The 55,304-nt window shown below is 40.6% G+C and carries 64 protein-coding genes, 1 tRNA gene and 2 pseudogenes (1 of these 67 running past the window's edge); 31 read left to right on the top strand and 36 right to left on the bottom strand.

The annotated features are described in order from the left end of the window. The 4 genes from E3E24_RS10155 to E3E24_RS10140 form a co-directional block, all read right to left on the bottom strand. Positions 1-825: the 5' portion of an FAD-binding oxidoreductase gene (locus tag E3E24_RS10155; RefSeq protein WP_167915975.1), read on the bottom strand. It extends 315 nt beyond the left edge of the window; only the first 825 of its 1,140 coding nucleotides appear in the window; it begins with the start codon at positions 823-825; its stop codon lies beyond the left edge, outside the window. Next, positions 815-1,111, bottom strand: coding sequence for a (2Fe-2S)-binding protein (locus E3E24_RS10150; RefSeq protein ID WP_167885878.1), 297 nt, complete (start codon positions 1,109-1,111; stop codon positions 815-817). Before E3E24_RS10150 ends, E3E24_RS10155 begins: the two co-directional genes overlap by 11 nt. Beyond that, positions 1,108-2,322 carry an FAD-dependent oxidoreductase gene (locus E3E24_RS10145; protein WP_167915974.1) on the bottom strand — a complete coding sequence of 405 codons (1,215 nt, stop codon included), beginning with the start codon at positions 2,320-2,322 and terminating at the stop codon, positions 1,108-1,110. The genes E3E24_RS10150 and E3E24_RS10145 overlap by 4 nt, the downstream gene beginning before the upstream one ends. Positions 2,323-2,866: 544 nt before the next feature. After that, entirely contained in the window at positions 2,867-4,030 is a 1,164-nt protein-coding gene (locus tag E3E24_RS10140; protein WP_167915973.1) for a GTP-binding protein, read from the bottom strand. Positions 4,031-4,174: 144 nt separating this feature from the next. On the opposite strand from E3E24_RS10140, the gene E3E24_RS10135 reads away from it, so the two are divergent. The 5 genes from E3E24_RS10135 to E3E24_RS10115 all read left to right on the top strand — a co-directional run bounded on the left by E3E24_RS10135 (position 4,175) and on the right by E3E24_RS10115 (position 7,571). After that, positions 4,175-4,627: an Lrp/AsnC family transcriptional regulator gene (locus E3E24_RS10135; protein ID WP_167915981.1), complete on the top strand. Its 453-nt coding sequence runs from the start codon at positions 4,175-4,177 to the stop codon at positions 4,625-4,627. A 94-nt stretch (positions 4,628-4,721) separates the two neighbouring features. Next, a complete protein-coding gene (gene pfpI, locus E3E24_RS10130) occupies positions 4,722-5,222 on the top strand; it encodes a deglycase PfpI (RefSeq protein ID WP_167885881.1) in 501 nt (166 codons plus the stop codon). A 120-nt stretch (positions 5,223-5,342) separates the two neighbouring features. Next, positions 5,343-5,798, top strand: coding sequence for a PspC domain-containing protein (locus E3E24_RS10125; protein WP_167915972.1), 456 nt, complete (start codon positions 5,343-5,345; stop codon positions 5,796-5,798). Positions 5,799-5,802: 4 nt separating this feature from the next. Beyond that, positions 5,803-6,675, top strand: coding sequence for a hypothetical protein (locus E3E24_RS12700; protein WP_206205340.1), 873 nt, complete (start codon positions 5,803-5,805; stop codon positions 6,673-6,675). A 5-nt stretch (positions 6,676-6,680) separates the two neighbouring features. Beyond that, the gene (locus E3E24_RS10115; RefSeq protein WP_167915971.1) at positions 6,681-7,571 is read left to right on the top strand and encodes a triphosphoribosyl-dephospho-CoA synthase; all 891 of its coding nucleotides are present in this window, start codon (positions 6,681-6,683) and stop codon (positions 7,569-7,571) included. On the opposite strand, the gene E3E24_RS10110 is transcribed toward E3E24_RS10115, so the two are convergent. After that, the gene (locus tag E3E24_RS10110) at positions 7,561-7,845 is read right to left on the bottom strand and encodes a family 4A encapsulin nanocompartment shell protein (protein WP_167885884.1); all 285 of its coding nucleotides are present in this window, start codon (positions 7,843-7,845) and stop codon (positions 7,561-7,563) included. The two genes, E3E24_RS10115 and E3E24_RS10110, sit on opposite strands and share 11 nt — an antisense overlap. A gap of 63 nt (positions 7,846-7,908) precedes the next feature. Then, positions 7,909-8,304: an OsmC family protein gene (locus E3E24_RS10105; protein ID WP_240912572.1), complete on the bottom strand. Its 396-nt coding sequence runs from the start codon at positions 8,302-8,304 to the stop codon at positions 7,909-7,911. A 60-nt stretch (positions 8,305-8,364) separates the two neighbouring features. On the opposite strand from E3E24_RS10105, the gene E3E24_RS10100 reads away from it, so the two are divergent. Next, positions 8,365-9,207 (top strand): radical SAM protein, encoded by an 843-nt coding sequence (locus E3E24_RS10100; RefSeq protein ID WP_167915969.1) that lies wholly within the window; start codon positions 8,365-8,367, stop codon positions 9,205-9,207. On the opposite strand, the gene E3E24_RS10095 is transcribed toward E3E24_RS10100, so the two are convergent. Together E3E24_RS10095 and E3E24_RS10090 are read right to left on the bottom strand one after the other, a co-directional pair. Further along, positions 9,173-10,024 carry a gamma-glutamyl-gamma-aminobutyrate hydrolase family protein gene (locus E3E24_RS10095; protein WP_167915968.1) on the bottom strand — a complete coding sequence of 284 codons (852 nt, stop codon included), beginning with the start codon at positions 10,022-10,024 and terminating at the stop codon, positions 9,173-9,175. The genes E3E24_RS10100 and E3E24_RS10095 overlap by 35 nt on opposite strands. A gap of 86 nt (positions 10,025-10,110) precedes the next feature. Continuing rightward, the gene (locus tag E3E24_RS10090) at positions 10,111-11,463 is read right to left on the bottom strand and encodes a cyclic 2,3-diphosphoglycerate synthase (RefSeq protein ID WP_167915967.1); all 1,353 of its coding nucleotides are present in this window, start codon (positions 11,461-11,463) and stop codon (positions 10,111-10,113) included. 259 nt (positions 11,464-11,722) lie between these two features. Here E3E24_RS10090 and E3E24_RS10085 point away from each other — a divergent pair. After that, positions 11,723-11,836, top strand: a pseudogene (locus E3E24_RS10085) (alanyl-tRNA editing protein); the annotation flags it as partial. Between the two features lie 15 nt (positions 11,837-11,851). Here E3E24_RS10085 and E3E24_RS10080 read toward each other — a convergent pair. From E3E24_RS10080 to E3E24_RS10070, 3 genes are read right to left on the bottom strand one after another with little or no spacing between them, the layout of a single operon-like run. After that, entirely contained in the window at positions 11,852-12,601 is a 750-nt protein-coding gene (locus E3E24_RS10080; protein ID WP_167885889.1) for a hypothetical protein, read from the bottom strand. A gap of 36 nt (positions 12,602-12,637) precedes the next feature. After that, positions 12,638-13,783, bottom strand: coding sequence for a threonine synthase (thrC, locus tag E3E24_RS10075; RefSeq protein WP_167915966.1), 1,146 nt, complete (start codon positions 13,781-13,783; stop codon positions 12,638-12,640). Continuing rightward, positions 13,776-14,894 carry a DUF4157 domain-containing protein gene (locus tag E3E24_RS10070; protein WP_167915965.1) on the bottom strand — a complete coding sequence of 373 codons (1,119 nt, stop codon included), beginning with the start codon at positions 14,892-14,894 and terminating at the stop codon, positions 13,776-13,778. Before E3E24_RS10070 ends, thrC begins: the two co-directional genes overlap by 8 nt. Before the next feature lie 61 nt (positions 14,895-14,955). On the opposite strand from E3E24_RS10070, the gene E3E24_RS10065 reads away from it, so the two are divergent. After that, positions 14,956-16,581 (top strand): acyl CoA:acetate/3-ketoacid CoA transferase, encoded by a 1,626-nt coding sequence (locus E3E24_RS10065; RefSeq protein WP_167915964.1) that lies wholly within the window; start codon positions 14,956-14,958, stop codon positions 16,579-16,581. Positions 16,582-16,597: 16 nt separating this feature from the next. Here the strand turns inward: E3E24_RS10065 and psmB are convergent, their stop codons facing one another. From psmB to albA, 4 genes are all read right to left on the bottom strand, one after another. Continuing rightward, positions 16,598-17,197, bottom strand: coding sequence for an archaeal proteasome endopeptidase complex subunit beta (gene psmB, locus E3E24_RS10060; protein WP_167885893.1), 600 nt, complete (start codon positions 17,195-17,197; stop codon positions 16,598-16,600). A 126-nt stretch (positions 17,198-17,323) separates the two neighbouring features. Then, positions 17,324-17,863, bottom strand: a complete 540-nt coding sequence (locus E3E24_RS10055) for a cyclic nucleotide-binding/CBS domain-containing protein (protein WP_167885894.1) — start codon at positions 17,861-17,863, stop codon at positions 17,324-17,326. 57 nt (positions 17,864-17,920) lie between these two features. Then, on the bottom strand, positions 17,921-18,592 hold the full coding sequence (locus tag E3E24_RS10050; protein ID WP_167915963.1) for a helix-turn-helix domain-containing protein: 672 nt from the start codon (positions 18,590-18,592) through the stop codon (positions 17,921-17,923). Positions 18,593-18,718: 126 nt separating this feature from the next. Beyond that, the gene (gene albA / locus E3E24_RS10045) at positions 18,719-18,994 is read right to left on the bottom strand and encodes a DNA-binding protein Alba (protein WP_013467275.1); all 276 of its coding nucleotides are present in this window, start codon (positions 18,992-18,994) and stop codon (positions 18,719-18,721) included. Between the two features lie 174 nt (positions 18,995-19,168). On the opposite strand from albA, the gene purB reads away from it, so the two are divergent. The 6 genes from purB to E3E24_RS10015 all read left to right on the top strand — a co-directional run bounded on the left by purB (position 19,169) and on the right by E3E24_RS10015 (position 26,553). After that, positions 19,169-20,530: an adenylosuccinate lyase gene (gene purB, locus E3E24_RS10040; protein ID WP_167915962.1), complete on the top strand. Its 1,362-nt coding sequence runs from the start codon at positions 19,169-19,171 to the stop codon at positions 20,528-20,530. Positions 20,531-20,849: 319 nt separating this feature from the next. Then, the gene (locus E3E24_RS10035; protein WP_167915961.1) at positions 20,850-22,247 is read left to right on the top strand and encodes an RsmB/NOP family class I SAM-dependent RNA methyltransferase; all 1,398 of its coding nucleotides are present in this window, start codon (positions 20,850-20,852) and stop codon (positions 22,245-22,247) included. 57 nt (positions 22,248-22,304) lie between these two features. After that, positions 22,305-22,637, top strand: a complete 333-nt coding sequence (locus E3E24_RS10030; protein WP_167885898.1) for a hypothetical protein — start codon at positions 22,305-22,307, stop codon at positions 22,635-22,637. 864 nt (positions 22,638-23,501) lie between these two features. Beyond that, positions 23,502-24,362 (top strand): P-loop NTPase, encoded by an 861-nt coding sequence (locus E3E24_RS10025; protein ID WP_167885899.1) that lies wholly within the window; start codon positions 23,502-23,504, stop codon positions 24,360-24,362. 5 nt (positions 24,363-24,367) lie between these two features. Continuing rightward, positions 24,368-25,255 carry a P-loop NTPase gene (locus tag E3E24_RS10020; protein WP_167915960.1) on the top strand — a complete coding sequence of 296 codons (888 nt, stop codon included), beginning with the start codon at positions 24,368-24,370 and terminating at the stop codon, positions 25,253-25,255. A gap of 200 nt (positions 25,256-25,455) precedes the next feature. Continuing rightward, positions 25,456-26,553 carry a radical SAM protein gene (locus E3E24_RS10015; RefSeq protein WP_167885901.1) on the top strand — a complete coding sequence of 366 codons (1,098 nt, stop codon included), beginning with the start codon at positions 25,456-25,458 and terminating at the stop codon, positions 26,551-26,553. Here E3E24_RS10015 and E3E24_RS10010 read toward each other — a convergent pair whose 3' ends face one another. After that, complete coding sequence (locus E3E24_RS10010) at positions 26,554-26,907, bottom strand: DUF134 domain-containing protein (RefSeq protein ID WP_167885902.1); 354 nt, start codon at positions 26,905-26,907, stop codon at positions 26,554-26,556. Positions 26,908-27,062: 155 nt separating this feature from the next. Here E3E24_RS10010 and E3E24_RS10005 point away from each other — a divergent pair, with 155 nt between their 5' ends. The 3 genes from E3E24_RS10005 to E3E24_RS09995 all read left to right on the top strand — a co-directional run bounded on the left by E3E24_RS10005 (position 27,063) and on the right by E3E24_RS09995 (position 28,520). Beyond that, positions 27,063-27,377, top strand: a complete 315-nt coding sequence (locus E3E24_RS10005; protein ID WP_240912157.1) for a hypothetical protein — start codon at positions 27,063-27,065, stop codon at positions 27,375-27,377. 179 nt (positions 27,378-27,556) lie between these two features. After that, positions 27,557-28,012, top strand: coding sequence for a 6-carboxytetrahydropterin synthase (locus tag E3E24_RS10000; protein WP_167886066.1), 456 nt, complete (start codon positions 27,557-27,559; stop codon positions 28,010-28,012). Between the two features lie 85 nt (positions 28,013-28,097). Then, entirely contained in the window at positions 28,098-28,520 is a 423-nt protein-coding gene (locus tag E3E24_RS09995) for a PPC domain-containing DNA-binding protein (protein ID WP_167885903.1), read from the top strand. A 106-nt stretch (positions 28,521-28,626) separates the two neighbouring features. Here E3E24_RS09995 and E3E24_RS09990 read toward each other — a convergent pair whose 3' ends face one another. From E3E24_RS09990 to E3E24_RS09980, 3 genes are all read right to left on the bottom strand, one after another. Beyond that, on the bottom strand, positions 28,627-29,043 hold the full coding sequence (locus tag E3E24_RS09990; protein ID WP_167885904.1) for a NifB/NifX family molybdenum-iron cluster-binding protein: 417 nt from the start codon (positions 29,041-29,043) through the stop codon (positions 28,627-28,629). A gap of 63 nt (positions 29,044-29,106) precedes the next feature. Beyond that, entirely contained in the window at positions 29,107-29,325 is a 219-nt protein-coding gene (locus E3E24_RS09985) for a hypothetical protein (protein ID WP_167885905.1), read from the bottom strand. A gap of 31 nt (positions 29,326-29,356) precedes the next feature. Next, complete coding sequence (locus E3E24_RS09980) at positions 29,357-29,923, bottom strand: NifB/NifX family molybdenum-iron cluster-binding protein (RefSeq protein ID WP_167886067.1); 567 nt, start codon at positions 29,921-29,923, stop codon at positions 29,357-29,359. A gap of 134 nt (positions 29,924-30,057) precedes the next feature. On the opposite strand from E3E24_RS09980, the gene E3E24_RS09975 reads away from it, so the two are divergent. Then, complete coding sequence (locus E3E24_RS09975) at positions 30,058-32,379, top strand: DEAD/DEAH box helicase (RefSeq protein ID WP_167885906.1); 2,322 nt, start codon at positions 30,058-30,060, stop codon at positions 32,377-32,379. A gap of 201 nt (positions 32,380-32,580) precedes the next feature. Further along, positions 32,581-32,820, top strand: coding sequence for a hypothetical protein (locus E3E24_RS09970; RefSeq protein ID WP_167885907.1), 240 nt, complete (start codon positions 32,581-32,583; stop codon positions 32,818-32,820). A gap of 2 nt (positions 32,821-32,822) precedes the next feature. On the opposite strand, the gene E3E24_RS09965 is transcribed toward E3E24_RS09970, so the two are convergent. From E3E24_RS09965 to E3E24_RS09940, 6 genes are all read right to left on the bottom strand, one after another. Beyond that, positions 32,823-33,665 (bottom strand): M55 family metallopeptidase, encoded by an 843-nt coding sequence (locus E3E24_RS09965; protein ID WP_167885908.1) that lies wholly within the window; start codon positions 33,663-33,665, stop codon positions 32,823-32,825. Between the two features lie 61 nt (positions 33,666-33,726). Then, entirely contained in the window at positions 33,727-34,836 is a 1,110-nt protein-coding gene (locus tag E3E24_RS09960; protein ID WP_167885909.1) for a hypothetical protein, read from the bottom strand. Continuing rightward, a complete protein-coding gene (locus E3E24_RS09955) occupies positions 34,833-35,786 on the bottom strand; it encodes a hypothetical protein (protein WP_167885910.1) in 954 nt (317 codons plus the stop codon). The genes E3E24_RS09960 and E3E24_RS09955 overlap by 4 nt, the downstream gene beginning before the upstream one ends. Beyond that, positions 35,770-36,693 carry a DUF4855 domain-containing protein gene (locus E3E24_RS09950; RefSeq protein WP_167885911.1) on the bottom strand — a complete coding sequence of 308 codons (924 nt, stop codon included), beginning with the start codon at positions 36,691-36,693 and terminating at the stop codon, positions 35,770-35,772. Before E3E24_RS09950 ends, E3E24_RS09955 begins: the two co-directional genes overlap by 17 nt. 112 nt (positions 36,694-36,805) lie before the next feature. Further along, the gene (locus E3E24_RS09945) at positions 36,806-37,567 is read right to left on the bottom strand and encodes a geranylgeranylglyceryl/heptaprenylglyceryl phosphate synthase (RefSeq protein ID WP_167885912.1); all 762 of its coding nucleotides are present in this window, start codon (positions 37,565-37,567) and stop codon (positions 36,806-36,808) included. Beyond that, positions 37,564-38,007 (bottom strand): DUF123 domain-containing protein, encoded by a 444-nt coding sequence (locus E3E24_RS09940; RefSeq protein ID WP_167885913.1) that lies wholly within the window; start codon positions 38,005-38,007, stop codon positions 37,564-37,566. Before E3E24_RS09940 ends, E3E24_RS09945 begins: the two co-directional genes overlap by 4 nt. Before the next feature lie 64 nt (positions 38,008-38,071). Here E3E24_RS09940 and E3E24_RS09935 point away from each other — a divergent pair, with 64 nt between their 5' ends. Beyond that, positions 38,072-38,470 carry a DUF2095 family protein gene (locus tag E3E24_RS09935; RefSeq protein ID WP_167885914.1) on the top strand — a complete coding sequence of 133 codons (399 nt, stop codon included), beginning with the start codon at positions 38,072-38,074 and terminating at the stop codon, positions 38,468-38,470. 14 nt (positions 38,471-38,484) lie between these two features. On the opposite strand, the gene E3E24_RS09930 is transcribed toward E3E24_RS09935, so the two are convergent. From E3E24_RS09930 to E3E24_RS09905, 6 genes are all read right to left on the bottom strand, one after another. Beyond that, the gene (locus E3E24_RS09930; protein ID WP_167885915.1) at positions 38,485-39,996 is read right to left on the bottom strand and encodes an AMP phosphorylase; all 1,512 of its coding nucleotides are present in this window, start codon (positions 39,994-39,996) and stop codon (positions 38,485-38,487) included. A 139-nt stretch (positions 39,997-40,135) separates the two neighbouring features. After that, positions 40,136-40,387, bottom strand: coding sequence for a hypothetical protein (locus E3E24_RS09925; protein WP_167885916.1), 252 nt, complete (start codon positions 40,385-40,387; stop codon positions 40,136-40,138). A gap of 125 nt (positions 40,388-40,512) precedes the next feature. After that, positions 40,513-40,758, bottom strand: a complete 246-nt coding sequence (locus tag E3E24_RS09920; RefSeq protein ID WP_167885917.1) for a hypothetical protein — start codon at positions 40,756-40,758, stop codon at positions 40,513-40,515. Continuing rightward, entirely contained in the window at positions 40,755-41,537 is a 783-nt protein-coding gene (locus E3E24_RS09915; RefSeq protein ID WP_167885918.1) for a septum site-determining protein MinD, read from the bottom strand. Before E3E24_RS09915 ends, E3E24_RS09920 begins: the two co-directional genes overlap by 4 nt. Positions 41,538-41,787: 250 nt before the next feature. Then, entirely contained in the window at positions 41,788-42,624 is an 837-nt protein-coding gene (locus tag E3E24_RS09910) for a slipin family protein (RefSeq protein WP_167885919.1), read from the bottom strand. A 2-nt stretch (positions 42,625-42,626) separates the two neighbouring features. Then, on the bottom strand, positions 42,627-43,976 hold the full coding sequence (locus tag E3E24_RS09905) for a nodulation protein NfeD (protein WP_167885920.1): 1,350 nt from the start codon (positions 43,974-43,976) through the stop codon (positions 42,627-42,629). A gap of 142 nt (positions 43,977-44,118) precedes the next feature. Between E3E24_RS09905 and E3E24_RS09900 the strand changes: the two genes are divergently transcribed. From E3E24_RS09900 to E3E24_RS09885, 4 genes and pseudogenes are all read left to right on the top strand, one after another. Continuing rightward, complete coding sequence (locus E3E24_RS09900) at positions 44,119-44,406, top strand: hypothetical protein (protein ID WP_167885921.1); 288 nt, start codon at positions 44,119-44,121, stop codon at positions 44,404-44,406. Further along, positions 44,403-45,276 (top strand): annotated as a pseudogene (locus E3E24_RS09895) (DNA-3-methyladenine glycosylase). Before E3E24_RS09900 ends, E3E24_RS09895 begins: the two are co-directional and overlap by 4 nt. Next, positions 45,236-45,562, top strand: coding sequence for a hypothetical protein (locus tag E3E24_RS09890; RefSeq protein ID WP_167885922.1), 327 nt, complete (start codon positions 45,236-45,238; stop codon positions 45,560-45,562). The pseudogene E3E24_RS09895 and the gene E3E24_RS09890 overlap by 41 nt, the downstream one beginning before the upstream one ends. Further along, the gene (locus tag E3E24_RS09885) at positions 45,540-45,935 is read left to right on the top strand and encodes a hypothetical protein (protein WP_167885923.1); all 396 of its coding nucleotides are present in this window, start codon (positions 45,540-45,542) and stop codon (positions 45,933-45,935) included. Before E3E24_RS09890 ends, E3E24_RS09885 begins: the two co-directional genes overlap by 23 nt. A gap of 46 nt (positions 45,936-45,981) precedes the next feature. On the opposite strand, the gene E3E24_RS09880 is transcribed toward E3E24_RS09885, so the two are convergent. Next, positions 45,982-46,467, bottom strand: coding sequence for a type II toxin-antitoxin system VapC family toxin (locus E3E24_RS09880; protein ID WP_167885924.1), 486 nt, complete (start codon positions 46,465-46,467; stop codon positions 45,982-45,984). Between the two features lie 65 nt (positions 46,468-46,532). Between E3E24_RS09880 and E3E24_RS09875 the strand changes: the two genes are divergently transcribed. Then, complete coding sequence (locus E3E24_RS09875) at positions 46,533-46,997, top strand: hypothetical protein (protein ID WP_167885925.1); 465 nt, start codon at positions 46,533-46,535, stop codon at positions 46,995-46,997. Between the two features lie 21 nt (positions 46,998-47,018). Here the strand turns inward: E3E24_RS09875 and E3E24_RS09870 are convergent, their stop codons facing one another. Further along, complete coding sequence (locus E3E24_RS09870) at positions 47,019-48,533, bottom strand: sodium/proline symporter (protein WP_167885926.1); 1,515 nt, start codon at positions 48,531-48,533, stop codon at positions 47,019-47,021. Between the two features lie 364 nt (positions 48,534-48,897). On the opposite strand from E3E24_RS09870, the gene E3E24_RS09865 reads away from it, so the two are divergent. The 3 genes from E3E24_RS09865 to E3E24_RS09855 are packed head-to-tail and all read left to right on the top strand — an operon-like array spanning position 48,898 to position 51,354. Beyond that, positions 48,898-49,665 (top strand): LamB/YcsF family protein, encoded by a 768-nt coding sequence (locus E3E24_RS09865; protein ID WP_167886069.1) that lies wholly within the window; start codon positions 48,898-48,900, stop codon positions 49,663-49,665. A gap of 4 nt (positions 49,666-49,669) precedes the next feature. Next, the gene (gene pxpB, locus E3E24_RS09860; protein WP_167885927.1) at positions 49,670-50,362 is read left to right on the top strand and encodes a 5-oxoprolinase subunit PxpB; all 693 of its coding nucleotides are present in this window, start codon (positions 49,670-49,672) and stop codon (positions 50,360-50,362) included. Next, the gene (locus E3E24_RS09855) at positions 50,359-51,354 is read left to right on the top strand and encodes a biotin-dependent carboxyltransferase family protein (RefSeq protein ID WP_167885928.1); all 996 of its coding nucleotides are present in this window, start codon (positions 50,359-50,361) and stop codon (positions 51,352-51,354) included. The genes pxpB and E3E24_RS09855 overlap by 4 nt, the downstream gene beginning before the upstream one ends. A 9-nt stretch (positions 51,355-51,363) precedes the next feature. Here the strand turns inward: E3E24_RS09855 and E3E24_RS09850 are convergent, their stop codons facing one another. Both E3E24_RS09850 and E3E24_RS09845 read right to left on the bottom strand, forming a co-directional pair. Next, positions 51,364-51,792, bottom strand: coding sequence for a UPF0179 family protein (locus E3E24_RS09850; protein WP_167885929.1), 429 nt, complete (start codon positions 51,790-51,792; stop codon positions 51,364-51,366). A gap of 29 nt (positions 51,793-51,821) precedes the next feature. Then, positions 51,822-52,862 (bottom strand): NAD(P)-dependent glycerol-1-phosphate dehydrogenase, encoded by a 1,041-nt coding sequence (locus E3E24_RS09845; protein WP_167885930.1) that lies wholly within the window; start codon positions 52,860-52,862, stop codon positions 51,822-51,824. A gap of 96 nt (positions 52,863-52,958) precedes the next feature. On the opposite strand from E3E24_RS09845, the gene E3E24_RS09840 reads away from it, so the two are divergent. The 3 genes from E3E24_RS09840 (at position 52,959) to E3E24_RS09830 (ending at position 54,852) form a co-directional block, all read left to right on the top strand. Beyond that, positions 52,959-53,765 carry a DUF63 family protein gene (locus E3E24_RS09840; RefSeq protein WP_167885931.1) on the top strand — a complete coding sequence of 269 codons (807 nt, stop codon included), beginning with the start codon at positions 52,959-52,961 and terminating at the stop codon, positions 53,763-53,765. A 2-nt stretch (positions 53,766-53,767) separates the two neighbouring features. Further along, complete coding sequence (locus E3E24_RS09835; protein WP_167885932.1) at positions 53,768-54,523, top strand: bifunctional fructose-bisphosphatase/inositol-phosphate phosphatase; 756 nt, start codon at positions 53,768-53,770, stop codon at positions 54,521-54,523. Between the two features lie 221 nt (positions 54,524-54,744). Continuing rightward, positions 54,745-54,852: transfer RNA gene (locus E3E24_RS09830), tRNA-Met, on the top strand. A gap of 129 nt (positions 54,853-54,981) precedes the next feature. Here E3E24_RS09830 and E3E24_RS12995 read toward each other — a convergent pair. After that, on the bottom strand, positions 54,982-55,104 hold the full coding sequence (locus E3E24_RS12995) for a hypothetical protein (protein ID WP_255454077.1): 123 nt from the start codon (positions 55,102-55,104) through the stop codon (positions 54,982-54,984). Between the last annotated feature and the right edge of the window lie 200 nt (positions 55,105-55,304).

Here is a 55,304-nt window from a genome sequence, read left to right as displayed (position 1 = left end):
ATAAGTAGGCGTCAAATCGTAGGTAGGGCCGTACTCAATACCTACACCGCCAATTATCCCTCCATGATCTGTTTGGGTTAGATATGTATCATTATATTTGAGGGATATAACCATTGGATTAATTTGCCCCTCTTTGAGCGGCTGTGTGATAACTCCTTGATGCTTGTATGGCTCAATCGGGATTCTAATTGGGATTTTAGCCATTGCATTGATGAGCTTAGCCCATGCATTTGCTGCATTGATAACAATCCCTGTCTCTATAACACCTTTGTTCGTTTTTACGCCCTTAATTTCACCGTTTTCAACTATTATGTCCTTGGCTTCAGTGTACTCAAGGATTTTGGCACCAAGTTTCTCTGCTTCCTTTGCAAACGCAGTTGTGGCAAAGAATGGGTCAGCCTTTCCATCAGTTGGGTTCCAAGATGCTGCAATTACTTCACTTGTATCCAAAAGAGGAACAATTTCCTTAGCTTCTTCTGGAGTTATCAGCCTCGTGGGAACACCAAACTTGTTCTGAAGCTTGATGTTCCTTTTGAATTCCTTCACCTCTCCATCATCATACAAAAGAAACAGATATCCCGTTTGTTTAAACGGAAAATTAAGCTCCTCACTGTATTTTTTCCACAGCTCAACTGAGCGTCTCATAACCCTAATGTTGGCCTCATCAGTAAACTGCTGTCTTATCCCAGTTCCACACCTGAAAGTTGAACCTGAGCCGATATACTTCTTTTCCAGTACTGTAACATCCTCTCCCCTCTTTGCAAGCTCATAAGCAAGTGTAACTCCAACGATTCCACCGCCAATGATAACAATCTCACTCCTCATTTGCCATCACCTTCATCTTCACTGGTCTGACGGGCATTCTGGCAACGGGCAGCTTTATCTCCTTCAAGTTCTTCCCCGTTCTCCATGCAATTATCTGAGCCACTGTGTCAATGCAGTATCTCCCTTGGCAGAACCCCATGCCTACATGGGTTAACCTTTTAATCAATTGGATGTCTGTAATCCCCTGATCAATTAAGTCGAGGATGTCTTTCAGCGTAACATCACATCCACAGATAAAGACTTTCTCGGGATTGACTTTCTCCAAATCAATGTTGAGCTTGATCATAAAATCACCTCCTCGAGAAGAGACGCCTTATCTCCAATTTTCTTGAAAAATTCCGCCTTTATATGGTTAGCATTGCTTTTGAACCTAAATTCTTCAAGGATATAAGCTCCGATCAATCTGCCCTCAAGATAGTTCTCATAACCCCCTTTAATCCAAGAAGCGTTTCCAGCTATGTAAACTCCGTCAACAACCTCGTTTCTCTTATTTCTCAGAGGAATGTATCCACCCAATTCTTCTACATATGTTATCTCAGCTCCAACTTGCTGTGCTAAATGTATATCTGGCCTATATCCCTCCGCTATGATTAGAGCATCTGTTTCATAGACGTTCCCTTCTGCATCTATAACTCTCTCAACTTCATTTTTGCCTTCTGCCCTTACTATTGGGACCTCAATGAGCGTATAATTCAGACCGTGATTTTTCAATTCCTTTGCAATGTTTTGAGAATTGCTGCCGTAGAGTGTTATCTTGTTCCCAGGCTTGACGCCCCAGATGTTTAGCAATTCAAGAACAAAATCCTCTCTAAAGACTCCAGGCATTTCGTTGTTCTCAAATAGCGCAAATTTTGCTATTCCACCTGTTGAGATGACGATTCTCTTAGTAGTAACTTCTATCAGATCATTCCCTCTATTTGCAACCACAATGAAATACTCTCCATTACGGAAGACACCAAGGACAGGTGTTCTTGTAAATGCTTTAGCCCTCAGCTTTTCAACAAGTTCCTTTCTGAACTCTTTCGACTTCTTGCCGTTACTGAGAGGTGTGCTCCTCTTTAACAGACCCCAACCTAGCTTTCCTTTTTCCTCAAAAATCATGATATCCAAATCATCTTGCATTTCTAAAGCAGCTCCTAATCCCGCAGCACCGCTGCCAACAATCACAACATCCGTATAATGTCTTTCTACTTTTCCAGTCTCTCCTAAATGCTCTGGCAGTGGCTCCATGTAGCTCTGCATTTCAATTTTCATCCCATCCCAGACTTTAGTTTTTCTACCATCATAGTTTCTAACACCGTTGATAGTTACAAGGACAGGGCCAAAAGTAAATGCTCCTCTCTTTCTCCCATGTCCGCTTAATGTAATCCATTTTATTCCATTTGCAAGCAGTGCAACGTGAATCGGCTCTCCTTCGTATGCCTCCAAGGACTTTCCTTCAAAATATATTGTAACCTTTTTAGAAGAGTCCTTCTCATACAGGTCCAAAGGACGCATGATATCACCTTCTTTGATTTTGGTCTTATAGTTTCATAATCGTAAAACTCTTTAAAACTTATAAACCTTGATATTAAAACTTATAGTTTTAAACCAAAAGTTAAAAGAAAAGGAAGTCAAGCAAGACTCTTAGCTTTAAACTAAGCAACATTTCCAATCTGGCTCTTTGCCGACAATCATGATACGCAGCCGATAGCAAAGATTACCGCAGGGTTGGCAGATCTTTTAAGGCGTCAATGAACTCATGACGAGCAAAATAAAGCGTGATAAATCCAACTAAGAATAGCACTAAGAGAAAGTTATTCCACCTCCGCCCTACTGCCTCTCTAAGGTCTTTTGACTTAGTGTATTCAGCAACTTCAAGCCATGCTTTTTATCGAAATAAGTCGAGGGAATTAAAGAGAAAACAAGTGTGCTTATAACTGTCCATATTTTGCATAACTTAGGAGTTTTGATGCCACATAAAGCCCACCAAAAACCCAAGAATACCTAAAAACTGGACACAACAAAGAGCCTCTCGGTCTTTGCATAGCCAATATCTTTATCATCGGGCATGAATTTCAACAATGTCACCATCCTCTAATACATGGTCTGCTCCGACCCTCTGCCCTGGGAACTTTACGCTCTTGCCCCACACCCTCGCATATTTGAAGTTCTTAGCAAAGTCCTTGTGAATTCTCTTTGCAACATCCAAAACGGTCGCACCTTTTTTAAGGGCAATTGGGGGATAAGCTGGCTCCTCTCCTGGTGATTTAGTGAAAATCCTAATTATTCCAGCTAGATCATAAAGCGCATCCTTAAGCTTCTCAATATTTATTCCCTTCGTCGCTGAAACCGGGACTATCTTAAAGCGGTCTCCATAGGCCTTGACCAATTTTTCATAATTCTCTTTGCTTCCAGGAGCATCGCCCTTGTTTGCGATAATGATAGCCCTCCTCCAAACCAAGCTATCATCTAAAGCATCAGCAAACTCTTCAAGGGTTACAGGCTCTTTAACGGTTATCTCAGCTGAATGGATTTTCTCCTCACGGAGCATCCTCATAACTTCCTCAATGTCGCCCTTGATGTTCTCCTGCCCGTTAATTATAATTCCCCCATAGGGCATCTTCTTGATTTCGATTCTGGGTCTTCTCTTGTTGAGTTTTATTCCAGCTCTTTCAAACTCTTTCAAAATTATTTCCATCTGCTTGATAGGATCCTGTGAGAGGTCAATAACAATGGCAATTGCATCAGCATTCCTAATCACAGCTAAAAGCTGAGTTCCCATTCCTTTCCCCAATGCTGCACCTTCAACTAAACCCGGAACCTCAACTATCTGGATTTGAACGTCTTTGTGTTTCATCATTCCTGGAATAGGCTCAACAGTTGTGAATGGATAATCGGCAACATCAGTATCTACTCCAGTAAGCTGCCTTAGAAGAGAGGATTTACCCACATTTGGAAGACCAGCAAGGACTATCTGGGCTGCACCCTCCTTTTTGACACTAAAAGAATACCCTCCTCCCTTCTTTAGGCTCCGCTGCTTTTCGAGTTCTTTTCTAAGCTCTGCTAATCTTCGCTTTATTTGGAGTCTGAGCTTTTCTGTTCCTTTGTGCTTTGGAACAGTTGCATACATTTTTTCAAGTGCCCTAATTTTCTCTGCAATTGTCCTCGCGTTCCTATATTCTTCCTCGGCTGCTAAGTACTCTGCTGTAACATTAGTCGGCATAGAAATCACCTCTCTCTAAAAGCTCCACTCTCGCATTAGATGTTAATGGGGGTGGTTTTATAAATATATGGTTCCCAATACTTTTCGTTCAAATGTCGTCAAATTTATATAGTTTCTCGAAAAATTTTAGAAGGGTGAGCAATGGTGAGAGCTACTTTAGATGAAACCGACAAAAAAATTTTAGGAGTACTTCAAAAGAACAGCCGGACCCCTCTAAGGGAGATTTCTAAGGCTGTCGGATTGGCCGAATCAACTATTTATGAGAGGATAAAGAAGCTTAAAGAAAACGGCGTAATTAAAAAGTTCACCGTTATCCTTGACCCAGAAGCCCTCGGATTTACAATGTTGTCATTTATTTTGATTAAAGCAAAAGCTGGAAAATATGCTCACGTTGCTAAGGAGCTCGTTAAGTACCCCGAAATTGTTGAGATTTATGAGACTACAGGAGATTACGACATGATAGTTAAGATTAGAACAAGAGGCAGCGAAGAGCTGAATGAATTCCTTGATAGGATTGGGGAAATTGAGGGAGTTGAAGCAACCCACACAATGGTAGTTCTCAAAGTTCATAAGGAAACAACTGAATTACCGCTCTAAAGTTTATTACTCATTTTTGTCCATTCTTGAATGAAAATGCTTATAAGGGCTCAATTCTAATTTTTATCTGAACGTTATTATGGAGGTGTATAGAGTGAAAGTGTTGTTTTTGAGTGCAGATGATTTTGAAGATATTGAGCTGATTTACCCGCTTCACCGTATAAAGGAAGAAGGTCATGAAGTGTTTGTAGCAAGCAACAAGAAGGATTACATAACTGGAAAGCACGGCTACAAAGTTAAGGTTGATTTAACTTTTGATGAAGTTGACCCGGACGAATTCGACGCTCTTGTTCTCCCAGGAGGAAAAGCACCAGAGAGAGTCAGGATTAATGAAAAAGCTGTGGCAATAGCAAGAAAGATGTTCAATGATGGAAAGCCAGTGGCGACAATATGTCATGGGCCTCAAATTCTAATCTCAGCTGGTGTTCTAAAAGGCAGAAAGGGAACATGTGTAATAACAATTAAAGACGATTTGATAAACGCCGGTGCAGAGTTTATCGACAAAGAAGTTGTCGTCGATGGAAATTGGGTAAGCTCAAGGCACCCTGGTGACCTATACGCCTGGATGAGGGAGTTTGTTAAGCTGCTAAAGTGATCCTCTTCTCTAACTTTTTTTAATAGTAATTCTTATATGTTCTTCGTGAGATTTTGTGATTAAGAATAACCATTGTTTATATAGGTTGTGAGCACTGAACTTGTATATGGAGGTGTAGAAATGAAGAAGAGACTTTATCGTGCAAAGGATGAGAGAATATTTTTGGGTGTTTTAGGAGGAATAGCAAAGTACCTTGATGTTGATCCTACAGTTGTAAGGATAATCTACATAGTCCTACTCTTTTTGGCTCCTGTAACAGCGATACTGCTCTACTTCGTTCTAGCTCTCATAATGCCGGAAGAACCTGGGGAAGAGATATCTCTTGATAAGCTCCCTGAAAAAGCCGAAAAGATAGCAAAAGAAATTGATGAAACCTTAACACAAGCATTTAGCTCCAAAAAACCAGTATCAACGGCTAAAGGTGACAATGAAAAGATTCTTGCGTTGATTTTGATAATTCTTGGAGGAGTTTTAATTTTAAGAAAGATCACTCCCTTCATGTGGTATCTTCAAGGGGACATTCTTTTGGCAGTGCTGTTGCTCTTATTTGGAATATACCTGCTGGTGAGGGGGTGAAAACATGGGAAGAACGCTTGGACTTTTCTTTTTGTTCCTTGGGGCTTTAATACTGCTTAAAAAATTTTACCCCGAGACAGTAACATACTTGGCCCCCTATGCTCATTACATAAAAGCATCATTTTGGGGCGTTGCTCTTGTTTGCTTTGGATTGTACTTGCTCTCAAAGAATAGAGCTTGGAGAACTGCAATCGGTACAATTTTTGTCCTCTATGTTGCTCTTTACCTAGTAACTCCTGACGTCGGCACTACTACTTGGTACTCGATAGGAGACTGGTTTTTTGAAGAGAAAATTGAAGGGGAGATGCATACCATCGGAGAATTCCAAGCCTCTGAGCTAATTATTCAGGACATTGTAGCTGGAACTAAAATAGTAAGCACCGAAGGGGATTCAATAAAAGTTGTCTCAAATCTTCCCATTCAAGCAGAAGTAGATGGGAATGTCCTCATTCTTAAATGCACTAAGATGTGTAGCAGATATAAAAACGGCAAGCTGATTGTGGAAGTAGGAAAAGGTCTCTTAAAGAGCCTTGAAATAAGCGACACTGTGGGAGACTATTACATAAATCTCGAAGACAGTCTAAGCAAACTCACAATAAAAAACACCGTTGGAAGATTCGACCTCTCAAAACTGAAAAGTGAAGAGCTATATCTAAGCGACTTCGTTGGGGATTTCAACATAGAAGTTGAGGACTGCTCCCAGATTACAATAGAGGACGGAATCGGAGATGTAACAATCGATGTACCTCCAGAATATAAAGTGATTCCAGTCATAAGAGACTCCGCAACAAAGCTTGAAATCAATTCCAATGAAAGCGGCATAAAAACATTAAAGCTGATAGTTGACAGCGTAATAGGAAGAGTCAAGGTGAGCTGATAGAAATGGAGAGGTGGAAAATAATAAAAGCTTTCACACTTGGACCTTTACTCGAGGCTGCAATCCCGAAGCCCGGCAATGTAAATAGGTTTCGGGATTTTGAGGATTTGACTCTTTATCATTTTCTCTTTGGAAATGTGGCCGTTGTTGATATACTCTATGAAGCAACAGAAGTAGGCAAATTGATTAGGAGAGGATATTACCAGTTAAGTGAAGCTAATATAGGAGAACTGATAAAGAGGGCTGTCCAAAATGCAAAAGCTGTGCAAGATGCAAATCCCAATTTTGGCATAATAGCACTGGAGATTCCTCTCGTAATTGCTCTAGTTATTTCAAGACATATCTATGATGCCGGAGAAGTTGCAAAAAGATTAATTGAACACTCAACAGTTAGAGACACAATGGAGTTCTATAAAGCCATAAGAATTGCTAATCCTAAAGGAATAAAGAGTGGAGTTAAATATGATGTTTACGATGAGAATGTTTTTGATGAACTTTTTAAAGATAGGATTAACCTCAAGCGTTTAGCAGAAATTAGCTGTGAAAGGGAGCTAATCTTTTGTGAATGGATAAATAGTTATGAGCTTAGTTACAAAACATTCCTAAGACTCAAAGAACTGACTGAAGAATTTAACCTCGAAGAAGCTGTTTTAAAGGCGTTTATCGAACTCCTAGCATCAACACCCGACACCCTTATTATCAGAAAAGCTGGAAAGGCTGAGGCTGAACTCGTAATGAGGACGGCAAAAGAAGTATTGGATGGAAATCTCAGCATTAACGAACTGGATAAATTCCTAAGAGAAAAGGGAGATTTAAGGAATCCTGGGAGCTTGGCAGATATAATGGCAATTGCTTTGAGTTTGCTGATTCTTGATGGTTACAAACTTAATCTTTAATTACCCTTATCCTCTTTGCTCCTCCCAGTCCAACTCCAAGCATTTTGGAGTCTATAACAACAGCATCTTTGCCAAGCTCTTCAAGGAGTTTTACCTTTAAGCCTGAAATCTCTGTGACCTTTTCATCTCCACCAAATTCCTCATCAACTTGAGCCTTTAAGAACTCATAAGCCTCTTTTCCAAAGAGAACAATATCTGGCTCAAAACCGTCCATCTTGAGCTCGTTGGCCTTTTCTTCAACTGCACTTAAAACCCTAATCAGCTCTCCTCTCATTCAGCTCACCTTGAAATAGTCTATGAAGTCCAAACATTTAAAGTTTTTCATGCTTGTAAAACTTCATTCATTGATGACCTCAAATGTGTATGTAACCTCAGTTCCACTGAGCTTCAAATGGGCTGAGGCTGAGCAATATTTGTTTTGACTGAGTTCTATTGCTCGCTTAGCCTTCTCTGGCCTTACATTTCCATAGATTTTATAGTGGATGTGGACCTTTTTGTAAATCCTTGGATGTTCTTCTCTCCTTTCCCCGCTTATCTCAACTTCAAGTCCCTCGATTGGCTCTCTCATCTTTTGGAGAATCATGACAACATCGATAGCAGTGCATCCAGCAACAGCTAAAAGCAGAGTTCTCATAGGAGAGATGCCCTTTTCTCCAAAGATTATCTTTCCTCCCTCTTCAACACTTGCTTCAAATTTTTCATCTCCAAGCCACTTAACTTTTCCTGCTATCATTTGACCACCCATCAAATAGTAGGGAAAATGCTTTTTAAATAGCTTTGCGAACTTTCTTTCATGTATATAAGGCCGTTTGACCCCTGGAAATCGAAGCTCTGCACATGTCCTTTCAAATACACGCTAAACGTTTATACTGGTTGCGACCATGCCTGTGTCTACTGCTACATAACCGCTTATATTCCCAAAGCTTTTAAGGTTAGAATTAAAGAAAATCTTCTTCCTACACTAGAAAGGGAACTCAGAAAATTTGATAAAAGGTTTATAATCTCGCTCTCCTACTCTTCTGATCCGTACCCAACGATTGAGAGGCAATTTGGCATTACACGAAAAGTTCTACAGCTCTTCAAAAGATACAACGTGAGGTGCATGATCTTAACAAAATCAGATATTTTTAAGCGTGATTTGGACATTCTAAGAGAACTCAAATGTGCTGTTGGCATAACAGTGACGACAATAGATGAAGAAAAAGCTAAGGCATTAGAGCCAAATGCTCCCTCACCTAAAGACAGAATAAGAGCTCTAAAAAGAGCAAAAGATAGTGGAATTCCAGTTTATGCAAGGATAGACCCGATAATACCCTTTTACACATGGGAAGACTTTGAGGAAACTGTCAATGCATTAAGCTTTGTCTCCCATATAACAGTTTCAACTCTGAAGCTCAGAGCAGATTCATGGAAAAGAATGAAAGCGAAGTTTCCAGCACTCATGAAGAAGCTTGAGCCACTGTATAGAAAAGGAGAAAAAATTGGTGGCTATTCCTACTTGCCCAAAGACTTCAGAATGAAAATCTTGGAGGAGGCAAGAAGAATCATTGAAGAGAAAGGGATTTCCTTTGGCTCATGCAGAGAAGGCTACTATTCTTATCCTACGTGCGATGGCTCTCACTTAGTTCCTCTATGATTTCCTCAACTATCTTTTCCGCAGCTTTTCCTGTCTCGCTCTCTTGTCTCCTAATTTCCTCTCTTATTTCTTCTTTAATTTTGCTCTTCTTGTATTCAAGTGCTTTTTCAACTAGTGCATCAAAGAGGGGCTGCATTTCATCCAGATATTCCGCAAGCCACTGGACGCCGATAGCGAATTTTTCTGGAATCTCAATACCTTCAATTATGCCATCGTCAGCATAGGCAACGGGTTTAATGCCTTCGCCAAGCTTTCTGATGGCTTGATGATGGAAGCTGTTAACGCCGATAAATACCTCATTTGTTCCTTCAATGTTTAATTTTTCCTTTAGAATCTCAAACAGCATTGAGTTAGTTTTTATCCTGACTTCATGGACTTTGCAGCTGGGATGCACTAAAAATTTGCCACCGCTTGTCCAGTCATGCTTTATTGCCTTTGGAATTTCGCTAACGACATCTTGATATAGGCTGCCTCCAAGAGCAACGTTTAACGCTTGAGCACCTCTTCCAATACCTAAAAGGGGTAGATTTCTCTCAAGAGCAGCTTTTATTAATGTTAACTCAAACTCATCTCTCTGCACATCTAGACTTCTTATTTTCGTCGTCAGCTCGCCTCCGTAGTATTTAGGGTGTATATCTGGACCCTCTGGGAAAATTAGGCCGTCTATAGCCTCAAGAACGTCTGTTATTCCAACAAGAGGAGGAATTGCAACTGGAATTCCCCCAGCCTTTTTAATTCTTTTGACGTACATGTCATTTATTGTCAGAGCACCAGTTTCCCAATCAAACTGAGCAACAATGCCTATTATAGGTTTCATAACTGCACCACCAGATAATAATTACAAAGGAGGTATAAAAACTCAACTGAATAAAATGACAAGAAAAGTGGAAAAGATTAAGGAGATCACTCTTTCTTCTTGAGCTTCCCGCACTTCTCGACGAAGTCTTTGAGGATGTCGTAGAGCTTTGGCTGCCCAATTTCCTCGAGCTCATAGCGGACTCTGACGGCTGGCTTGTTGATGTTTAGGATTCTTCTCAAGTCAATTGGTGTTCCAATGACGACGACATCAGCATCTGCTCTGTTGATAGTTTCTTCAAGCTCCTTTATCTGCTTTGGACTGTATCCCATTGCTGGGAGAATGACATCTAAGTGTGGATACTTCTTGTAAGTCTCAACTATTGAACCAACTGCATATGGTCTTGGGTCAATGATTTCCTTAGCACCGAACTTCTTGGCAGCAACATAACCGGCACCGTACTTCATGCCGCCGTGTGTGAGTGTTGGACCATCTTCAACAACTAAAACGCGCTTGCCCTTGATTAATTCTGGCTTGTCAACGAAGATTGGTGACGCTGCTTCAATAACAATAGCGTTTGGATTGACTTTCTCGATGTTCTCTCTGACCTTCTGCACGTTCTCGGGGTAAGCTGTCTCAATCTTGTTGATGATTATGACATCAGCAGCTCTGAAGTTGGTCTCACCTGGGTGGTACTTGAGCTCGTGTCCGGGTCTGTGCGGGTCAGCTACAACAATCCAAAGGTCTGGCTCGTAGAATGGGAAGTCGTTGTTTCCTCCATCCCAGAGGATTATATCGGCTTCTTTCTCTGCCTCTCTGAGAATCTTCTCATAGTCAACACCAGCATAAACTACATGACCATAATCAATGTGTGGCTCATACTCCTCTCTCTCCTCTATTGTACATTCATACTTGTCGAGGTCTTCATAGGTTGCGAATCTCTGGACAATTTGCTTCCTCAAGTCACCATAAGGCATTGGGTGTCTTATGACAGCAACCTTGTAGCCTAAGTCCTTGAGAATCTTGGCAACTTTTCTTGAGGTCTGGCTCTTTCCACAGCCCGTTCTAACAGCTGTAACAGCTATAACTGGTTTGCTTGACTTGAGCATTGTGCTCTTAGGTCCTAAGAGCCAGAAGTCAGCCCCAGCAGCATGAACTCTTGATGCTAAGTGCATAACGTGCTCATGTGATACGTCAGAGTAAGCGAAGACTGCAATATCAATGTTGTGCTCTTTGATTATTTTCTCTAAATCATCCTCGCTCCAGATTGGAATTCCATTTGGATAAAGTGGACCAGCTAATTCTGGTGGGTAAATTCTACCCTCAATATCTGGAATCTGGGTAGCTGTAAATGCAACGACTTCATAATCAGGGTTGTTCCTAAAGAAGACGTTGAAGTTGTGGAAGTCTCTTCCAGCAGCACCCAGAATAATAACTCTCTTCTTCTTTTTCTCAGTCATTTCAATCACCCCAAAATATTTCATATCGGCAAAAAGGTATCAATTTTGGCATTTATAACCATTTTCGTTGAATAATGAAAGAAATTGGCAAAAATTCTTTGGATGTGCATTTTTAAATTGGAAGAAGCTTCGAAAATCAAGTGGTTATCTTTGATTTACAATTACCAGCGAACTTAATAATTTTAAAAACCCCACCTAATTTCTGGTGCCTCCAATGGATGAGATTGAAATAGGACCCACACAGCCTTTCATATTGTTAGCATGCAACAAAGAGCACGTGAAAACGACGGGAAAAGTCAGAGAGATAAAAATCAAGAAGGTAAGATTTAGAAAGAGCAAAGAGCTACTGGAGATTAGTTTTGATGTTCTATGATTGTTAACTTATGCATCACTTCCCAGAGCTTATCATTTTATCGACCCATTCCGGCTTCATAAAACCCTTTTTCAGTCCACTGTAAGTAATTATATACATCAGAGGCTTTTCAATGTCTGGAGTCTTAAAGATGATATAATGCCTTATTGTGTCAAGCTTTCCATCCTTGTAGACAACCTCAACCTTATATTGAAAGCTTTCGAGTTTCTTCATATCCTCCTCTGTGATCTCAGTACCCATAATTTTGGAAAGATCATCCTTATTCGTTACATTCATCATTGCAGTGTACTCATTATTTCCAGTTTTCTTGAATGTAAGTTTTTTAAGGATGTCGTTGTTAATTATCCAGCCCTGATGATCTTTCGGAACAGTTAGCATTACGAATGTGCCTACCTCTTTTAAAAACTCCTTTTCTGAAGTATACATGGTCGCGTTCTCTGGGTTGTCAATGGCAAAGTATCCTCTAAAAGTGCTTTCATTCTCAAAGTATATGTAACCGTGGGTTTCCGTTATTAGAGAGACTGTAAAGTTTATCGCCTCCCTGACGATCTTACCGTTTTTAGACTCAACGCTAACCCACATATCAACCATATCATAAACTCCGGCGCTGTTGGGATCAAACATCTTAATTGAGAACTGAGTAGTCAAACTATCCGCAGAGTTAAGCTCCATAAGATCAGCCTTTGGATTCGGCTCCCCCGTGCATCCCGCAGAGAAGACAACAAGCAGCATTGCTATAATCAAGACAGTGCCAATTTTCCTCATAGCTACCCCTCCTTAGTACTCAATATTCTTGACTGCTCATACCAACTCTTCCAGCTTTTCCATTTCAAATTCTTTAACTTCAAATCCTCCCAACTGATGCAGTGTTTTGAGTCCAGCTCCCGTTAGTACGCTCACAATCTTTTCGTCTTCCTTGATTCTGCCTTCTTCTCTGAGCTTTTTCACAGCTGCTATACCAGTTGCAGAAGCTGGCTGGACAAATATACCTTCTTGAGCGAGCATTCTCTGAGCTTTAAGGATTTCCTCATCGCTAACAGCAACACAGATGCCGTTGAGCTTTCTCAAAAGCATCAGCACAGCGTTTCCGCTTGGCGGATATGGATTTTCAATTGCATGCGCTATTGTGTGCGGATTTTCAAATCTTTCAATTTTTTCTTTCCCTTCAATGAAAGCTTTGTAAATCGGTGAACAACCTTCAGCTTGGACACAAACAAATGTAGGCAACCTATCAATAAGCTCACTCTTTTTGAGCTCAAGGAAGCCCTTTATGATTCCTCTAATCAGTCCACCAGAGCTTGTTGGAACTACAACGTAATCTGGCATGATCTCCTCAACAATCTCAAAGCTTATACTCTTATATCCCTCTATACGAAATGGATCGTCAGAATTTATGAAGTAAATGCCAAGTTTTTGTCCAAGCTTAAGGCTTTCATAGTAGAGCTTTCCATAATCACCCCTAACTTTTATAACTCCAGCTCCATAAACAGCAATCTGCTTAAGCTTTTCTTCTGCTATATTTGAAGAGACGAGAATGTAAGCCTTCAACCCTGCTCTCGATGCATAAGCTGCAATACTTGCGGCCATATTGCCCGTTGAAACAGTCCCAACTTTGTCAAAGTCTAGCTGTAAAGCCCTATGGATTCCTAAAAACGTCCCCCTATCCTTAAAGCTCCAAGTTGGATTAACAGTTTCGTTTTTTAAATAAAGCTGAATTCCAAGCTTTTTTGAGAGTTTCCTTGCTCTTATAAGTGGAGTATCACCTTCCCCTAAGCTCAAATCTAAGTCAAGTTCAAAAGGAAAGAACTGAACAAAGCGCTCCCAAACACTTTTCCCGATTCCAGCAAAGCCTTCAAAAAGCTCAAGCTCTAAAGGCTCTCCACATTCACACCTCTGATATGGCTTTCTCAAAGAATATTCTCTACCACAAGCTGTACATCTAAGCATTCTTCAGCCTCCTAACCGCTGTAAAAATAACATATCTTCCTTCTTGCTTAATTGTAAACGATAACTCAAATTCTGGATGTGCTCCAATGTAGTTATTTCCAATCTTCTTGAGCGCACTATAGAACTTCTCAGCGCTGCTCTCATCTTTCCAAGCAGTTTTCCAAGCTAAGATTAAGCCTGTAGAATTTTGAGCCAAAATTAACTTATCCCCCCTCCATCCATCTGCAATCTCCTTTGCTTCTTTTTCCTTATAATTGTGAACGAGCAAGAGCAAATAGACATAAAATTCTCCTATCGTGTCTTCATGGATTACCTCACCATTTCTAACGCTTAAACTCACATTTTCTGGCAATGTATAGCTCAGATACATTTCTGGGTTCATTACTTGCTGGGTTGTGACTGGTAACTTTGAGTAAGCCCCATTAACCAAACCCCAACCACCTTTCTCGTAGAGATACTGCACAAATTTATCGCCAAAAACATAAGGAAAAGCGTTTAAGCTCCAAACGGGGTTTTCAAGGTATAGAGCTGTTATCTTCTCTATTAGAATGTGGTGCCTTTTGCAGTACAAATCAGCGACTAAGTCGGCATCTCCTTCGACCAAGGCTCTTATAGCGAGGGTTGAATCCAAAGTTGGCCCAGAATAAGGAGCATTAAAATTCTGCTTCTGCAAAACATGAGTTAGCTCATGAGCAACAACTCTATAAGCAGTTTCTCCACTTTCCAAGAAGTTTTCCTCAATGATATAGACTTTATTCCCCATGGTTGCAGCAATCCATGAGGCTGTTTGCTCTTTTTTCTCTTTTGTTAAATTATAGCTAGGAGGAACAAGAAAAGTCATCTTATAAATTGCTTCCCACATTCTCAGCTCATATATATCTCCCTTCGAAGGGCCCCATTTCTCTAAAGCTTCTTGCCTTGTAATCACAATTATTTTAGGCGATTCTTTGAATGTGAGATTTCTAATCTCCTGAACTTCACCCTCAATCTCTTGAACCTTCTGGAGTACTTGTTTAGCCCTCTCATCTATTGAACCAACTCTGATTTGATAAAATGATGCGAGAAGAATGACAACCAAGGTAAGTGCTATCAACCCGGATTTCTTTTTCACATCACTCACCTTCGAAAGGTTATTTAGTGGAATACGCTTATAATCCATTTGGTGTCGTTACATGGGAAGGATTGTGGATGTAAATGAGGCAATTGATAAAATTCCAGACAATTCAGTGATAGCTGTTTCAGGCTTTAATCTGCTTGTAGCCCCAGAGTATCTGATCCTCAAACTGTTCGAGCACTACAAAGAAACAGGACATCCGAAGAATATTTTCTTGGAAGTCAATCCAATTCCAACAGCCCCCAATGGTGTTCTCGACAGGATAATGGAAGAGCTCTACAATGATCCAGATCAAGATTTCCTCTCAGGAATCCTTGTTACATATCCAGGCTGGTCTCCCTATCTGCAAAAGCTGATTCAAGAAAACAGAATTGAAGGATACACATGGCCTATTGGAACGGCTTCGTGGTTTTTCAGAGAAGTTGCGAGAGGCTTTCCAGGAGTTATAACGAAAGTTGGAATAGGGACGTTCCTTGATGGAAGACAAGATGCCGGGTATTTAAATGACCTCGCAAAAGAAAAGAAGAGATGTAAGGTTCAGCCGATCGAAATTAACGGGGATGAATATCTCCTATACACCGCTCCGAAGCCAAATGTTACATTCATAAGAGGAACAACAAGCGATGAAATCGGAAACATAACGACAGAAAGAGAGGGAGCATTTACGGACATTTTGAATATGGCTCAAGCTGCTAAATCTCTACCAAACCCAGGGATTGTGATAGCCCAAGTTGAAAGGATTGCAAGATTTGGCTCTCTTCACCCCCAAGATGTGAAGGTTCCAGCACCCTTAGTAGATTATGTAGTCATTGCCCCAAAGGAATACCACAAGCAGAGTGCAAACATTCAGTATGACCCAAGAATTTCCGGCGAGATTATCCCTCCAGCTAAGCCAAGAATTCTAGAAATCCCATTAAATATCCGAAAAGTCATTGCAAGAAGAATTCTGCTTGAGATGGTTGAGATTATCAAAAAGCTCGGTAGACCAATCTTAGTCAACTTAGGAATTGGCATCCCATCAGAGGTGGCAGCAATTGCAACCGAGGAAGGTGTTCAAGATTATCTCTTTACTACAGTCGAATCAGGGCCTTTTGGAGGTGTCGCACTGGGTGGGCCAGATTTTGGAGCATCAATAGGACCATTTGCAATAATCTCCATGGCAGACCAGTTTGCCAATTATGAAGGTGGCGTTATTGATGCCGCGAGCTTAGGGTTCATGCAAGTAGATAAATGTGGAAATGTTAATCCATCAATTCTGCCTGGCAGATTGCCCGGACCTGGAGGTTTCCCAGTGATATCATTTGGCTCTCCAAGAATAATCTTTGCTGGAGGATTTACTGCAGGGAAGAGAGACATCAGAGTCGAAGATGGGCAATTAAAGATTGTCAAAGATGGTAGCGTTATTAAATTCGTCAATCAAGTCTACAAAATAGTTTACAACGGTAAAGTTGGCATAGAAAGGGGTCAAGAGGTTATATACGTAACGGAAAGAGCAGTATTTAAACTGACGAGAAATGGATTAGTTCTTGAAGAAGTTGCCCCGGGTGTGGATGTAGAAAAAGACATCTTGGCAAAAATGGAGTTTGAGCCCAAAGTGAGCTCGAAGCTGGAAGAAATGGATAAGAGATTGTTCCTAGCAGGGAAAATGGGATTGAAAGAGGAAATCAAAAAAGTACTCAGCTGAGTGCTTTTGTTTTATCTCACTCTTTGAACTCCACAAACTCCTCTTTCATACCGTCTTTCGTGATTACAACCACTTGTATTTTCCTATCTCCTGTATAAACGTCCCTCTTGCCAGCTGTTCTGACTGCTCTAATGGCTAATTCTCTTGCCTCTTCAATGCTCATATCCTTCTTATACCCTTCCTCAAGAATGGCTATTGCAAAAGGTGAGCCTGAGCCTGTTGCTGTATAGTCGTCAAATATTAAGCCCCCAAGAGGATCGAGATTTGCTAGAGTTGGCTCCTCAACGTATCCCCCGATAATTATCTGCACTAGATATGGGAACCATTTGTTCTCATTTAATATGTTGCTCAAGAGATTAGCCATCGCTTTTGCAGTCATTGGTCTTCCCCATGTGAACTGATAATAACGAGCTTCAGCTTCAAGCATTCTTGCAAGCATCTGAACATCTCCCACGCTTCCTGCAGTTGTTATTGCTATTCTATCAGTAATCGGAAGAATTTTTTTGATGTTGAGCGTTTCAATCATGTGCTCAAGTGAAGCTTGAGTATCAGCCGCTAAAACAACACCCTCTTTAACTTTAATTCCAACAGTTGTAGTTCCAGTTTTCTTTTCCATAATCTCACCTCCTAAAAGTGGATAGACAAAAGAAGTTTTTAAAGTTTGGCTTAAATGTGAATAGTCCGAGAAGAAACAAGAAGCTCACTAACCTAAAAGAGAATTCAAAAGCAGTGCTTAGGAAATTTACTGTTCTATTGAATCTTTACAGTTCTCACAGACCCACTTCTCTTGCCCACCAATATAGACCTTATAGAGTGGACCATACTGCCCACAAACCTCACAGATTCCGTAGACTTCAGTCTCGGTTTCTATTTGTTCTGCCTCTTTTTCCTCGCTGTTATATGCTGCTAATGCTGCAAGCAAGTCAGCTGCAGTTACGAACCCTATAGGCTTGCCCAATTTTGTAACAAGGATTCTTCTAACTCCTTTGTCCATCATGAGCTCAATTGCATCCTGGATATCATAGTCGTATTCAATCCTAACTGGATTTTTAGTCATTATTTCCTTGACTTTAACCTCTTTGGGACTCTTTCCTTTAGCAACAACCTTATCCAGAATGTCTCTGTCGGTTAATATGCCCACTATCTCTTCATCCTCAATAACAACTGCACTGCTAACTTTATTTTTGGCCAGTATCTTGGCAACTTTATCAATTGTATCATCCGGCCCAACAACCACTGCCCTTCTCTTAAGCACTTGTTCCACAGTTATTTTTGGCATCATTGCTATTCCCTCCTACTCATGTGGAGATATGAGAAGAAACTTAAAAATGTTTTGGGATTAAAGGTTTCTCCTTGCAAGCCAGTGTGTAAACGCTAAGAAGAGGATTACAAACGTTACAATTCCAATATAAGGAAGGTATGATACTTGAGGAGTGACAGATTTCTGAAGTGCCGGTGTGGTTGTGGATGTAACTGTGAAAGGAGTTGTAACTGCTGGTACCCTCTCTATCGTTGCCTGAGTAACGGTCTCAGTTACAGTTTTTGTTAAATTCTGAGTAACATTCTGAACAGCATACTCTTGTGCAAACTTTGAACCAGCTTTCATTGGAGTCAAGAGGACTTTCGAGAACTTGTAAACCCCATAAGCAATTAAACCTGCAATACTCAAACTAATAACTTGAATTTTCTCAAAAGTTCTCAATATTCTATCCTTCACAGACATTTTTCTTGGGAGAAGAAGTATCGGCCTTGGTGATGCACGATAAAGTTTAACTTCCTGCAGTCTTTTTCCATACTTTTTACCTACAACCTCGACTAATCCTACTTTGATCATTTTATCAATATGATATGAGACCGTTGAAAGGGGAAGATCTAGCTCTCGAGCAATTTCAGAAAGTGAGAGCGTTTTCTCCTGAAGAAGTCTCAGAATAGCCAGAGATTTCTCATTCATCAATATTTGAGCAAGCTCCTTAGCTTTTTCATCATCAACACTAATAGTCTCAAATTCCACAAAACCCCACCAATAGAACTAGTGAGCAACGGAATATTAAGATTTCCTCATAACTTCAACGTAATCTGAACTAAAACTCAAAATTAGTAAAGTGATGAAAAGGAAAGAAAAGCTAAACTATTAAATTCATGGCTTCTCCAAAATGATCTCAATTGTTGAGGTGTTTGCTGTTCTTCCGTCTGCAGTTGGAAGCTCCTCTGTACCGATCTTGATCTCCTTAACTCTAACCTCTGGCAAGAATCTGTTCCTGACGATCTCTGCAACGTCAACAGCTCTGCTGATAGCCCTTCCTCTTGCCTTAATTGAGACCTCCTTTGCACCCTCGTTGAACTGGGTTATAACGGCAAGGACGTAGTTCATAACAGGCTTCTTTCCGATGTAAACAACATGCTCCTCTGCCATCTTTGGCACCTCCGAAAGTTTTGTCATAGCCTTTTCGTGATTTTTACGTTAAATACTTTTCGGTTGCTTGGATATTTCAGCAAAAATGTACCATGAAGTGTTCGAACTGCTTAACATGAAAATGTTCATAGCAAATGCTTTTAAGATGTATTATTACATGTATTTGGTGATATCATGGCCGTTCATCCGATCGATTATCGCTATGGTAGTGAAGAGATGAGGAGGATTTGGGAAGAAGGAAATAAGCTGCAGAAGCTCCTTGACGTTGAGGCGGCTTTAGCGAGAGCACATGCGAAAGTTGGAAATATCCCAGAAGAGAGTGCAAAAGTAATAAGCGAAAAAGCTAATATAAAATACGTTAAGCTTGAAAGAGTGAAAGAAATTGAGGCTGAAATTCATCATGATATTATGGCTGTAGTAAAAGCTTTAAGCGAAGTTTGCGGTGAGCATGGTAAGTACGTTCATCTTGGAGCTACTTCAAATGATATAATTGACACTGCAAATGCTCTTCTTATTAAAGACTCCCTGGAGATAGTTCTTAAAGATCTGAGGGAGCTGAGAACAATCCTAAAAGAACTCGCAAAAGAGCACAAATACACCGTTTGTATTGGAAGAACTCACGGACAACACGCTGTTCCTACAACTTACGGGATGAAGTTTGCTATATGGCTTGATGAGATACAGAGACACATTGAAAGGATAGAGCAAGCAAAAGAAAGAATTTTAGTCGGACAGATGAGCGGTGCTGTTGGAACTATGGCATCTTTCGGAGAAAAAGGATTGCAAATCCAACGTTTAGTTATGGAAGATTTAGGACTAAAACCTGCAAGAATAAGTAATCAAATACTCCAGAGAGATATTTATGCTGAGCTCATGATGATTCTAGCTTTAATCGCGTCCACACTTGACAAAATTGCTCTTGAGATTAGAAACCTTCAAAGAACTGAAATTCTTGAAGTTAGCGAACCTTTTGGAAAGAAGCAGGTTGGCTCGTCAACAATGCCTCACAAGAGGAATCCAATAAGGAGCGAAAAAATCTGTGGACTTGCAAGAATTATATACTCTAATGTTATCCCTGCACTTCTAAACAACCCACTATGGCACGAGAGAGACTTAACGAACTCCTCAGTGGAGAGAGTAATCCTTCCAGAAACATTCATGCTGTTAGATGAAATGTTAAAAAATATGAAAAAAGTGCTCTCGGATTTGGAATTTTTCCCGGAGAATATAAAACGCAATCTCTACTTAACAAACAACCTTATAATGGCAGAACCATTGATGCTAAAGCTAACAGAGAAAGGGATGGGAAGACAAGAAGCTCATGAAATTGTTAGACAAATCGCTATGAAAGCATTCTATGAAAAAAGAGACTTAATCGAGGTTGCTAGAGAAAATGAAGTTGTGAGAGAATACTTAGATGATAAGGATTTTGAGGAGTTAAAACCGGAGAACTACATTGGACTCGCTCCACAGATAGTGGATAATATAATTCAGTACATAGAAGAAATTGAACAAAAAGAAGCCCAAGAATCTTAGGCATCTGTTTTCTTGCTGTATCCATTTTTATTAACTTTTTGTTAGTTTATAACTTCATTATTGGGCACCTCTCAATATTTTCAGAGAGTTTTTACTTATAATAAATGTATAATTTATACTTTTTAAATTCAATTTTTGAATTTCTTTTTTAGAGGTATTTACGAATTTAAACGAATTAGAAAAATATCAAACACTAATTATTGTGATAAAATATTAAACTTAAAATAGTAAAAAATTTGAAAAAATTACGATATTTGGTATTAAATTTAACAAAAAGATTTAATAACATGCCCAGGAACTCAAAAATGAGGAGAATAATATGGAAGAGCTCTCAAATGCCATAATACAACTTATTGAGAAAGAAAAAGAGGGAGAAAAGAAATTATCTATCCCCCCAAAAGGAGTCAGAGCATTAATTGAAGCAGTGAGATTAGCGGAGATTATAAAGCCCAGCCAATATGCAAAGAGGGAAGCGTTTAAAAAACACCAGATTGATGAGTATTATCTAAACAGAATGCTTACAATGCTTTTTTATGACATCATGAAGAAGCAAGGACTAATTGACAGAGCAATTGAAGACATTGTTGGTGTCAACCCTCTAATTCTGGATCCCTGGTTAAGGGCAGCTCTTAGGGTTGTAATAGACGTGTCGCTCTTTCATCCTTCTAAACCCGGTACGCTTAAGGCTTTAAAATGGAAAGGATCAGACTTTATATCCTCTAAGACACATCCCTATGTTGGCATGTATTATTGGGACATCTTTGATAAAATCATTGGCTATAAGCCAAGACCCAAAAGTAGAGATGAATTCCTCGAATGGAAGTATATTGCACCCATTTGGTTTATAAGAAGAATGAAGAGGTTATTGGGTGAGGAAACAGAACAGTTCTTCCAAGCTGTGAACTCAAAACACAGCTGGACAAGTATTAGGGTGAACACCCTCAAAGCTACCGTAGACGAGGTAGTGGAAACTCTAAGAAGCGAAGGAAAAGAAGTAAAGGTAAGCGAAAGAGTTCCAACTATAGTGAAAATAAAGGGACCATACGATTTTGATAGAAGCAAACTCTTCAGAGAAGGGAAGATTTTGGTACAGGAAGAAGCAAGTGCAGTAGCTTCTCTAATTCTTGATCCTAAACCCGGAATGACTGTTGTGGATTTAGCCGCAGCTCCGGGGGGTAAAACAAGTCACGTCGCAGAGCTCATGAAGAATAAAGGAAAGATTTATGCTTTTGACATTGATGAATTCAGAATAAAGCGGATGAGAGAAATCCTAAAGAGAATAGGCATAGGCATAGTAAAAATCATCAAAAAAGATGGTAGGAAAGCTCCAAAAATCCTTGGAACAGAAATTGCAGATAGAGTTTTACTAGATGCACTATGTACTTCATCCGGGACTATAGGGAAGAATCCGGAATTAAGATGGAGATTAAGGGAAATGAAGATCCAAGAAATGGCTGAGCTGCAGAAAGATTTACTTAAAGCTGCTGCCCAGCTCTTAAAGCCTGGAGGAAGACTATTATATGCAACATGCAGTCTTTTCCCTGAGGAGAATGAAGAGAATATAGAATGGTTTTTGGAAATACATGATAACTTTAGATTAATACCACTAAATAGCCCATATGATGAATCTCCACTGCTAAAAGGCACTATGAGGGCATATCCTCATAGGCATAACACCATAGGGTTCTTCTATGCTCTTCTAGAGAAGATTGAATGAACAAACATGGTGGATAAAGTTAAAAATATAGCCATCAATGGAGTTAAGGTGCCAAAAATGCTGGAGATACTAGGGTTTATATTCTACGCTGGAGCTGCATTGGTAATACTGTTTATAGCGGCATTTTCTGGAGGAATCTCAAGAATACTAGCACTTCCAGCAGCGATAGGCTATATGCTCCTTGCATTTTGGTCAATAGAGCAGGTAGGATCCGATATAGTTTCAAGAGGGCAGAACAGAGATAAAAGACTGATGCTTGCATTAAACTTAGCTTCCTTTGGTCTAGGGGCAGTTTCGTTCTATATCTACATGGAGAGCATTGCAACACCAGCTTTGCTCCTTGGGCCTGCCTTTGTCATTGGGCTTTGGAAGAGTTATAAGGGGCATTGACTCTTGTTTTCTTCTCTTCTTATCATTTTCATGGTCTTTTGTATTCATCTGTTCAAAAACTTTAGATATAATGAATCTTATATCTAAAATTCATGTACATTAATAGGCATCAAAAATTAAATCCTCGAGCAGTACATTAAACGAAATAGTAAACGGAAAGATATGTACTGCCTAATAATCTCTATTGTTCTTAGCGTAGTTGCCCATTTCACATTACCACCTTTCTCCATTAAAGACCTTTAGCGATACTGCCCTCTTCCTAATGAAGTTTGAAAATTCCTGACTTTATAGAGAAATTGAGACTACTAGAATCCAAAGAAATCCAGAATTTGCTTGATGCATGTATTGAGAAATGTAGCAGTTTGTTGCACCCATTGATGGGGAACACTCGAGATCTAGTAACTATATGCTGGCACATTATTGGCAAGCACAAGTGCCAAGTCCAAGATATGTACTACCATGAATTGTAACTAACTTTTGTAGTATTGGAGCGGGGTTAGAGAATAAAATTATGCAATTCTGGATAACATGCCAGAGCAAGTGGGTATTTGCCAAAACCCACACTATATAAAACAACTAGACGTAGAAAATTTTACTTCATTTATCGTAAAATTTTTCAAATTCTTACAATTATATCAAATTTGCAATATAACTATTAAAGATAGTTAGATTTAACCTATTGTGAGGTTTTATTTTTAATAACAATAGTACAAATTAATAATAATGAAACTCAATTATATATTAAAAATTATCCAACATTAACGTCAAAACTCCCACAAAATTCTGAGGGATAATTTTCATAATTTTTGCATATGCACAAATTTTTTAAGCTGTTAGGCTTCCCTAATTTGTGGGGGTGAAGATATGCAGATAGCAGTTAGCGGAGGAAAAGGAGGAACTGGAAAATCAACGATTGCAATTAACTTGGCTATTGCTTTAAGAGATTACTTTGATTTGGCACTTGCTGATTTGGATGTTGAGGCACCAAATGACCATATACTCTTAGGAGTGGAGCTTCAAAATGAAGAGCCTGTCGAGCTTTTTATGCCACGTTTTGACTATTCCAAATGTATCAGGTGCAGAAAATGTGCAGAGGTTTGTGAAGAGCACGCAATAATTGCTATGAAAGATGGAACACCGTTTTTGATGCCAACACTGTGCTCCTGTTGTGGTGCCTGTCAGATAGTTTGTCCCGTTGAGGGAGCAATCCTGGAGGGTAAAAAGCTCATGGGTTATACATATCTGACAGAAACTCCCTATGGATTTCCGCTCGTTACAGGGAAGCTCTTGGAAGGGGAAGAGAGGGCAATGCCAGTAGTTGTAGCAGCAAAGAAGAAAGCCCAAAAGCTAGAGAAAGAGCTTTTAATGGTGGACACAGCTGCAGGAACGAGCAACACAGTATCAAAAGCTCTAGAGGATTCTCAACTTATAATCGCTGTTACAGAGCCAACTCCATTAGGCTTGCATGACCTTGAGCTTATCCTTGAACTGTCAGAGCTCATGAAAACTCCAGCTTGGATTATAGTCAATAGGAGTGATTTAGGGCCAATAGAAAAGGTGAAGGAAATAGCGAGCAAATATAATGCCGAAATCGTTGCTGAGATCCCATACAGCGAAAACATAATCAAAAGCTATGTTGAAGGAAGGCCCATAATTCTAAGCAGCTGTGAAGAGGCCGAGATTTTCAGAAAGCTTGCTGAAAAAGTTGCTGAGTATTTGGGGTGATAGAAATGCAGATTGTCATTGCAAGCGGTAAGGGTGGAGTCGGGAAATCAACAGTTGCAGCTTCGCTATTATACCTCCTAAAGGAAAAGTACAGCTTCGTCGCTGTTGATGCAGATGCCGATGCCCCAAATCTGCATCTCCTCCTTGGAGTCGAACGCTGGGAAGAAGAAAAAGAGCTGACTGGTGCAAAGGTTGCAAGGATAAATCCCGATACCTGCATCAGATGCGGAATCTGTGCAGAAAGGTGTCCATACGACTGCATAAAGCTCATTGATGGAGAATATGTTGTGAATAAGCTCGCATGTGAAGGCTGTGGAGTGTGTAAACTTGTGTGCCCAGTTAAGGGAACAATAACTCTTGAAGAAGTTCACTCTGGAGTGATAAGGAAAACCACAACAAAATACGGATTCCCACTAATTTCAGCTCAGCTGGACGTTGGGAGGCCTAATAGTGGGAAGCTCGTTACAGAAGAGAAGGAATGGGCGAAGAAGATAATGAAAGAGCAAAAGCTGGAGCACATGATAGTCGATTCAGCTGCGGGGATTGGGTGTCAAGTAATTGCAAGCGTCGGTGGAGCTGATGTCGCAATCCTCATTGCAGAGCCCACTCCAGCATCACTGAGCGATGTTAAAAGGGTTTACAAGGTTGTCCAGCACTTTAGGGAGCCAGCTTATTTGATAATCAACAAAGCGGATATAAATCCAGGATTCAAAGCCCTTGAGAAGTGGGCTGAGGAGGAAGGAATACCCATATTGGGTAGAGTTCCCTATGACAGAGCAATACCCGAAAGCATGACAATGCTCAAACCTGTTGTGGAGGCGTTTCCAGATTCAAAAGCCAGCAGAGCACTTAAAGAAATTGCAAAAGCTGTGGAAGATGAAATTTTGAAGTAGCTTTCTTCTTAACTAATTTTTAAATAATAAATAAATAGCTTTTTAATTAAATAAACAGCAATCAAGTTTTTGATAATATCGAGGCAACATTTGTAATTTTTGCTTGTTTCTAGGACCTTAAATCTGTGTTATATCACTGGTCTTAGTTGTTAAACACTACCGATAAGCATAAAGCCAAAATAAGTGTAATATTTCTTGGAATGACAAAGTGCAAGCTATGTGGTTATGAATTCGAAGAGATTAGCAGATCAATTGGGGTATGTGTTAACTGCCTTAGAAAAGATAAGCAAGCTTTGAAAACAGCGATGGAAAGTCACTTCAAGTGGCGCGAACTTATGGGGCTTCCCCCAGAGCCGCCAAAGGATGGAGAACTTCAATGTAAAATCTGTGTTAATGAGTGCAAAATTCCAAGAAATAGTTCAGGCTACTGTGGAATAATATGGAACAGAGAGAGAAAGATGACTACAATAACTGGGACATTTGATAAAGCTTATCTTCACTGGTATCTCGACCCCCACCCAACAAACTGTGTTGCTGAGCCTGTCTGCCCTGAGCGGGAGCACTATGGTTTTTATAACTTAGCTGTCTTCTTTGCTGGATGCAACTTGGACTGCCTCTTCTGCCAGAACATCCACCACAAATACATGATAAAAGAAGGCAGAATTGACCTAGGAGAAGGCGTTGTATTAAGCACAGAGGAGCTTGTAAATATTGCTATGCAGAGACGGATTACTTGTGTCTGCTACTTCGGAGGCGATCCAACGCCGCACAGCATTTATGCTCTGAAAGTATCAAGGAAAATTCTAAAGCGGGCTGAAGAAAGTAAAGAAATGAAAAGAATTTGCTGGGAGACAAATGGCTTGGAAAATCCAAAGATTATGGTGAAAATGGCAGAGCTCAGTCTCAAAAGTGGAGGGATTATCAAGATTGACTGGAAAGCATATACACCAAGCATTTATCAAGCTCTGACAGGCATAAATGGGGAAAAAGCCATCGAAAGGATAAAAGAGAACGTTAAGCTTGTCTTGAAGATGAGTGAAGGAAGAAAGCCACCTCTTTTAGTTGTCAGCACTCTTGTAGTTCCTCACTATGTTGATGAGCATGAGGTGTTTAATATTGCGAGCTATATAGCTGAAATAAATCCAGAAACGCCTTACGTACTGTTAGCTTTTGCTCCCCAGCATTTAATGTATGATGTCCCAACAACAAGCAGGAGGCAAATGGAAAAGGTTTACAAAGCAGCTCAAGAGGCAGGGTTGAAAAACATTTACATCGGGAATCCATGGCTACTGAGATAACTATTCCTCGTTATCTGAGCTTTGAGTCTTTGGCACCTCATTTCCCTGAGCCAAAATTATCAGCTCTCTCCCCTCAACAAGCATCTGTGCAACTTTCTTCCTTGCTGAGCTTAAAGCTCTCCAGACCGTTCCTCTTGAAACGCCCATTCTCTTTCCTGCTTCTTCTTGAGTTAGTCCTTCATAATCCACTAATCTCAATGCCTCGAACTCCTCATATGTCATGAAAATCGGCGGCTGGGGAGGTCCAATAGGCGGGCGCGCTGGGTAGAAGTGCCTAATCTCCGGAATAAGACCAATAAAGCGCATCTTTCTCCTTCGTCCTCTGCCTCTACCCCTTCCCATTCCCCAAGGCATTTTAACACCAAACAAGAATTCTCATCTAGGATTTATAGAGATTTCCCTTCAAGTTCGTTTGAAACCATCAAAGATTTTTTAACACAATTAACCAAATCAAGTTTAGATGTGATAAAAATGAATAAGTTTATTAACAGCCATTGTTGTGCTGATTATTGTTTAGAGTCATTGTTGCTTGGAACTACAATACGGAGGAGAAGAAAGTGATCATACTTAAAGCTACATTTAGAATGGGAGGTGTAACCTACGAGGGATATGAAGTGCAAGGAGACACTTTAGTTTTCAAATTCAAGCGGACTGGAAACTTCTTCACCCAAGCAATAGTGGAGAAGGAAGCTAAAGCAGAAGTTGATGAGTTTCTGGCTAAGGTCATTATGGAAGTTGACACCAACGGAAATGTTAAGAGATATGAGGCAAAATTAATTTTTGATGATGGCAATGAGAAAATTTACAAAGCCTCAGAGCTTTGAGTTTGTGTGTCCTTTCTGTGGATATAGAGCAAAGAGCCTTGAAAAGCTTAAACAACATATTTTAGAAAGGCACACCCTCAATAGAGAAGATATCAGAGGTCCTAGGTTCATCAAGGTTTAATGCAAAGTGCTTAGAAAGGTTAATAACTTCTCAAAAAGAACTTTCTGTGGTGAGCAGAATGGAATTTAAAGTTGTAGAGAGAAAGATAGGATGGCACAAGGACTTTGACAGTTCGCATTTTTTGGCTCTGCCCTATGACAGCAAATGCTTGAGAATTCACGGGCATACTTACAACGTTGATGTTGAGATTTGGGGAGACTTAGATGAGAGGGGCATGATTTTTGACTTCAATCACTTAAGCAACCTCATTAAGGAAGTTGATCACCGCATTTTAACAAGTGCAGAGTGGGTTAAAGAAGAGGGAGAATACATAGTGATTGAAAAGAACAATAAAACTTTAAAACTCCCAAAAAAAGACGTAGTCCTAATTGATGCTCCCAATGTTACTGCTGAGCTTATAGCGGAGTGGTTTGCCAAGAAGATAGCAGAAAAAGCCGGGAAAAATGTAAAGCGAATAAAAGTCAAAGTCTGGGAAGACCCAAGGAGCTATGCCGAAATAGTATTAGAACGTTAACGTTTTAATTTTTGGACATTATTTTGATAATTTTGTTCCAAAAAAATTAAATTCTGTTTACCTTATTTCTTTTGAGGTGAAAAACATGAGACTCTCAAGGGGAAGGAACTTCATGTTTAGAATCCCTGAAGGGGAAGAGTTTCTGACATTTATCAACAAATTTGCAGAAAAGAACAACATACTTATTGGAACAGTGACAGCAATTGGAACGCTTAGAAACCCAAAAATCGGATATTTTGAAGAAGAAAAAGGCGAATATAAGGTTATTGAGTTAAGTGGTGTTTACGAGCTGCTCTCCGCGTTGGGTAACATCAGCCTAAAGGACGGGAAGCCCTTTGCCCATATCCACGTAGCTTTGGGAGACAAGGAAGGTAAAGTCTGGGGTGGTCACTTAATTGAGGGAGAAGTATTTGTCGCTGAGGTTATCATTCATGAACTACTTGGAGAGCCCTTGGAAAGAAAGCCTCAAGAAAATGGATTATCCCTCTGGGATGCTGAAAAGCTTTGATCTCTAGAAAATCAAGATATAACATACTTACCGCAAGAACAATGCCCAAAGAGCTACACTTATTATCTCGTCCAAAAAATCAAAGAGAAATCTAGGAGAAAGCTCTTTACCATCCCCCTCTACCACGTCTCATTCCTCTTCCCATACCACGACCCATACCTCTACCTTCAGCTCCAAGGATTGGCTGTGTTAATTCCCCTCTAAGATAAGCATGAACAGCTTGTTCAACTGTCATAGTCGGTGGTGCTGAGACGAATCTTATGCCCGCAGCTTGAAGAACTTGTGAAGAATTTGGGCCAAACTGTCCAGCTATAACAACATCTGCACCCTCATCTATACAGAACTGTGCTGCCTGAATCCCCGCACCTCTTGGGGCTGAGTAGCTTGAATTCTGGACCACTTGAACGTTTGTTATGTTTCTATTTTCATCAACATCAACAATTGTGAATGTTGGAGCCCTCCCAAAAGATTGGCTTACGAAATCGTCTAGTCCCCCTTTTCTCGTAGCTATGATAAACCTCATTATTTTCACCTCCGCTTAAAATTAGGACAGCCTAACTTAAAAAGTTTTGCATATGCAAAAAAATTAAAACCACATTCTCGATCTTAAAAACTCCCTCAGCAGAAGCAGAACCACCAAGGCTATCACATACGGTGCTGCAACGAGGAACAGCTTAATTAAGATGTACAGTATCGCAATTAGAAACAAAAGGTCCACGATTCCAAAAAATCCGCCGAATCTTCTAAAGCCCCAGAAGCTTCTCCCATATCCCCTTCCGTATCCTCTACTCATCCATCTCGGCATTGTATCACCTCAAAAATGGAAAAATAGGAAATCACCACCAGCCATAAAGCCACCTAAGCGTTCTCCTGCTGGGCATTCCTGTCCACGGGCAGTATCCCAAGCGAGCGCCCCAGCCTCTTCCTCCTCTGCCGCCACCTCTTCCCCAACCACGGCCTCTACCCCAACCGTAGCCAAAGCCATAAGCTGGGATCGGATAAGCTGGCCCATAGGCTGGTGCTGGTGGAATTGGATATGCTGGTGCTGTAACTTGAGGCTGAGCTGTTTGAGGAGCACCCTTAATCATACTCTCAACAGCTTCTTTAATTGGTATTCCTGGTGGGAATGTGTAAACATTAATTCCTGCAGCTTGGATTGCTCCTAAAGCGTTTGGCCCAAGCTGGGGTGCTATTACTGTATCAACGCCTTCATTTATGAGCATTTGCACAACCATAGGACCAGCTCCACTTGGAGCAGTAACTGCCGGATTCTGAATTGTCTTGACATCCTTTATTTCACCGTTTTCAACTTCAATTATAGTGAAAACTGGAGCTCTAGCGAAAACTGGTGCAATTGTGTCCTCTAATCCCCCATTAGCTGAGCTTGGAACTGCAATTTTCATCCTCACCATATTCATCACCTCCACTTCTTAATCCTTTTCTATTTTGTGCATATGCACAAAATCTTAAAAGCTTTTCGGTTGACCTAACATACTGGTTTATAAATACCGGATAGGAGAAAATAATTGAGATAACCATGTACTTACGAAGGGACTTAATCCAACCTCGTGTTTATCAGGAAGTCATTTATGCCAAGTGTAAGGATAAGAATAGTTTAATTGTTCTTCCAACTGGTTTAGGAAAAACGCTCATTGCAATGATGATTGCTGATTATAGACTGTCAAAATACGGTGGGAAGGTTTTAATGCTTGCCCCTACAAAGCCTCTTGCTCTTCAGCACAGAGAAAGCTTCGTTAGGCTTTTCAATTTACCTCCAGAGAAAATTAATGTCTTAACAGGTGAGCTCTCACCAGAGCAGCGAGCCAAAATCTGGGAGAGGAGCATAATCATCACGGCAACTCCTCAAACGATTGAAAATGATCTCCTCGTTGGGAGAATAAGCTTAGAAGATGTTGTTCTGCTTGTATTTGATGAAGCTCATAGAGCAGTTGGCAACTATGCATATGTTTACATTGCCAAAGAATACATGCGGCAGGCAAAGCATCCCCTCATTTTAGGTCTAACCGCCTCACCGGGTAATGATGAGGAAAAAATAAGACAAGTTCTAAAGAATTTGTACATCGAGCATGTTGAAGTGAGAACTGAAAGCTCTCCAGATGTTAGACCTTATGTACAAGGTATCAGATTTGAGTGGATTAAAGTTGAACTGCCCGAGATTTACAAAGAGGTTAGAAAGCTCTTGAGGGAAATGCTTAAGGATGCCTTAAAACCTTTAGCCGAAGCTGGCTTGGTGGATTCCTACTCTCCAGACATACCAAAGAAAGACGTCCTCAAAGCAGGGCAGATAATCAATGCCGAAGTTGCGAAAGGCAATTATGAAGTTGGGAAACTCATGCTCTATCAAGCTAAAGCTATGAAGCTCCACCATGCCATTGAGCTTTTGGAAACTCAAGGACTAACAGCACTAAGGGCTTATTTAAAAAAGCTTTACGAAGAGAGGCAAACAAAATCAAACAAAGAGCTCATGAGCGATCCAAGAATGAAGAGGGCAATATCACTTTTAATTCAAGCCAGAGATTTAGGATTAGATCATCCAAAAATGGACAAGCTAAAGGAGCTTATAAAAGAGCAGCTTGAGAAAAAACCAAACTCAAAAATAATCGTTTTCACGAATTATAGAGACACTGCGAAGAAAATAGTTAAGGAGTTAGTTGATATTGGGATTAAAGTTTCACGCTTTGTCGGACAAGCAAGCAGAGAGAATGACAAGGGAATGAGCCAGAAGAAGCAGAAAGAAATTCTTGACCTCTTCTCTCAGGGGGTATTCAACGTTCTAGTGGCTACAAGTGTTGGTGAGGAGGGTTTGGATGTTCCAGAAGTAGATTTGGTTGTATTCTATGAGCCGGTACCCTCAGCAATTAGGAGCATACAGAGAAGGGGAAGGACTGGAAGGCACAAGCCCGGCAGAGTTGTGATTTTAATGGCAAAAGGAACGAGAGATGAAGCCTACTACTGGAGTTCACGGCACAAAGAAAAGCAGATGATAGCTGTCCTTAAGAAGGTGAGTGAAATGGTTAAAAAAGAGAAGCAGGCTTCCCTTTTGGGATTTGTTAAGCCCAAAAAAGAGGAAGAAGAAAAAGGAGAGCTTATTGTTGAAGAAGAAAAAGAACAGCAGAAAGCTGAAGTTTCAACGGAAGAAGTCTATGAGAAACTTCCGGTTAAGCCAATTTTTGTGAAAAAGCCTAAAGGGATTGTCATCTATGTTGATTCTCGCGAGCTGAAGAGTCAAGTGCCCAAGTATCTTAAGGAACTTGGGGCTCACATTGAAGTCAAAACTCTGGATGTCGGTGATTACATAGTCAGCGAGGATGTAGCTGTTGAGAGGAAGTCGGCAAATGATTTCATTCAGTCCATAATTGACGGCCGTCTCTTTGACCAAGTGAAGAGGTTAACAGAGGCATATGCGAGACCCGTGATAATCATTGAGGGGCAGCTTTATGGAATTAGGAATGTTCATCCTAATGCAATTAGAGGGGCTTTAGCTGCCGTAACCATCGATTGGGGTGTGCCGATTCTCTTTTCTGCTGATGCTAAAGAGACAGCACAGTTCATCTACTTAATCGCAAAGAGAGAGCAGGAGGAAAGGAAAAAGGAAGTTGCTGTAAGGAGCGAGAAGAAGGCGTTGACTTTAGCGGATAGGCAGAGGCTGATAGTTGAAGGCTTACCTTATGTTTCAGCAACTTTAGCAAAGCGTTTGCTTAGGCATTTTGGAAGCGTTGAAAGGGTTTTCACAGCAAAAGAAAGCGAACTCATGGAAGTCGAAGGCATTGGAGAGAAAATAGCGAGGGAAATTAGGAAAGTTATCACAGCTCCTTATGTAGAAGACGAAAATAAATGAATGTGCCCCGGGGGAGCGGAGGGAACTCACAGCTCGCCTCCGCGCTCATTCCCCACGGTTGCCCGGGGCATTATAAATTCCGCACATTCAAACTTAAGCTTTTTTCATAACCTTCAGGAATATTTATGAAGAACTGTAATAATTGCGGCTCATGAAAAAGGTTATATAGAGCTTTTTTCTTAAAATAAAGTGGTGATATGTATGAAAATCGTTGAATTAGACATTAAGTTACCATATGACAAAAGAGGAAAAATTCTAAGCAAATTATGTGATAGGGTTAGGGGTAAGATTAAGGATATACACTTCTTCCCACCCACAGCTTCTGGAATAAGTGAAATAAAGATGGAAGTTGAAACTGAAAACGTTCAAAAACTTCTCCAAGACTTGAAGAGGATCATAAAAGAAGGAAAAATAAGCTTCAAAGTCTTGGCTGAGGCTTAACTTTAACGCTGAACTATCGCCCTAACTCCTGCCGCTGCAAACACTAAAAGCTCAAAGAGCTTGTATGCCTCTTCTACATTCTTTGCTTCAAACTCCACAGTTTTTCCATCAATTCTCTTCACAGTAGGTAAGAGCTCAGCTGTGTCTGCCATCTCACTTCCTAAGAAGCGAAGCTTAACCTTCACAGGCTCTTCTGTTTTTAACGGTTTAGTTTCTCCACGCTTAAACTTTTCAACAGCTCTATCTACTGCTTCCCTTAGCTCCTTTTCAAGCTTCGCTAAGCTTGGACTTTTGGCTGAGTATCTTGATAAAGCGTTTTTAAACACAACGCCCTCAGCCCAAGGGGTGAAACTTTCCACGTCTTCTTCAATCAGCTTTGCATCTCCACCAACAAGAACAACTGGAATGTCCCAGCTACCTAAGAGGTAACTGTTGAGGAGGAATTCGCTCACTTTAACCCCGTTTATCTCGAGATAATCAACTGTCGCACCGCTGTAAGTGTGATCAAAAGTTGCATAGGGAGTTCCAGCTTTTGCATGATAGCCTAGGAACATTGCAATGTCGCTTCCTTTAGCAAAAGCCACCATGCTTAAAGGCCTTGGGAATCCTCTCACAAGCTCAACGTATTCTGGCAGTTCATCAACCAAGAGGTTGACCATAGGGCCATGGCTGTCTGCTATGATAATCTCGTCAAAACCTTTTTCGTGAAGTGCTTCTGCGACAGTCAATGTTATTTTGGTTGCTATCTTTCTTGCCTCATTATATAAGGCTCCTTTAACAAAGAGATGCTCTCTGCTGACGACAAAGGGCATGCCTTCTAAATCTATGGAGATGAAGGCTTTCATTTACATCACCAAGACAAATATCGAAACGATAAAAGAAAAGTTTTGTGGTTAGGTTGTTTCTTTAATGTCTTAAACGTGAAAACACAATCATAAGCGTCAGTACCGCCAAGAAGAGCACAAGAACATCGGGAAGCTGACTTTGGTACCATTTTTTAGGAGTGAGTTCACTGTATTTAACAGGAAGTGCCAGCACCCGCACCCCTTCTTCTGAAACCTGAAGGAGCGGCAGTTCTTTAAGGGTTCTACCGTCGTAATAATACAAGGAAACTTTTAAGGGTTTTTGGGGACGCCCTTGACCAGGATACAGAATGATGGTATATAGCCCATGATAGTTGTATCCAGACTGCACCCACATGCTCTCGTTGGCAAATCCAACACCCAGACTCGGAGGGACTATTAGCAGGCCATCACCAAAGAAGATTGCGCAAGAGCGGTTGACCGGCTCGAACCTCTGCTTTAACTCCCTGAGCGGGACTCTAAAGTGAGAGGGCTCAAACAAAACGTAACTTCCCTTAACCACTGGGCGCAGGCACTGTTTGTTCTGAAGGTTGCCCGGATCAAAGGGAAGCTTACGCAACCACGACTCGTAAGGCTCACTTTTGAGGGTTAGATTCCTCTCGTTGCCAATGGCGATAAGCTCAACCGAGTCATCAATTTTGTACAGGACTCTTTTCCCTTTTGGCCACTCGTAGAGTAGGAGGTAAAGCATTGAAACGTTTATCTCACCAATCCATAGCACCTCTCCGAGCTTCTGAAGCACTCCCTCCCGATAGCGGATTACGGTGACCCTGTCAGAGGCTGGAGGGTTCTTCATTGGAAAACTTGTGTTGGTTGAAGTGAGGAGGAAAAGATAGAGCCACCCTTTGTAGAAGGCTAAAGGTGGGAGCTCATATCCAGAAAACCCCATAAAATCAACGTAGTAAACACCGCTTTTGTTAACATAGAAGATGAAGTAAGTCCAAAGCTCCATTGGTTTAAGAACTCCCTCCGAAAAATGGCCTGCTTCCTCGTAGTAACCATAATCAACACCAACAAGGGCACCTTCTGAATCGGAATATATGACAAAGGGCTGGAGTGATATTCCCCAGGGATTAAGGCTGGAATCCTGTAATGCTGATGCCAGCGGGAGGGCTAAAAAGAGGAGCAAGAGTATCAGAACGACTTCTTTCATGAGAACTCCCCCCTGAGGAGTAGGAATGCTATGACTATTAAAACAATAAGGATAAACTTCAGAGACTGAGAATATGGGTATGGTGCATATTTTGCCGAGCACTCTCTAAGAGTCAAATTTCCTTTGACATAGAAAATGTCAATATATTTCGCTCTCTGTCTCATGGTATCCACGTCATAAACCCAGTAAAGTACTGGAAGTGCTTCCAGCTTTTTCCCATCATACAAAAAGACGGAGAGAGGTTTAAGAGAGCCTCTAACACCCTCTGCTACTTTATATGGAGGAGAATACAGACTGACTAAAAAGCTACCGTTCTTAAGTACCAATATCTCTTTCTGAAGTGGTGAATATATTAATAGGCTGTTTCCCAAAACAACTCCCTTTAGGTGCTTACTTTCCCCATCGAGCCACAGATACGGCTTAACTTGCATTAAAGGAATTTTCCATGTTCTATTTTCGTCAGAAAATATTATAGTGTCATTAGAGAGAGTCCCACTAATTTCTTTGCCAGAGTGGATAAGAGGTATAGAGCCAGTGATGTTGCGTAGTGGAGTGAGGCATTTTGACGTTAGATTAACTGAATAAACCGTGTAATGGCTGTAATCTTGGTATTTCTCCATTATCCACGAACCATTTTCGTAGTAGAACCATATATCATCAGAATAAATCCCAACTAAAAACGCTCCAGTCTTGTTCAGATAAAAAACGTAAGTTTGCCGAGATGCAGGAGCCATTGTACACTGATATCTCAAATCTCTACTCCAATTTATCCCTGGACATTTAACATAATCAAGAGGTTGTACATCAATCAAAAGAAAAGCATCAGACTCTCCACCATTAACAAACAGCTTTAAGCTAACCCCATTAGCGCTCCAGTCATAACCTAAAGCTAATGGACTAAAAAGGAACAAAATAAAAATTAACAAGAATTCTTCATAGATACTTTTCACCAAGCCTCACCTGACAGTAACTATTCAAACTGTCTATGACCTCAAGACTTACTCCAAAATAGTAAAGTCTGTGATAGAACTTTCTACCTAAAATTTCTTTTTGTGCTTTTATGTAATGGGACGCAAGTTCCTTACATTCCTCTGGTGAATTAAGAGTACACTGTCTACAATTCCCACAACCAGTGATTACCCCTTCATCAGCTTCCATTGTTATGTATAATCCATTGTTGTGTATCCATCTGATGTATTCCTTTAATTCACTGTAGGTATATGGTGTTTCTCTATTGCCCTCTGTAGCAATTGTGGGGTATTGATAATAATTTGACTGAACAAAGATGTAATCAAATAGACCATCCCTGTGAATTGATGGTATGTCCGTATTGTCTCTTTCTGTTGTTCGAGCATAGGGTGCCCAGATAAATTTCAAGCCATATGAATGAACTATATCAGATAAAATCTCAATGGTTTGAGGATTAATTTGAGGATCTTTGTTCTTTCTATAGTTTGCAAACATCCACCCATTTTCTAATGACCAGTAGAATCCTTTTAAATTAGAACCTGCAAATTTTAAGACACCTTCAATCCAGTCTGACCAGTATTTATGACTCCCTCTGGGATTATCTCTTGGTTCTGAACTTCTATATTGATAATATGGGATTGTCACATAGAGTGGAATTGTATGTATTACTCTAAATACATCCTCTGCAAAAGTTTCTCCGTCTAATTTTCCATTTCCGGTATACTGAATAGACACTCCCGCTAATCCCTCAGCTATTGCATAGTTAAAACCTCTGCGTTTGAAATCACTCCAATCTGCTGTTCCTTCTTTGTCTTCAACACTTTCTTTAAGTCTTGATTTGTGATATTCTCCGTCCCAGCTGAAATACCACAATCCAAACGTTGCCATATTAATACCTCCAAAGATTTCTCATTGATTACTATAGTCTATTAATTTTTGTAATTCTTTCTCTTCAAATTTTACATACCTTACAAAATAGTAAACAAAATCTGTTAAAGTGTTATCCTTTAACCCCTTTGATTAAACTCTCAAGTCTCTTTCTGGCTTCTTCCAAAGAACCAGCTTTTTCGATAGCTGTTCCCGTAACAATGATATCTGCTCCGCTCTGGGCAACCTCTCTGGCATCTTCATAGGTCCTTATTCCACCTCCAACGATGAGTGGAACATCAATGACGCTCTTAACAACCCTAATCATCCTATTTGGGACGTGTTCAGGCGCCCCACTTCCAGCCTCAAGGTATACTAATCTCATTCCCAAATATTGACCAGCTAAAGCATAAGCTGCTGCTATCTTTGGCTTGTGTCTCGGAATTGGCTTTGCATCTCCAACCCATCCAACAGTTTCGCCCGGCTCAATTATTAAGTAAGCCATCGGAATTGGTTCAATTCCATATCTTTTTACGGTAAATGCACCTAAAGCTTGAGCACCCGTAATAAAGAATGGATTTCTCGAATTGAGAAGGCTCATGAAGAAGATTGCATCAGCATACTTTGTAATCCCCCCATGTGAACCAGGGAAGAGTATTACGGGTAGAGAGGAGCTTTCTTTTATGGCTTTGACTACTTCATCAAGAACCTCGCCTTCAGCACCAGTCGAGCCTCCCACCATTATTGCATCTACTCCAACTTCCTCGCACATTTGAGCTATTTTTGAAGCCTCTTCTGGTGAAACATCATCTGGATCAAGCAGAACAAAGTGCAGCTTTTCCTTTTCAAGCTTTTCGTGAATATATGATTCAACCTTTCCAAGCTTCAGTTTCATTTCTCTCCCTCCAATTCTCTAACTTCATTGGGACTTTTAATCCTTTTCCACTTTAATTCCAATTTTTGGAGAATACCAATTAAGATTTTATCCGGCTCATCTTTGAAATAATGGAGATTTGAGCCTATTCTTAAATCGCTCGCACCAAATCCTTTAACGGGCTTTCCAAATTTTGCAACTTCTCTTGAGAGTTCTTCTTCGATCTTTGCATCACTTGGGATTAGGTAGGCTCTCAGAAGTTCGGCTTCTTTAAGAAGAAAATCAATATGCCAGTGAAGCTTTTTGTCTTTTTTAAAGTGCCTCTCAACTCTCTTCTCAAGGGAGTTCATTGCAGAGCCCACATAAACATAATACCCCGCTTTAAGGGGGAACTCTTTTCTTTTGGTTCGTACAACAAGGTCTCTTTCGACTTTAATAACTAGAAGATATGAGCCTCTCATAATATCACCTTGCAAAAAAGGTTTTATAAACCAACCCCTAACCCATTATGTAGGTGGACCCATCATGGATAAGAAAAAGAAGAAACCCGTTGATGAATTCGCTTGGCAAGAATACGACAAAGAGGAGTTTAGAGAAAAATTCCCGGCTTTGGCTAAAGAACTTGAAGAAAATGAAGGCATTGTTATTGAAGGTTATCGCATAGATGAATTCCAAGTTCTTGAAGAGGAGGAGCTTGAAGAAGAGAAGATAGACTTTTCAGGGTATAACCCCACAGTGATTGATTTCTTAAGAAGGTGTGAAACCGATGAAGAGGCTTTAGAGATTATCAACTGGCTTGAGGAAAGAGGAGAAATAACTCACGAGATGGCTAAGGATTTGAGGATTACCCTTGTCAAGAAAGGAGTCAGAGCTTTTGGGCCAAAGAAGGAGTGGGGTTGGTACGAAAGACACGGAAAGCATTAAAAGAAGGAAAGAAGTCAAATATTTCCTATCCTCTGAAGAACCATCCCTTCAATTCTTATTGGCTCTGTCCTTCTTGCATAGACAATAGCTTGGTCAAGCCTTGCCTCGCTCTCAGCATATATTGTGAACAATGGATCTCCTTCTTTGACTTTCTCCCCAACCTTAACATAAAGCTCAAGTCCAGCTCCCTTGTCCTCTGGCGCTCCAGCTGCTCTTGCAATTCCTGTTATAGCTTTGTTGTCAATAAATGTTATATATCCGCTTGTTGGAGCTGTGAAAGTATAGGTCTTGTCTCCAATTGGAATTTCCTCTGGCTTAATATCTGGATTTCCTCCCTGCTCCTCGATGATTTCTCTCATCTTCTGGTAAGCTTTTCCACTCTCAAGAATCTCCCTTGCCATCTTCTTACCCATTCCAGCTGGTGCAACACCACCCATCTCTAAGAGGATTCCAGCCAAGCCCGTTGCCTTCTCAACGAGGCTTCCGGGACCTTTTCCGGTCATGAGTGTCTGCAGTGCTTCCTTAGCTTCAAGGGCTGGACCAACTGTGTGTCCAACTGGTTGTCCACCATAGGTTATTGCAACCTCAACATACTGTCCCAATCTCTTTCCAAGCTCAATGAAGTCTCTTGCTAGTGACCTCGCTTCTTCCATTGTTTCAACTTTAACTCCCTTACCCGTTGGAATATCAATTAAAATGTACTGAGAACCCATTGCATACTTCTTTGACATAATGCTTGCAAGCATTAAGCCTCTTGGATCAATGCTTAGGGCTCTCTCTGCCTTAATTGTTATATCATCAGCTGGGGCTAAGTTCAATGCTCCACCCCACACGAGGCAAGCACCAATCTTTTCAACAATTCTCTTAATCTCATCCAAGCTGAGTGAGACGTTTGTAAGGACTTCAACAACATCAGCTGTTCCTGCTGCACTAGTGATGGCTCTTGATGATGTCTTTGGAATTGTTAATCCAGCGGCAGCAACAATTGGGACAACAAGAATGTTTGTCTTGTTTCCTGGAACTCCACCAATGCTGTGAACATCCATGATTGGTTTTCTGTCTATATCTAACATATCACCCGTCTCTGCCATTGCAACGGTAAGGGCAGCGATTTCATCCATATCAAGGCCGTTAATCTCGAGAGCAGTGACGAATGCACTAATTTCAATTTCTCTAAGCTTTCTATCAACAATATCTTTAATTATGCTCTCGATCTCAACTTTTCTCAGCTTTGCTCCATGCATCTTTTTCTTTATGTAACGTATGCTTTCTGGAGTTCCCGCTGGAGCTATGTTAACAACCTCCCCTTGGGAAAAGCTATGCACTTGGAGAATATCTTTGCTTAATCCAATTTCGCCCTCTTCAACCATATTACTTATCACAACATCTCCATACACTGTTTTTTTGCCACTCTCGATTTTAACCAAGTCCTCTGGGTGTAATTTGACTTTCTTAGCGTCCTTTTCATTTATAACCACCGTAAATCTCCCAGTGTATACATCAAGAATCCTTATCTTTGCTTTCATTTCTCTCACCCCTAAAAAGCTGATAGTGTCTTATTATTGAGAAAAAACACTACTTAAAGATTTTTAACTAAATTATGAAAAATTCAGAAAAGATCAGCTCAGATAGTCACAAAAATCTGTAAAGAAACTAGAATCCAACTTAGGCAGTAACCCCTCTTGAAAAATCGGACAGAACGAATTTTGAAACATTACCCTCTCCAGAAATTATGTTGAACACTCTCAAAACGTCATGCGCGACTTTCTTCAATTCTTCTGGGAGAACAGCATCTTTCCCATAGGCATAATAGAGCACTTCATCGAGGGGAGCACTCACAAGTTTACCGTTGAACAGATAAACTTCATTTTCTGTTACTTCAACTATGTAGTTTGGATAAGCCAATTTTACCTTCATTACCCTCACCTCCAATATATAATTAACAATAATAGCCCATTTTTAAAATTAACGCTGTAGAAGTTTTAGTTACAAAAATTGTATAATAATATTTGTATAATAAAAATATTGTAAAAACGCAAAAATTAGAGGTTCTTAATTTCCTCTTCAATGGATTCTTCAAGTGTTCTCTCCCACTCTGCAACATCAAAGTCAACAAGCTCTGATTCCAAGTCCTCCTTTAGATGAAGCACTCTCCTCTTTAGGGCATTTTTTGTCTCTTCATCATAGACAACATAGTATGGACTCCTTCTTGCTGAGAGGTAGAGAAGAGCCAACACGATATTAAGCATAAGTAGGATAACAATGATGCCATAAATTATTGCGTTCATCGCCTCTTCCCCCCAAAGAGTGCTCTGAACACTCTCTTAATGGGGCTTTCAGGTTCAGGCGGCTGCCACTTAATTCCTGCAAGCTTCGCTGCCAACTGCTTAATTGCTATAGCTGCTGGTGAGGTGGGGTTCTTAACAACCAAGGGCACACCATAAGCTGATGCCCTCTTAACCTCTGGATCCTCTGGAATCACTGCCAAAACGGGAACTTCAAGTATCGCCTCAATCTCCTCTTTTGTAAGTTCAGTCTTCTCGTTTGTAACTCTGTTGAGCACTGCTCCTAGTGGAAGTGTTCCGAGTTTTTCTGCAACGAGCTTAGTCTTAAGAGAGTCAGTAATAGCCGAAATTTCTGGGTTTGTAACAACTATAAGCTCTTTACCAATGAGCAAAGCTGTAACGGATGTAATCTCCAGTCCAGCTGGGGCATCGATAAGAATGAAATCCCCCATTTGAGATATTTCCCTGATTAGTTCCCTCAATCGCTCAGGCTTTGCTTTTTTAACTTTCTCCAAGCTCAATCCACCAGGTATAACTTTAACTCCCGCAGGTCCCTCGTATATTGCATCTCTCAAGTCCGCTTCTCCAGCCAAAACATCGTGGAGTGTTATTGGTATGTCCTCCATTCCAAGAATTAGACTTAAGTTTGCCATTGTAATATCTGCATCTATCAATATTACTTCCTTTCCAAATTGAGCTAAAGCAACACCCAAATTTGCAACTATCGTGGTTTTACCGGTTCCACCTTTACCAGAAGCAAATACAATTGACCTTCCTTCCACATTTACCCCCCCAGCATATCTTAATTACTCTCCTCCAGATTATGTACGCTTTAATTAATAGGCTTTTTGGTTTGTAATTGTTGAACTGACAATAGTTAATATTGTTGCTTCTACAGTGTTTCCAAACACCTTACCCATTTTTGCATTGGGATGTATATTAAACTAACGGTTTCAAGGTTTGAGCAGAATTACTACTTCAAGAAAAGAACTAACAAAGACTCAAGGAAAATATTGAAAAGAAACAAAAACATTACTCAGACTTTTCTTCCTTTTTCTCTTCCTCTATTTCCTTTTCAAGCTTCTTTCTAGCGACCTCTGAGGTGTCAGCTAGGCTTCTGAAGAGCTTGAGCATTTCCATTGGTAGTGTAAGTACTATGACATTGCTCTTGTCACTTGCAACATCGCTAATCGTTTGCAGTGTTCTCAATTGCAGTGCCATTGGGTGTTCTGAGATTATCTCGGCAGCTTCTCTAAGCTTCTCAGCTGCTTGCCTTTCTGCTTCAGCAAGTGTAATCCTTGCTCTCCTTTCTCTCTCTGCCTCAGCCTGTCTTGCCATTGCTCTCTGCATTCCGCTTGGAAGCTCCACATCCTTAATCTCCACTGTTGAGACTTTGATTCCCCATGGGTCTGTTGCCTCATCTATAATCCTCTGTAATTCTCTGTTCAGCTTGTCTCTCGCACTCAAAAGTTCATCCAAATGTGCCTGACCAATTACACTTCTCAAGGTTGTCTGGGCAATTTGGGAGGTCGCCATGACGAAGTTCTTAACTTGAGTTACTGTCTTTATTGGGTCAACAACTCTGAAGTAAACGACTGCATTAACCCTAACTGGAACGTTGTCCCTTGTTATTGTTTCCTGCACTGGAACGTCTAAAACTTGGGTTCTCAAATCCACTATAACTGCTTTTTCAAAGATTGGTATTATGAAGAACAAACCTGGACCTCTGGCTCCAACAACTCTACCCAGTCTAAAAATTACTGCCCTTTCATATTCCTTAACTATTTTCAGTGCTGAACCCAAAAACACTAAAATAAACAACAAAACAATTGCTGTAACTATATAACTTCCACCAATAAAGCTTACCATTTTCATTCACCACCTTTACTTTCTTCCTCAAACTTTTTCTCTTTTTCCCTAACAACAATAAGCTTCAGCCCTTCCATTCCAACGACCTTGACTTTTTCACCGATGTTTATGTTTTCTCCAGTTTTGCTAACTGCTCTCCAAAGTTCACCTCTGATTTTTACCATGCCTTCGGGCACGAGAGGTTCAATGACCTCGCCAGTGAGACCTATCATCTCTTCTTTTCCAGTTTGAGCCTTTCTCCTGTGAGCTCTTATTACTGCTGCCATTCCAAAGGCAAAGAACAACGCTAATAAGACACCAATTGTTATTATCACGAGCCTAAGCTGTGTGTACACTTCTTTGCTTACTAAATAATCCACGCCACCACCTCCGCTGAATAGGAATATGCTGCCCAAAACAAACGAGATAAATCCAGCAACTGTGAACAGACCAAATGTTGGGGTTAATGCCTCGGCTATGAAGAACAGAATTGCAAGGAATATAAGCAAAAGTCCCGCGCTTCTGTAGCCGAAGTATCCCAGGCCGATTATTGCAAGGACAATCATTATTGCTCCGGTAGTTTCTGGGACATGCCATCCCGGACTTAAGAATCCTAGAATCAGCGCCCAGATTCCAAGGGTTAAGAGAACATAAGCAATAACTGGGTCTGTGACGTATGTAATCAACTTGTCCTTGAGGGTAGGGTGCAGATACATAATTTGCGCACCTTTTAGGTCTAATGTTACATACTTCCCGTTTACTGGGAGCTTTGTCTTCATTCCATCTGCCTTGTTGAGAAGGTCATCCAAATCATAGGCTATAACTTCAATGATATGATACTTCAGTGCTTCTTCAGGTGTTATGCTTAAATCTTCGAGTATGAACTTTTCAGCAATCGTTGCATTCCTTCCGCTTGCTTCGGCAAGACTTTTGATATAAGCTACGTAAAAGTTTATAATCTTGGTTGGAGCCTCAATTATGGTTCCATTTTGAGAATAACCGAGAATTGGTCTGCAAGCTCCAATGCTGGTTCCCGGTGCCATTGCTATCAAGTGAGATCCCAATGCTATGTATGTTCCAGCAGAAGCTCCCATGGCCCCAGAGGGGTAAACGTATATTATAACGGGCACTTTTGCAGTCTGAATCCTCTGTATTATGTTCTGCATTGCGTCTCCTCTTCCTCCAGGTGTGTCAAGCTCAATGATTATAGCATTTGCATTCGCTTTTTCTGCTTCGCTTATGTATCTATCAAATTGATCATAGGTATATGAGGTTATTTGGCCCCTAATCTGAGCTACATAAACGGTTTTAGCTTGAGCAAATGCAGGTGTGAGAAGTATGAATAACGCTATAAACAATAGAACTTTTCGCATTTATCACCACCTTGTATAAAATTTGTTCCTTCAAACTAATTAAAGTTTTCTCTCTATTTTTACTAACGCTCAGATTCACATTAAATATCCAGAAATCTCGAAAAAACTATAAAGAAGAAGCGAGATCTTTTACTGATGGACTATGAGAGAGGAAATTAAAAAATTCAAGGTCGCTAGAGGAAATGAGAAAATTAAAACTGCATGGAGGATTATACGAAATACAGCAAAGTACTCAAATAGAGAGCCATTTTGGGAATTCCTACAAGAGCAGTTTGGAATAAGAGACAGAGAAATTAAAGAAATCATGTTGTTCTTAGAGGAGACCAATGAGTTAAAAATTAAACGTTCTCAAGATGGGAAACGTCTCTATGTCTCTACCCTAAAGGATATAAAGGAAAATCCAGTCAAACTTGATCAATGGTTAAAATGATAGACCTTAAAAAGGTAACCCATGAGATGATAAAGAACAAAACTTGGAAATACGGGAAGGGGATATTCTGGCAAGCTTTAGATTACGGTATAGTTGGTTTTGATGGAGAGAACTTTTATCTGCCATATTATCTTTCATCAAAAGAAAAGAAAGACGCAAAAGAGAAAATTAAGTTCATTCTTGGACTTGACACCGATTTAGAGAAATTTTACAATGAAATTCAAGATTCAAAGTTTGCATTCCTTATCGAAGAGTTTTATGGATTAACGATTCCTGCTTCACCTTATAAGTATCAAGCCCTCGTTGAAACAATAGCCCAACAACAAGTGAGTTTCGAATTTGCTATGAGAACTATTAGGAATTTAGTTGAGCTAGCTGGCAAGAAAATTGGAGATCTATACGTGTTTCCAAAGCCAGAGGACATATCAGAGCTGAGCATTGAAGATCTGAAGAAAGCAAAGCTCGGGTATAGAGCAGAATACATTAGAGAGCTTACTGACCTTTATCTAAAAGGGAAGCTCAATTTAAGCCTTGACCATTTAACAGAGCAAGAGGCAATAAGGTATCTTACAAAATTCCGAGGAATTGGGAAATGGAGCGCTGAGCTTTTCCTCCTTTATGGACTCAGACGAAATGTTTACCCAGCTGGAGATTTGGGTCTGAGAAGAGGGATTGCTAAGATTTTTGGGAAAAAAGGTTAAAGAAGTAAAAGAAAAAGACGTGAGAGAGATTATAGAGCCTTATGGAAAGTGGAAGAGCTTACTAGCATTCTACATCTTATGTTATGACAGAAAGACTGAAATGGAAAAGAGAGAAAAAGGTGAACTTCATGGAGATAATTCTTCCAAAAGAGAAGTTCAAGGAGCTTAAAAAGCTCAGCGAGACTGAAATTATAAAATTAATTGAGGAAAATCTTGAAAAAGCTGAAGAAACCTTAAAAGCTGAACGAGAAGCATTTCTTAATGAAAAGAAAGCCAAGCTTGAGGAGAAGCTAAAAGAAATCGAAGACCAACTTGAAGCTCTTGAGAGGTTTTATGAAAAAGCTCTGCAAGATAGAGAATTCATGCGTGAAATGAGTGAGAAGCTGAGAGAAGAAAATGAAGCTTTGAGAAAGGAACTGGAGGAGAAAAAGCGTGCTCTTGAAAATAAGACCTGAGAGAGGATTTGGAAAAATTGAGATTGAAATTAATGAAGATCTTCGGAAGAAAATAAAAAGCCTCAGTGAAAAATACCGAGTTAGTGAGGAATACATCTTGAGGATAATTCTTACTGGAGAATTTAAAACTTCACGGGGAGACGTTGAGAAGCTGGAGAACGAAATTAAAGAGCTTGAAAAGAGGGTTTATGACCTTGAAAAAAAGTGGGCGCCTCTCAGATACAAAGCTTATGGAGTTAGTGAGGACAATAAAATTTTGGCTATAGAGCTGAGCGGGCTTTTAGCTGAAAACACACAGCTTAAAAGGTTTTTAAGGAAAAAAACTGAGCCAAATTTTGAACTTAGAAAACTTATTGAATACTACATCCGATAAAATTATAGCGGATGATGAGTAAATTTAAGCTGAGCGATGAAGAACCCTATGAGCGCTGACGCCTCTTTCTCTTTTTCCTTGGAAGCAATCTAACAGGACTTCCACAATCAGGACAGATGCCCTCCTTTGGATAGCGCTCAAATTTTTTACCACAACCGATGCACACATATCTCCAGTGGATTACCTTCCTTATGCCCTTTTTGAGCGTTTTAAATTTTATTCCAAGAGTTCTAGCAATGTTCTGAAGGTTGTAATCATCAGTGAAAAGGATAGCCTTGAGCTCATACGCCAAAGCCAAAACTTGAATATCTGTTTCACTCAGCTCATCCAATTCTCCCGTCTCGAGGGCTTTCTTCCTAATAATCTCAATGCTTTCTTTTGAGGGCATTAAAACTCTTACCTTGCCAGCGCTGATTAAGCTCTCCAAAAAGAGCTTCGACTCGGGATCTTTCACTTCTTCCACTACTTTTGGTGTGGTATAACCTTCAACATCAATTCCCTGAATGAATATTGCAGCATCAATGACAAACATGGTTATGAGTTCAACGTTAGGGTTAAAGCTTTATCTGTCATAAACTTTTAATGAGGTGCGGGTTTATGAAAATTACAAGAATAAAACCCCTTTACATTCCTGAGAATCAAGAAAAAGTAAAGGAAGTGTACTATCCCGTCTGGATATACGTTTTCTCATATGTTGTAAAAAGACGAGTATTTGGCGATATAAAGGGAAGCATTATCGTTTTAGTGGATGGAATAAACCAGAGAGGTTATCTCGCAGATATATTTCCTGAAATTGAAGAAATCAGTGTCATCGATAATAAAGCCAAAATTCTCGAGCCTCAAATAAGCGATGAAAAAAGTGAAGAAATTGCAAAGGATCGAGCTGAGGCATTATTGTTCAGAAAGTATGCATACTTGAAATTCACCTATCAGCTAACTCAGAAAGCCTTTACATACAAGCTTTTCTGGGCAAAAAAAGAGGGAGATAGGTACTTTTTAATGGACAGTATAACTGGAGAGGAGATAGAAGTTCTGCCGTATGAAGAACACGAGAAAAAGTAGAAAAGTAAATGGAAACGGAAATCAGAAGAGCTCGTCAACGATTCCTGCCAAGGTCTTGAGCTCTGGAGTGGCCGCTCCTCCTTTTATTACAACCTTTTTACCCGCCGCATACTCTACAATTTCTTGTATTTCCTTTGGTGGCTCTTTAGTGAGCAAGCTGACTACTATTATTGCAATCATTGAGAACACGAAGCCAGGTATCATTTCGTACCATGGACGCCAGCTTAAACCCGCTTGCTTCCATGCAATGACTGTAAGGGCACCCACAATCATACCTGCAATTGCCCCTTCCTTTGTGGCCCTCTTCCAATAAAGTCCCAAGATGACAACTGGGCCAAATGAACACGCTAAGCCGGCCCATGCATATAGAACTAGCTTGAACACTGTCTCAGTCGCTCCAAGTGCTAAGTAGATTGATAGCAAGCTCACTACAAGAACCGAGATTCTGCTTATCCAGACAAGCTTGTCTTGATCAGCATCTGGGTTTATCATCTTGTTGTAGATGTCTCTCGCTAATGCAGAAGCTACAACTAGGAGATATGAGTTTGCACTCGACATTATTGCCGCGGCCATGGCTGCTATCAAGATTCCAGCAAAAACAGGCGGAAGCATTTCCTTCGTCAAAGCCATTAGTGAAAGCTCAGGCTTTACATCTGGGAGGAGAACCCTTGCAGCAATACCACCAAGTGTTACCCCATAGAGAGCTATTACAGCCCAGACAACTGCTGCAAGAAGCGAGTACTTGAGCATCTTTGAATCTTTAATTGCCATGAATCTTACATGAAGCTGAGGCTGACCAAGGTAGCCAAGGTAGCCTATTGCGAGGAAGCCGAGAAGTGTTATTGGAGCAACCCAAACATTGGTAAGCTTAGGATCAATTGCATTCAGCTTATCGTACATCGCTGTAAATCCACCGATTTTTGCTATTGCAAGTCCTGGAACAACAACGGCACCAATAAACATCAGGACTGCCTGCACAACGTCGGTGTAAACCGCTGCAGCGAATCCACCAAGAAGAACATATATGAGAACAGTAAGCGCTCCGATTATAGCTCCCCATTTGTATGGGATTCCAGTTAGGAACTCAAGAGTTCTACCCATTGCAACGGTTTGAGCCGCTGTATAAGCTGTTAGGAATATAAATATTATAGCCACTGAAATTATTCTAACATAATGGCTCTGGTCATAATACCTTGCCTCGAGGAAGTCTGGAATTGTTATTGCTCCTACTTTCTCTGTAAATCTCCTAAGCCTCTTTCCGAGTATTGTGAAGTTCACTAAAGGCCCACCAGCACTTGTCATTGGCACCCAGACACTTCCGAATCCTAAAGAGTATCCTTTACCGGGCATTCCTTGGAACATATAACCACTCATTGCTGTTGCTTGGTGGGTAAGGGCTATTGTAAATGGTCCAAAGCGCCTCTTTCCAAGGAAGTATCCCTCTATCGATTCGCTGCCTATCCTATATGTTAGTACTCCAATAGCTATCATTGCCACCAGATAGACCACAAAGGAAGCTACTATTATGTCCATCATGCTCCCTCCTCGTCTTTGCTAAGGAAGAAATATGCCAAAGCTAACAAAACGTATATCACAGGTACTCCAAACCACAAAAAGACGATAGACGCTGGCATTTCAAGGCCTCCTGTTGGTTATCATTTGTAAATATATTGCCTTGGCAAATATATACTTTTCGTCAAGTTAGTTTCTATGTTAGGTAATTTTTGACAACTTCGATGAGAAATGTTTCTAAAATAGTGAAATAAATGATGAATATTTCCCCGAATTTCATTGTACAATGTAAATACAATAGGAGCATATTCAGAAACAAATAAGACATGATGCTCGACCTTGAAAAAACTTTTAAGTTTGTAAATGGTAGCTTCTTTTGGTGATGCTCATGAAAGTTGACCTCAATTCTGATCTTGGTGAAAGCTTTGGAAGATACAAACTCGGCATGGACGAGGAAGTTATGAAATACATTACATCAGCCAACGTTGCATGCGGCTGGCACGCTGGAGACCCATTAGTAATGAGAAAAACTGTAAAGCTTGCAAAAGAAAACGGCGTTGAAGTAGGTGCTCACCCAGGCTACCCAGACCTTATGGGCTTTGGTAGGAGATACATGAAGATAACGAGAGAAGAAGCGAGGAATTATATTCTTTACCAAATTGGAGCTTTATATGCGTTTGTTAAAGCAGAAGGCTTAACGCTACAGCATGTTAAACCCCATGGAGCTCTCTATAATGCTTTAGTCACAGATGAAGAGCTTGCAAGGGGAGTTCTTGAGGGGATAGCAGATTTTGATAAAAAGCTGATTTTTGTAGGATTATCACTCTCAAAACCCTTAGAGATTGCCGAGGAGATGGGGCTTAAAGTTGCTCACGAAGTTTTTGCTGATAGGGCTTACAACCCAGATGGAACCCTAGTTCCAAGGAGCAAAGAAGGTGCAGTAATTCACGATAAGGAGCTTATAGCGGAAAGAGTAATTTCAATGGTCAAGGATGGTGGCGTTAAAGCAATCAACGGTGAGTGGATTGAGCTTAAAGCTGATACAATTTGCGTCCACGGTGACAATCCAAAAGCTCTTGAGATTACAGCATACATTAGAAAGCGCTTAGAGGAAGAAGGAATCAAGATTGTGCCAATGAAGGAAGTTATAAGGTGATTCCATGTTCCCTCAGTTCAAACCAGCTGGAGACTCTGCTTTAGTTATTATTTTTGGGGATAGAATAGACGAGGGAATTAACAAAAAAGTCCATGCAGTTGCCAATGCCATAGAAAAAGCCTCTCCAGACTGGCTTATTGAAGTTGTTCCCACCTATACAAGCATCTATGTGTATTATGACCCACTCAAGCTCAGCTATCAAGAAGCCCTCGATGCCATTAAGCCTTTCCTCTCAGCGGAACCAAAAGAAGAAAAGCCAAGGATTGTAGAAATTCCGACGGTCTATGGTGGAGAATTTGGACCAGACATTGAGTTTGTAGCTCAGCATAACGGTTTGACTATTGATGATGTCATCGAAATTCACTCAAAGCCCCTCTATAGAGTTTACATGCTTGGATTTACGCCGGGATTTGCTTATCTTGGAGGAATGGATGAAAGGATTGCAACTCCTCGTTTAGAAAAGCCACGCTTGAAAGTGCCAGCAGGGAGTGTTGGCATAGCTGGAAAGCAGACAGGTATTTATCCCATAGAAAGCCCCGGCGGATGGAGACTGATTGGGAGAACACCGCTAAGACTTTTCACTCCAGAGAAAGATCCACCAACTCTGTTACAGCCGGGTGATTACGTCAAGTTCGTACCGATAAGTGAGGAAGAGTTTTGGGAAATTTATAAGAGAGAGTGGGGCGAGCAGAAATGATTGAGCTCATTAATGTTCCATCCCTCACTACAATCCAAGACCTTGGAAGACACAGCTACCAGAAGTTTGGAATCCCCGTTAGCGGAGTCATGGACGAAATGAGTGCGCGCTTAGCTAACTACCTCGTTGGGAATCATGACAATGCCCCTTTAATCGAATTTGTCTTAAAAGGTCCCACGATAAAATTTCACTCCTCAGCAGTTTTTGCAGTTGCTGGAAATGTTGAAGTCAAGCTCAATGGTGTTCCTATTGAGCCTTGGCAGAGCCATTGGGCTAAGCGGGGAGATGTTCTTGAGATAGGAACTCTAAAGAGCGGTGTTTATGGATATATAGCATTCGCTGGTGGAATTTTATGTGATAAAATCCTTGGAAGCTGTTCAACATATTTAAGGGCAAAGCTTGGGAGAGCTTTGAAGCAGGGAGATAAGCTCAAGCTTGGATATGCAATTCTGACAGGGAAAGAAGGAAGAGTTCTGCCAGAACCATTAATCCCACGCTACTCAAACGAAAGTGAAATTAGAGTGATTCTAGGCCCTCAGCTCGAGCATTTCACAGAAAAAGGCATTGAAACTTTTCTAAGCTCAACTTATGAAGTCACGCCAAATTCAGACAGAATGGGCTATCGTCTGGAAGGTCCAGAGATAGAGCACTCCGAAAAAGGGGCAGACATAATCACCGATGCAATTCCTTTGGGAGCTATTCAGGTTCCAGCCAACGGGAAGCCAATAATCATGCTAGCTGATAGGCAGACAACGGGAGGTTATGCAAAAATTGGGGTAGTTGCAAGAGTTGATGTGCCAAAGGTTGCCCAAACAAGAGCGGGAGGAAAGCTGAGATTCAAAGCAATAAATGTGGAAGAAGCCCAAGAGCTGCTTAGAAAGAGGGAATTTTTATTCAGAAACATCAAGCGTCTCCTTGATGGAGAAGTGAGAGGTTACAAGATAAAAGCGTTTGGAGAAGAGTTCATGGTTTTTGTAGAAAAAGAGAAATAGAAAAGGGAACTACTCCTTCTCCCTCATAACTTTGACTACTTTGTATTTTTTACCGTTGCACTCGATTTCACCGACAATTTCAAGGATTTTAACAGTGTCCCCTTCAAAAAGCCCCTCTGGCCTAATTATGTCCCTCTTTTCTGGATCATCGCATTCAACGAAGCTCAGCTTTATCTTTGAACCAACTATTGCAAGCCTAGGCTCTATTGCCACCTCTATAGAAGGTTCAACGACCTCAACGACTCTGACTTTTCCTTCATGGAGGGGACAGGAGTGCTCTATGTTCCTTACTCGTACCACTTTATACCTCCTTCCCGGCTCTAGGTTCCCAACGCAGACCCTAGCTAATCTGCAGGTTTTGCATGGGTCAGCTGGGCCGTAATAAATGAATTCAACACCAGGTTTAGCTAACTTTTCACCAACTAATGTGATTACCATTCTGACACCTCCTACGTGAATGGTGATAGTCAAATAACTCCAGTGATTTTAGCAGCTTTTTCAGCTGCTTCTCGCGTTAAACCATCCTTTCCCAAGATGGTGTATCTCTCAGGTCTGATTGTATGCGCAATGGTTAGAGCTTCAATAATATACTCCGGATCAATACCTAGTTCATATGCATTTGTTGGAGCGTTGACCTTCTTTAAGGTTTCTCTAATTTTCTGCCACTTTAGTCCATGAAGATAGGCCATTATTATCGTTCCAACACCGCATTGCTCACCGTGTAGGGCTGGTTTAGGAGCAATTAAATCCAGGGCATGGCTGAAAAGATGCTCAGCTCCACTTGCTGGTCTCGAAGAACCAGCTATGCTCATAGCAACACCACTTGAAATTAAGCCTTTTATCACTTTTCTAACGCTTTCTTCATTACCCAGTCTTATAATGTCAGCGTTCTTTATCACCATTTTGGCACTCATTAAAGAAAGAGAAGCCGCATACTCGCTGTAATATTCTCCCTTGAGCTTATGTGCTAACTGCCAGTCTTTTACTGCTGTTAAGTTAGAAATCATGTCCCCAACTCCAGCGGCTAAGTAGCGGTATGGGGCAGTTTTGATGACTTTTACATCGGCGATAACAGCTATTGGCGGCTTTGCCTTTATCGAAGTCTTAGCATTAAGGTCTTTAATTGAAGCATTTGCGCTTGCTATACCATCATGAGAAGCAGTTGTAGGGAAGCTGATGAAAGGAATATCACTCTTGAATGAGGCAAGTTTGGCAACATCAATTATGCTCCCACCGCCGACAGCAACAACCCATTGAATATTCTCATTTTTTATCTTCTCAAATGTTTTCTCAACTTCTTTCATTGAAGCTTTTTTAATTGTTAAACTGTGAACATCAAAGCTTTCTTTTAAGTGATGCTTAACCTCCCTTCCAGCAATCTCTTTAGTTTTAGGCCCATAAAGAATCAAGACTCTTTCGCCTAATTTTAGCCTTTTAGCAACTTCTCCGACCTTATCTTTCAAATTTTCTCCAAGAAGAACCTCGCGAGGTAATTCCATTAAGTGCATGACCATCACCTTTGCTTATATTTCTCTCTCGAAGCTTAAAAATTAATTGGAAAGAAAAGCTTTAATTAGAAAGGGCAAACTCTTAGTGGTGATTAAATGGGATTAAGTGAGATATTCCAAGAGTACTTCGTGAATCCGATAAAATACAACACTGGCTATAATGTCGTTAACACACTAACCTACGCAATCATTTTGGGAATAGCGGCCTTAGGAGTTTACAAAATCCTAAAACGGCTGGGAATAAAATACGACAATGCATTTTTTAGAGCGTTAATCCCTTACATGATATTTGGAGCATTTACGAGGGCATTAACTGATGCAACTATCTATCCAAGGACGTATTTAACAGTGACTCCTGGAATATATGTGCTTACTTTTGCAATAACCTTCACCGCACTACTTATTGCACATAAGCTCTTTGAAGACTGGAGAAAGGTGTTTCTCTACTTTGGCTGGGCACTGGTAGGCTTTGATTTCGTTATGTTGCTGACACATTTGGATAAAGTTCACTTCACTTGGATTGTGCTAAAGTACTTCATCCCAGCTGTGATAATAGCGGAAGGCATTATCTATTTAATGACTAAAAAAATTGAGCTCGTTAGAGAAAACAGCTACCTCTTCTATGCCCACTTTTATGATGCAACAACTACTTTTGTTGGCATCCAGTTCATGGGCTATTGGGAACAACATGTCCTTCCAAGATTTTTGATAAATCTAACTGGAACAGCAGCAGTTATGTATCTCTTAAAGTTTGTAACCCTAATGGTGGCGCTCTATCTCATGAGAGAATTGCAAGAAACCGAAAGTGATAAAGAGCTTATGGATTTCATCAAAACAGTGATTTTTATTCTCGGATTTGCTCCGGGAACGAGAAATCTATTAAGAATGCTCATGGGGGTTTGAAAATGTATGAATGGAATGAAATTGCCTTAAATATTGCAAAGGAAGTTGAGAAGGAGATACTTCCTCTTTTTGGGAAGCCCGAAGGTGGGAAAGTTATTGGAGTTAGTCCTAGCGGAGATAAGACAAAACTCGTTGACAAGATTGCCGAGGATATTGTTCTTAACGCACTAAAACCTCTTGGTGTGAATATTGTTAGCGAAGAAATTGGAAATATTGATGTTGGAAGTGATTACACAATTGTAGTTGACCCCGTTGATGGTTCGTTCAACTTCATCCACGGTATTCCAATTTTCGGCTTCAGTTTTGCTGTGTTTAAAGGTAGCAAGCCAGAGTACGCAATGCTCTATGAATTTATGACAAAGAGCGTTTATGAGGGAATTTCTGGGGAAGGAGCTTATCTCAATGGCAGATTAATTCATGTCAGAGAACTCAACGAGAAAGCAATAGCGATAAGCTTTTACACGAGGGGAAGAGGCGTAGAGCTGATAAATAAGGTTAAGCGCATTAGAGTGCTTGGAGCTATTGCGATAGAGCTTGCATACTTGGCAAAAGGCTCTCTCGATGGAGTTTTAGACATTAGGAACTACGTAAGACCAACAGACATAGCGGCGAGTGCTTTAATAGCTAAAGAAGCTGGAGCAATAATAACCGATGACACTGGGAAGGAGCTGAAATTTGACTTAAGCGCCTCCGAAAAGCTGAACATCATAGCAGTTAACGACAAAAGATTGCTCAAGCTGATACTTGAGACCATTTAGGAACATCATCCGAGAACCAACACATTCCTCACTTATAATATAGGCAAGAGAGTGGGGTTCCTCAATAGTTGAGAGGAAAGGAAAGGCATGGGAAACGTAGTTTCCCCAGTAATAAAAAAGAGAGGGAGAGTGGGTAAGATAGGAGACGGGGGAGATTCTTCTCCCCCTCTCCTGCTAACGAAAGATTTAAAAATGCATCATAAGGAGGTATATGCGGGCGTGCCGGGGTAGCTTAGCCTGGTCAAAGCGCCCGGCTCATAGGGCGACTCCCCTTCGGGGGAGCCTGAGAAACCGGGAGATCCGGGGTTCGAAGCCCCGCCCCGGCACCATTCTACCTTCAGAAAAAATTTCAGAACTTCTCTTCTCGGCGTAATCTCCTTCCATGCCGAGCTTCTCGAAGAGCAAACCCTCCACAACGGATCTTGTGAATCTCTTTGTACCTTATTATGTTTTATCACTCAAGCTACTGCCTTGACTGTATTTTCTCCGCCCAATCCAGAGTAGAGTATTGTCACACCAAGATTTACCGAAAGCCCTTTAATCCTCCCGTGCCTTTCGTAAATGTCCCCTTCAACCAGCACTGCTGAACCACTTCAATTTGGAAAGTAAGATAAATGTTCTCAAGAATGGGCTCCATGCTGCATGAGCCAAGGAGAAACAATTGAAGGAGCGCTCAGGAATATTGCTGAAGCTATTTCACTGTATTTTGAAACAGAAAAACAACGAAAAAGAGTGTCATGGAGTCTCTGCTAAGTATTCCTGCAGCTCTTGTGCCTTAACC

Source organism: Thermococcus sp. LS2, assembly GCF_012027375.1.
Taxonomy (GTDB): domain Archaea; phylum Methanobacteriota_B; class Thermococci; order Thermococcales; family Thermococcaceae; genus Thermococcus_B.
This window is presented reverse-complemented; position numbering and strand designations above follow the sequence as displayed.

Bases quoted from the DNA above. Each gene is read 5' to 3' on its own strand.
- E3E24_RS09910 (WP_167885919.1), bottom strand. From the start codon at position 42,624: ATGGTAAGCTTTATTGGTGGAAGTTATATAGTTACAGCAATTGTTTTG.
- E3E24_RS09880 (WP_167885924.1), bottom strand. From the start codon at position 46,467: ATGTTTGTCATTGATGCTGCAATATTCATTCAGGGAATTGATGTTGAA.
- psmB (WP_167885893.1), bottom strand. From the start codon at position 17,197: ATGGAAAAGAAAACTGGAACTACAACTGTTGGAATTAAAGTTAAAGAG.
- E3E24_RS10025 (WP_167885899.1), top strand. From the start codon at position 23,502: ATGCAGATAGCAGTTAGCGGAGGAAAAGGAGGAACTGGAAAATCAACG.
- E3E24_RS10095 (WP_167915968.1), bottom strand. From the start codon at position 10,024: ATGAAACCTATAATAGGCATTGTTGCTCAGTTTGATTGGGAAACTGGT.
- E3E24_RS09890 (WP_167885922.1), top strand. From the start codon at position 45,236: ATGGAGATAATTCTTCCAAAAGAGAAGTTCAAGGAGCTTAAAAAGCTC.
- E3E24_RS10000 (WP_167886066.1), top strand. From the start codon at position 27,557: ATGGAATTTAAAGTTGTAGAGAGAAAGATAGGATGGCACAAGGACTTT.
- E3E24_RS10140 (WP_167915973.1), bottom strand. From the start codon at position 4,030: ATGCCGACTAATGTTACAGCAGAGTACTTAGCAGCCGAGGAAGAATAT.
- pxpB (WP_167885927.1), top strand. From the start codon at position 49,670: ATGTTCCCTCAGTTCAAACCAGCTGGAGACTCTGCTTTAGTTATTATT.
- E3E24_RS09840 (WP_167885931.1), top strand. From the start codon at position 52,959: ATGGGATTAAGTGAGATATTCCAAGAGTACTTCGTGAATCCGATAAAA.
- thrC (WP_167915966.1), bottom strand. From the start codon at position 13,783: ATGCTTAGATGTACAGCTTGTGGTAGAGAATATTCTTTGAGAAAGCCA.
- E3E24_RS09855 (WP_167885928.1), top strand. From the start codon at position 50,359: ATGATTGAGCTCATTAATGTTCCATCCCTCACTACAATCCAAGACCTT.
- E3E24_RS09900 (WP_167885921.1), top strand. From the start codon at position 44,119: ATGAGAGAGGAAATTAAAAAATTCAAGGTCGCTAGAGGAAATGAGAAA.
- E3E24_RS10090 (WP_167915967.1), bottom strand. From the start codon at position 11,463: ATGACTGAGAAAAAGAAGAAGAGAGTTATTATTCTGGGTGCTGCTGGA.
- E3E24_RS10020 (WP_167915960.1), top strand. From the start codon at position 24,368: ATGCAGATTGTCATTGCAAGCGGTAAGGGTGGAGTCGGGAAATCAACA.
- E3E24_RS10080 (WP_167885889.1), bottom strand. From the start codon at position 12,601: ATGAGGAAAATTGGCACTGTCTTGATTATAGCAATGCTGCTTGTTGTC.
- E3E24_RS09865 (WP_167886069.1), top strand. From the start codon at position 48,898: ATGAAAGTTGACCTCAATTCTGATCTTGGTGAAAGCTTTGGAAGATAC.
- E3E24_RS09985 (WP_167885905.1), bottom strand. From the start codon at position 29,325: ATGCCGAGATGGATGAGTAGAGGATACGGAAGGGGATATGGGAGAAGC.
- E3E24_RS10065 (WP_167915964.1), top strand. From the start codon at position 14,956: ATGGGAAGGATTGTGGATGTAAATGAGGCAATTGATAAAATTCCAGAC.
- E3E24_RS09965 (WP_167885908.1), bottom strand. From the start codon at position 33,665: ATGAAAGCCTTCATCTCCATAGATTTAGAAGGCATGCCCTTTGTCGTC.
- E3E24_RS09920 (WP_167885917.1), bottom strand. From the start codon at position 40,758: ATGAACGCAATAATTTATGGCATCATTGTTATCCTACTTATGCTTAAT.
- E3E24_RS09850 (WP_167885929.1), bottom strand. From the start codon at position 51,792: ATGGTAATCACATTAGTTGGTGAAAAGTTAGCTAAACCTGGTGTTGAA.
- E3E24_RS09950 (WP_167885911.1), bottom strand. From the start codon at position 36,693: ATGGCAACGTTTGGATTGTGGTATTTCAGCTGGGACGGAGAATATCAC.
- E3E24_RS10145 (WP_167915974.1), bottom strand. From the start codon at position 2,322: ATGCGTCCTTTGGACCTGTATGAGAAGGACTCTTCTAAAAAGGTTACA.
- E3E24_RS09975 (WP_167885906.1), top strand. From the start codon at position 30,058: ATGTACTTACGAAGGGACTTAATCCAACCTCGTGTTTATCAGGAAGTC.
- E3E24_RS09875 (WP_167885925.1), top strand. From the start codon at position 46,533: ATGAAAATTACAAGAATAAAACCCCTTTACATTCCTGAGAATCAAGAA.
- E3E24_RS09970 (WP_167885907.1), top strand. From the start codon at position 32,581: ATGAAAATCGTTGAATTAGACATTAAGTTACCATATGACAAAAGAGGA.
- E3E24_RS12700 (WP_206205340.1), top strand. From the start codon at position 5,803: ATGGGAAGAACGCTTGGACTTTTCTTTTTGTTCCTTGGGGCTTTAATA.
- E3E24_RS10115 (WP_167915971.1), top strand. From the start codon at position 6,681: ATGGAGAGGTGGAAAATAATAAAAGCTTTCACACTTGGACCTTTACTC.
- E3E24_RS10035 (WP_167915961.1), top strand. From the start codon at position 20,850: ATGGAAGAGCTCTCAAATGCCATAATACAACTTATTGAGAAAGAAAAA.
- E3E24_RS09960 (WP_167885909.1), bottom strand. From the start codon at position 34,836: ATGAAAGAAGTCGTTCTGATACTCTTGCTCCTCTTTTTAGCCCTCCCG.
- albA (WP_013467275.1), bottom strand. From the start codon at position 18,994: ATGGCAGAGGAGCATGTTGTTTACATCGGAAAGAAGCCTGTTATGAAC.
- E3E24_RS10010 (WP_167885902.1), bottom strand. From the start codon at position 26,907: ATGCCTTGGGGAATGGGAAGGGGTAGAGGCAGAGGACGAAGGAGAAAG.
- E3E24_RS10055 (WP_167885894.1), bottom strand. From the start codon at position 17,863: ATGATGCCAAAAATAACTGTGGAACAAGTGCTTAAGAGAAGGGCAGTG.
- E3E24_RS10110 (WP_167885884.1), bottom strand. From the start codon at position 7,845: ATGAGAGGAGAGCTGATTAGGGTTTTAAGTGCAGTTGAAGAAAAGGCC.
- E3E24_RS09845 (WP_167885930.1), bottom strand. From the start codon at position 52,862: ATGCACTTAATGGAATTACCTCGCGAGGTTCTTCTTGGAGAAAATTTG.
- E3E24_RS09905 (WP_167885920.1), bottom strand. From the start codon at position 43,976: ATGCGAAAAGTTCTATTGTTTATAGCGTTATTCATACTTCTCACACCT.
- E3E24_RS10030 (WP_167885898.1), top strand. From the start codon at position 22,305: ATGCTGGAGATACTAGGGTTTATATTCTACGCTGGAGCTGCATTGGTA.
- E3E24_RS09870 (WP_167885926.1), bottom strand. From the start codon at position 48,533: ATGATGGACATAATAGTAGCTTCCTTTGTGGTCTATCTGGTGGCAATG.
- E3E24_RS10015 (WP_167885901.1), top strand. From the start codon at position 25,456: ATGACAAAGTGCAAGCTATGTGGTTATGAATTCGAAGAGATTAGCAGA.
- E3E24_RS10150 (WP_167885878.1), bottom strand. From the start codon at position 1,111: ATGATCAAGCTCAACATTGATTTGGAGAAAGTCAATCCCGAGAAAGTC.
- purB (WP_167915962.1), top strand. From the start codon at position 19,169: ATGGCCGTTCATCCGATCGATTATCGCTATGGTAGTGAAGAGATGAGG.
- E3E24_RS09930 (WP_167885915.1), bottom strand. From the start codon at position 39,996: ATGAAAGCAAAGATAAGGATTCTTGATGTATACACTGGGAGATTTACG.
- E3E24_RS09995 (WP_167885903.1), top strand. From the start codon at position 28,098: ATGAGACTCTCAAGGGGAAGGAACTTCATGTTTAGAATCCCTGAAGGG.
- E3E24_RS10125 (WP_167915972.1), top strand. From the start codon at position 5,343: ATGAAGAAGAGACTTTATCGTGCAAAGGATGAGAGAATATTTTTGGGT.
- E3E24_RS09935 (WP_167885914.1), top strand. From the start codon at position 38,072: ATGGATAAGAAAAAGAAGAAACCCGTTGATGAATTCGCTTGGCAAGAA.
- E3E24_RS09940 (WP_167885913.1), bottom strand. From the start codon at position 38,007: ATGAGAGGCTCATATCTTCTAGTTATTAAAGTCGAAAGAGACCTTGTT.
- E3E24_RS10105 (WP_240912572.1), bottom strand. From the start codon at position 8,304: ATGATAGCAGGAAAAGTTAAGTGGCTTGGAGATGAAAAATTTGAAGCA.
- E3E24_RS09835 (WP_167885932.1), top strand. From the start codon at position 53,768: ATGTATGAATGGAATGAAATTGCCTTAAATATTGCAAAGGAAGTTGAG.
- E3E24_RS10100 (WP_167915969.1), top strand. From the start codon at position 8,365: ATGTATATAAGGCCGTTTGACCCCTGGAAATCGAAGCTCTGCACATGT.
- E3E24_RS09945 (WP_167885912.1), bottom strand. From the start codon at position 37,567: ATGAAACTGAAGCTTGGAAAGGTTGAATCATATATTCACGAAAAGCTT.
- E3E24_RS09980 (WP_167886067.1), bottom strand. From the start codon at position 29,923: ATGAAAATTGCAGTTCCAAGCTCAGCTAATGGGGGATTAGAGGACACA.
- E3E24_RS09990 (WP_167885904.1), bottom strand. From the start codon at position 29,043: ATGAGGTTTATCATAGCTACGAGAAAAGGGGGACTAGACGATTTCGTA.
- E3E24_RS09925 (WP_167885916.1), bottom strand. From the start codon at position 40,387: ATGAAGGTAAAATTGGCTTATCCAAACTACATAGTTGAAGTAACAGAA.